The 57,671-nt window shown below is 44.0% G+C and carries 46 protein-coding genes, 1 tRNA gene and 1 riboswitch (2 of these 48 running past the window's edge); of the genes, 38 read left to right on the forward strand and 9 right to left on the reverse strand.

Going from position 1 to position 57,671, the window contains the following annotated elements:
* The 7 genes from AC4PHM_RS00500 to AC4PHM_RS00530 form a co-directional block, all read left to right on the forward strand.
* A protein-coding gene (locus AC4PHM_RS00500; protein ID WP_492018950.1) for an iron-containing alcohol dehydrogenase crosses the window boundary here: on the forward strand, positions 1-1,009 show its 3' portion. 143 nt of this gene lie to the left of the window's left edge; the window shows 1,009 of its 1,152 coding nt (coding positions 144-1,152); the start codon falls outside the window, past its left edge; it ends in the stop codon at positions 1,007-1,009.
* Between the two features lie 123 nt (positions 1,010-1,132).
* Positions 1,133-2,500, forward strand: coding sequence for a UbiD family decarboxylase (locus tag AC4PHM_RS00505; RefSeq protein ID WP_492018951.1), 1,368 nt, complete (start codon positions 1,133-1,135; stop codon positions 2,498-2,500).
* An 8-nt stretch (positions 2,501-2,508) separates the two neighbouring features.
* On the forward strand, positions 2,509-3,078 hold the full coding sequence (locus AC4PHM_RS00510) for a UbiX family flavin prenyltransferase (protein ID WP_492018952.1): 570 nt from the start codon (positions 2,509-2,511) through the stop codon (positions 3,076-3,078).
* 181 nt (positions 3,079-3,259) lie between these two features.
* Positions 3,260-4,969, forward strand: a complete 1,710-nt coding sequence (locus AC4PHM_RS00515; protein WP_492018953.1) for an aldehyde ferredoxin oxidoreductase N-terminal domain-containing protein — start codon at positions 3,260-3,262, stop codon at positions 4,967-4,969.
* Between the two features lie 34 nt (positions 4,970-5,003).
* Positions 5,004-5,270, forward strand: coding sequence for a MoaD/ThiS family protein (locus AC4PHM_RS00520; RefSeq protein WP_492018954.1), 267 nt, complete (start codon positions 5,004-5,006; stop codon positions 5,268-5,270).
* A gap of 154 nt (positions 5,271-5,424) precedes the next feature.
* Positions 5,425-6,045 (forward strand): ECF transporter S component, encoded by a 621-nt coding sequence (locus AC4PHM_RS00525; RefSeq protein ID WP_492018955.1) that lies wholly within the window; start codon positions 5,425-5,427, stop codon positions 6,043-6,045.
* A 412-nt stretch (positions 6,046-6,457) separates the two neighbouring features.
* On the forward strand, positions 6,458-8,128 hold the full coding sequence (locus AC4PHM_RS00530) for an IS1634 family transposase (RefSeq protein WP_492017511.1): 1,671 nt from the start codon (positions 6,458-6,460) through the stop codon (positions 8,126-8,128).
* A 342-nt stretch (positions 8,129-8,470) separates the two neighbouring features.
* Here the strand turns inward: AC4PHM_RS00530 and AC4PHM_RS00535 are convergent, their stop codons facing one another.
* From AC4PHM_RS00535 to AC4PHM_RS00550, 4 genes are all read right to left on the reverse strand, one after another.
* Positions 8,471-8,650, reverse strand: a complete 180-nt coding sequence (locus AC4PHM_RS00535; RefSeq protein WP_492017488.1) for a hypothetical protein — start codon at positions 8,648-8,650, stop codon at positions 8,471-8,473.
* The gene (gene istB, locus AC4PHM_RS00540) at positions 8,650-9,423 is read right to left on the reverse strand and encodes an IS21-like element helper ATPase IstB (RefSeq protein WP_492017487.1); all 774 of its coding nucleotides are present in this window, start codon (positions 9,421-9,423) and stop codon (positions 8,650-8,652) included. The genes AC4PHM_RS00535 and istB overlap by 1 nt, the downstream gene beginning before the upstream one ends.
* The gene (gene istA, locus AC4PHM_RS00545; RefSeq protein WP_492017486.1) at positions 9,416-10,966 is read right to left on the reverse strand and encodes an IS21 family transposase; all 1,551 of its coding nucleotides are present in this window, start codon (positions 10,964-10,966) and stop codon (positions 9,416-9,418) included. Before istA ends, istB begins: the two co-directional genes overlap by 8 nt.
* A gap of 161 nt (positions 10,967-11,127) precedes the next feature.
* The gene (locus AC4PHM_RS00550) at positions 11,128-11,802 is read right to left on the reverse strand and encodes a recombinase zinc beta ribbon domain-containing protein (RefSeq protein ID WP_492018956.1); all 675 of its coding nucleotides are present in this window, start codon (positions 11,800-11,802) and stop codon (positions 11,128-11,130) included.
* A 287-nt stretch (positions 11,803-12,089) separates the two neighbouring features.
* Between AC4PHM_RS00550 and AC4PHM_RS00555 the strand changes: the two genes are divergently transcribed.
* From AC4PHM_RS00555 to AC4PHM_RS00590, 8 genes are all read left to right on the forward strand, one after another.
* On the forward strand, positions 12,090-13,283 hold the full coding sequence (locus tag AC4PHM_RS00555) for a recombinase family protein (RefSeq protein WP_492018957.1): 1,194 nt from the start codon (positions 12,090-12,092) through the stop codon (positions 13,281-13,283).
* Entirely contained in the window at positions 13,213-14,640 is a 1,428-nt protein-coding gene (locus tag AC4PHM_RS00560; protein WP_492018958.1) for a recombinase family protein, read from the forward strand. Before AC4PHM_RS00555 ends, AC4PHM_RS00560 begins: the two co-directional genes overlap by 71 nt.
* Before the next feature lie 381 nt (positions 14,641-15,021).
* Complete coding sequence (locus AC4PHM_RS00565; protein ID WP_492018959.1) at positions 15,022-18,165, forward strand: SIR2 family protein; 3,144 nt, start codon at positions 15,022-15,024, stop codon at positions 18,163-18,165.
* A gap of 109 nt (positions 18,166-18,274) precedes the next feature.
* Positions 18,275-19,384, forward strand: coding sequence for a DUF4268 domain-containing protein (locus AC4PHM_RS00570; RefSeq protein WP_492018960.1), 1,110 nt, complete (start codon positions 18,275-18,277; stop codon positions 19,382-19,384).
* A gap of 175 nt (positions 19,385-19,559) precedes the next feature.
* A complete protein-coding gene (locus AC4PHM_RS00575) occupies positions 19,560-23,699 on the forward strand; it encodes an NACHT domain-containing protein (protein ID WP_492018961.1) in 4,140 nt (1,379 codons plus the stop codon).
* 24 nt (positions 23,700-23,723) lie between these two features.
* Entirely contained in the window at positions 23,724-24,098 is a 375-nt protein-coding gene (locus AC4PHM_RS00580; RefSeq protein ID WP_492018962.1) for a recombinase family protein, read from the forward strand.
* Between the two features lie 127 nt (positions 24,099-24,225).
* Entirely contained in the window at positions 24,226-24,993 is a 768-nt protein-coding gene (locus tag AC4PHM_RS00585; protein WP_492018963.1) for a hypothetical protein, read from the forward strand.
* An 817-nt stretch (positions 24,994-25,810) separates the two neighbouring features.
* Positions 25,811-26,794: a recombinase family protein gene (locus AC4PHM_RS00590; protein ID WP_492018964.1), complete on the forward strand. Its 984-nt coding sequence runs from the start codon at positions 25,811-25,813 to the stop codon at positions 26,792-26,794.
* Between the two features lie 652 nt (positions 26,795-27,446).
* On the opposite strand, the gene AC4PHM_RS00595 is transcribed toward AC4PHM_RS00590, so the two are convergent.
* Positions 27,447-27,953: an HD domain-containing protein gene (locus AC4PHM_RS00595; protein ID WP_492018965.1), complete on the reverse strand. Its 507-nt coding sequence runs from the start codon at positions 27,951-27,953 to the stop codon at positions 27,447-27,449.
* A 186-nt stretch (positions 27,954-28,139) separates the two neighbouring features.
* Here AC4PHM_RS00595 and AC4PHM_RS00600 point away from each other — a divergent pair, with 186 nt between their 5' ends.
* Positions 28,140-29,027, forward strand: a complete 888-nt coding sequence (locus AC4PHM_RS00600; RefSeq protein WP_492018966.1) for an AraC family transcriptional regulator — start codon at positions 28,140-28,142, stop codon at positions 29,025-29,027.
* Positions 29,028-29,168: 141 nt separating this feature from the next.
* Positions 29,169-30,191, forward strand: a complete 1,023-nt coding sequence (locus AC4PHM_RS00605; protein WP_492018967.1) for a recombinase family protein — start codon at positions 29,169-29,171, stop codon at positions 30,189-30,191.
* Between the two features lie 190 nt (positions 30,192-30,381).
* On the opposite strand, the gene AC4PHM_RS00610 is transcribed toward AC4PHM_RS00605, so the two are convergent.
* Together AC4PHM_RS00610 and AC4PHM_RS00615 are read right to left on the reverse strand one after the other, a co-directional pair.
* Positions 30,382-31,689 carry a hypothetical protein gene (locus AC4PHM_RS00610; RefSeq protein ID WP_492018968.1) on the reverse strand — a complete coding sequence of 436 codons (1,308 nt, stop codon included), beginning with the start codon at positions 31,687-31,689 and terminating at the stop codon, positions 30,382-30,384.
* Positions 31,690-32,416: 727 nt separating this feature from the next.
* Positions 32,417-32,491, reverse strand: a tRNA-Ala gene (locus tag AC4PHM_RS00615).
* A gap of 219 nt (positions 32,492-32,710) precedes the next feature.
* Here AC4PHM_RS00615 and AC4PHM_RS00620 point away from each other — a divergent pair.
* From AC4PHM_RS00620 to AC4PHM_RS00630, 3 genes are all read left to right on the forward strand, one after another.
* Complete coding sequence (locus AC4PHM_RS00620; protein WP_492018969.1) at positions 32,711-33,697, forward strand: hypothetical protein; 987 nt, start codon at positions 32,711-32,713, stop codon at positions 33,695-33,697.
* Between the two features lie 105 nt (positions 33,698-33,802).
* Positions 33,803-34,843 (forward strand): CorA family divalent cation transporter, encoded by a 1,041-nt coding sequence (locus AC4PHM_RS00625; RefSeq protein WP_492018970.1) that lies wholly within the window; start codon positions 33,803-33,805, stop codon positions 34,841-34,843.
* Positions 34,840-35,520, forward strand: a complete 681-nt coding sequence (locus AC4PHM_RS00630; protein ID WP_492018971.1) for a hypothetical protein — start codon at positions 34,840-34,842, stop codon at positions 35,518-35,520. The genes AC4PHM_RS00625 and AC4PHM_RS00630 overlap by 4 nt, the downstream gene beginning before the upstream one ends.
* A gap of 79 nt (positions 35,521-35,599) precedes the next feature.
* On the opposite strand, the gene AC4PHM_RS00635 is transcribed toward AC4PHM_RS00630, so the two are convergent.
* Together AC4PHM_RS00635 and AC4PHM_RS00640 are read right to left on the reverse strand one after the other, a co-directional pair.
* Positions 35,600-36,364: a 5'-methylthioadenosine/S-adenosylhomocysteine nucleosidase family protein gene (locus AC4PHM_RS00635; protein ID WP_492018972.1), complete on the reverse strand. Its 765-nt coding sequence runs from the start codon at positions 36,362-36,364 to the stop codon at positions 35,600-35,602.
* 52 nt (positions 36,365-36,416) lie between these two features.
* Complete coding sequence (locus AC4PHM_RS00640) at positions 36,417-38,021, reverse strand: hypothetical protein (protein ID WP_492018973.1); 1,605 nt, start codon at positions 38,019-38,021, stop codon at positions 36,417-36,419.
* Positions 38,022-38,223: 202 nt separating this feature from the next.
* Here AC4PHM_RS00640 and pepF point away from each other — a divergent pair, with 202 nt between their 5' ends.
* The 18 genes from pepF to trxB all read left to right on the forward strand — a co-directional run.
* On the forward strand, positions 38,224-40,020 hold the full coding sequence (gene pepF / locus AC4PHM_RS00645) for an oligoendopeptidase F (protein ID WP_492018974.1): 1,797 nt from the start codon (positions 38,224-38,226) through the stop codon (positions 40,018-40,020).
* A gap of 217 nt (positions 40,021-40,237) precedes the next feature.
* Positions 40,238-41,098 (forward strand): polysaccharide deacetylase family protein, encoded by an 861-nt coding sequence (locus AC4PHM_RS00650; RefSeq protein ID WP_492018975.1) that lies wholly within the window; start codon positions 40,238-40,240, stop codon positions 41,096-41,098.
* 266 nt (positions 41,099-41,364) lie between these two features.
* On the forward strand, positions 41,365-42,099 hold the full coding sequence (locus AC4PHM_RS00655; RefSeq protein ID WP_492018976.1) for a hypothetical protein: 735 nt from the start codon (positions 41,365-41,367) through the stop codon (positions 42,097-42,099).
* A 37-nt stretch (positions 42,100-42,136) separates the two neighbouring features.
* The gene (gene clpB, locus AC4PHM_RS00660) at positions 42,137-44,752 is read left to right on the forward strand and encodes an ATP-dependent chaperone ClpB (protein WP_492018977.1); all 2,616 of its coding nucleotides are present in this window, start codon (positions 42,137-42,139) and stop codon (positions 44,750-44,752) included.
* 341 nt (positions 44,753-45,093) lie between these two features.
* Positions 45,094-45,759 carry an endonuclease III gene (nth, locus tag AC4PHM_RS00665; protein WP_492018978.1) on the forward strand — a complete coding sequence of 222 codons (666 nt, stop codon included), beginning with the start codon at positions 45,094-45,096 and terminating at the stop codon, positions 45,757-45,759.
* Between the two features lie 78 nt (positions 45,760-45,837).
* On the forward strand, positions 45,838-46,395 hold the full coding sequence (cobU, locus tag AC4PHM_RS00670; RefSeq protein WP_492018979.1) for a bifunctional adenosylcobinamide kinase/adenosylcobinamide-phosphate guanylyltransferase: 558 nt from the start codon (positions 45,838-45,840) through the stop codon (positions 46,393-46,395).
* A gap of 117 nt (positions 46,396-46,512) precedes the next feature.
* Complete coding sequence (gene cobS, locus AC4PHM_RS00675; protein WP_492018980.1) at positions 46,513-47,277, forward strand: adenosylcobinamide-GDP ribazoletransferase; 765 nt, start codon at positions 46,513-46,515, stop codon at positions 47,275-47,277.
* 80 nt (positions 47,278-47,357) lie between these two features.
* Positions 47,358-47,975, forward strand: a complete 618-nt coding sequence (locus AC4PHM_RS00680; protein ID WP_492018981.1) for a histidine phosphatase family protein — start codon at positions 47,358-47,360, stop codon at positions 47,973-47,975.
* 204 nt (positions 47,976-48,179) lie between these two features.
* Positions 48,180-49,706, forward strand: coding sequence for a cobyric acid synthase (locus AC4PHM_RS00685; RefSeq protein WP_492018982.1), 1,527 nt, complete (start codon positions 48,180-48,182; stop codon positions 49,704-49,706).
* 4 nt (positions 49,707-49,710) lie between these two features.
* A complete protein-coding gene (gene cbiB / locus AC4PHM_RS00690; RefSeq protein ID WP_492018983.1) occupies positions 49,711-50,760 on the forward strand; it encodes an adenosylcobinamide-phosphate synthase CbiB in 1,050 nt (349 codons plus the stop codon).
* A 38-nt stretch (positions 50,761-50,798) separates the two neighbouring features.
* Complete coding sequence (locus AC4PHM_RS00695; RefSeq protein ID WP_492018984.1) at positions 50,799-51,917, forward strand: pyridoxal phosphate-dependent aminotransferase; 1,119 nt, start codon at positions 50,799-50,801, stop codon at positions 51,915-51,917.
* A 19-nt stretch (positions 51,918-51,936) separates the two neighbouring features.
* The gene (locus AC4PHM_RS00700; RefSeq protein ID WP_492018985.1) at positions 51,937-52,827 is read left to right on the forward strand and encodes a GHMP family kinase ATP-binding protein; all 891 of its coding nucleotides are present in this window, start codon (positions 51,937-51,939) and stop codon (positions 52,825-52,827) included.
* Positions 52,828-52,919: 92 nt separating this feature from the next.
* Complete coding sequence (locus tag AC4PHM_RS00705; protein ID WP_492018986.1) at positions 52,920-53,702, forward strand: undecaprenyl-diphosphate phosphatase; 783 nt, start codon at positions 52,920-52,922, stop codon at positions 53,700-53,702.
* A gap of 105 nt (positions 53,703-53,807) precedes the next feature.
* Positions 53,808-55,010 carry a DUF362 domain-containing protein gene (locus tag AC4PHM_RS00710; RefSeq protein ID WP_492018987.1) on the forward strand — a complete coding sequence of 401 codons (1,203 nt, stop codon included), beginning with the start codon at positions 53,808-53,810 and terminating at the stop codon, positions 55,008-55,010.
* 9 nt (positions 55,011-55,019) lie between these two features.
* Positions 55,020-55,490: a tRNA (cytidine(34)-2'-O)-methyltransferase gene (locus tag AC4PHM_RS00715; RefSeq protein WP_492018988.1), complete on the forward strand. Its 471-nt coding sequence runs from the start codon at positions 55,020-55,022 to the stop codon at positions 55,488-55,490.
* Between the two features lie 222 nt (positions 55,491-55,712).
* Positions 55,713-56,555: a DegV family protein gene (locus AC4PHM_RS00720; protein WP_492018989.1), complete on the forward strand. Its 843-nt coding sequence runs from the start codon at positions 55,713-55,715 to the stop codon at positions 56,553-56,555.
* 252 nt (positions 56,556-56,807) lie between these two features.
* A riboswitch (glycine riboswitch) is annotated at positions 56,808-56,909 on the forward strand.
* A 184-nt stretch (positions 56,910-57,093) separates the two neighbouring features.
* The gene (locus AC4PHM_RS00725) at positions 57,094-57,498 is read left to right on the forward strand and encodes a GrdX family protein (RefSeq protein ID WP_492018990.1); all 405 of its coding nucleotides are present in this window, start codon (positions 57,094-57,096) and stop codon (positions 57,496-57,498) included.
* Between the two features lie 101 nt (positions 57,499-57,599).
* Positions 57,600-57,671: the start of a thioredoxin-disulfide reductase gene (gene trxB / locus AC4PHM_RS00730; protein WP_492018991.1), read on the forward strand. Its footprint extends 879 nt past the window's final position; only the first 72 of its 951 coding nucleotides appear in the window; it begins with the start codon at positions 57,600-57,602; the stop codon falls past the right edge of the window.

Here is a 57,671-nt window from a genome sequence, read left to right on the forward strand (position 1 = left end):
AGATAAATTAACTCAAATAATTAATCAAACTGATTGTAATATTTACATATTTGATAAGGTCGAATCAGATCCAAGCACTAAAATAATTGAAGAAATTTTTAGATATGCAAAACTAAATGAAATTGACTTGATATTAGCAATTGGTGGGGGTAGTCCAATTGATGCATCTAAGGGTGTTAGTTTGCTCTTCAATAACGAAGGAAAATTACAAGATTATGCAGGAGTTAACAAAGTTAAGAATAAAGGAATCCCACTTATTGCAATACCAACTACATCTGGAACAGGTAGCGAGGTAACATGTTTTGCGGTGTTATCTGATTTAGATGCTAATACGAAATTTACAATTACAAGTAACTTAATTGTTCCAGATTTTGCAGTTTTAGATCCTGAACTTACTTTATCACTACCACCAAAATTGACTGCTGCTACTGGTCTAGATGCTTTGACACATGCCATAGAATCATATACTTCTTTAATTAGTCAACCTATTTCTGATGCTTTAGCATTAGAAGCGATGAGTTTGTTGTACAGATATCTGCCAAGAGCAGTAATGAATGGTGGAGATTTAGAAGCAAGAACTAATGTTATGCAAGCAGAACTCATGGCTGGAATTGCATTTAATAATGCTTTTTTAGGACTTAGCCATGCTATAGCTAGTCCTTTAGGTGCTCATTATCACATCCCGCATGGTATCGCAAACGCTATCATGTTGCCATATGTATTAAAGTTTAATTATGTTTCCTCACCTGAAAAATTCATTAAAATTGCTCGCGCATTTGGAATAGATAAAACAAGTAATGACCTTTATGAAGATGCATACGCTGCTGTAGATGCCGTTGAGAAACTAGTTAAGTATTGCGGATTACCAAGCAAACTGAATGAGCTAGGTGTTAAAAAAGAAAAAATTGATCAAATTGCTAAAGATGCTTTGCTTAGTGTGCAGCTAAAATTTAATTGCCGAAGAGCCAGTGAAGAGCAAATTAAAGCAATTCTTGAAGAGGCGCTTTAAAATTAAATAAAGATAAGTAGAAAATGTCATTCTGATACAGTTGATAGCCGCTAGTGCTAACATACAAATGCTAAGTTGTCCGAAAATTACAATAAATGGTAATAACGAAAGAGGAGAAGAATTATGGAATTAAACCTTAGAGATTGGATAGAAGTAATGAAGAAAGAAGGTACTTTAAAATCTGTATCAAAAGAGATAAGTCCAGAATTTGAAATTGCTTGTGTTGGTAAAAAATTGGATCCAGATTATGGAGTAATATTTAACAACGTAAAAGGTTATAAAACTCCTGTGATAACTGGATTAGCGGGCACTAGAAAAATGATGGCAAAATCACTTGATTTGACTTTTGACCAATTGATGGAAAAATTTACCTATGCCTTATCCTCGCCTTTAAAATGTGAGATTGTAGAAAATAAAAATTTGCCGATTAAAGAAAATAAATATTTTGCAGAAGATATTGATATTGAAAAAATTATGCCAGTTTGTATTCACCACGAAAAAGATAGTGGTAAATACATAACTGCAGGTATGCTTATCGTTAAAGACCCAGATACTGGAATTCGAAACGTAGCAATACATAGACATGAAATAAAAGACAGAAATCACGTTGGCGCATTATTACTACCAAGACACACCAATCATATATTTAATAAAGCAGAAAAAAACAATGTGCCTTTAGATGTAGCTATAGTAATTGGTACACATCCTCTTTTATTACTGGCCTCACAAGCAACGACAAAAATTGGTGTAGACGAATTCGAAATTGCTGGTAGTTTGGTCGGATCACCCATAAAAATGGTGAAATGTGAAACCGTTGATATTGAAGTTCCCATTGAAAGTGAGTACATTCTCGAAGGTAAGATGCTCCCAAATGTGAGGATTGATGAGGGCCCTTTTGGAGAATATCCGAGGACGTATGGGCCAATGGGAAAACGGCATAGTATTGAAATCACTTGTATAACTCATAGAAATAATCCGATTTACCATACAATTATTCCTGCATCTATGGAGCATTTGCTATTAGGAGCAATCCCAAGAGAAGCAACAATGTTTCAAATGATTAAACAAGCAGTTCCAAGTGCAATAGGTGTCCATATAACTCCTGCGAGTGGCTGTAGATATCATGTAGTCATATCAATTTCAAAAAAGAATGAGGGAGAAGGTAAAAATGCAATTTTTGCAGCCTTAGCAAGTAGTAGTGAAGTTAAACATGTAGTAGTTGTTGATGAAGATATTGACATCTTTGATTTGAATGATGTAGAATGGGCGATTGCAAACAGAGTACAAGCTAGTGAAGACGTATTTATCATCAAGTCAGCGATGGGTAATAAACTTGATCCGTCCTCAGAAGAGGGTGTAAGTGACAAAATGGGAATAGATGCTACAATTCCATTAGCAGCTGATAGAGAAAGGTATAGAAAAATGTGGATACCTAATTATGATGTAGTTGACATAAACGATTATCTAGATGACGAATCGTCAATATTGTGATATCAATTATGACAAAAAAGCGTATCATTGTAGGAATAAGTGGTGCATCTGGAATCACTCTGGCAAAAGAAGTAATCCAGACATTTAGATTAGCCAAATGCTGGGAAGTATTTGTAATTGCTACGCCATCAGCTATTAAAACAGCTGAACTAGAATTTATTGATGGAATAAATTCAATTTACGAGTTATCTGATTATGTTTGTAATCCAGATGACATATCACATAGCATATCTAGTGGGACATTTCGAACTGAAGGAATGATTATTGTACCTTGTAGTATGAAAACATTGGCAGGAATTAATCATGGTTATTCTGATAATTTATTATTAAGAGCAGCTGATGTTACTCTCAAACAAAGACGTAAATTAGTTCTAGTACCCAGAGAATCTCCACTAGGGATCATACATCTGAAAAACATGTTAGAATTAGCGCAAATTGGATGTATAATTATTCCCCCAGTTTTAACGTATTACCATAAGCCAAATACCATAGAAGATATGTCGAAAATAATTACAGAAAAAATAATTAATGAATTTTTTGAAGATACTGATAAACATTATATTTGGGAGAACGGATAGACTCTCAATACATTAAATTTGTTGATCAATGAATATTTAATATGATTGTAGTGATATTGCATTATTCTGATTACTTCTTCAAATACACGTTAGGTTCTATTAGTTTGAATTTTGCTAAAGAGGAGATTAGAAATTATGGTCTGTTTTTTAGAAATATAACGTCTTTCCAAGGAGGGGAAGTATGAAAATATTGAGAATTAACTTATCAAAGAATAATATTGTTAGCGAAGATTTACCTGTTAAATATCAGCATTTATCTGCTCGTGGACTAGTATCAAAATTAGTTTTGGATGAAATTGACCCTTTATGTGATCCGCTTGGAATAAATAATAAAATATTTTTTTCTAGTGGTTTTCTTGCGGGGACTAATGTTTCGAGTTCAGGAAGAGTATCTTTAGGTACTAAAAGCCCATTGACTGGTGGAATTAAAGAAAGTAGCTCAGGTGGCACATTAGGAATGTATTTTGGTAGGCTTGGAATTCGGGCACTTGCTATTGAAAATGGAAGTGCTGACAATTGGGTCTATCTATATATTGGCAAAGAAGATGTGTCAATAAAAAGCGCAGAAGATTTAGTTGGTTTAGGTTGCTATGAAACAACAAAAAAAATGAAAGATATTTATGGCAGTAGAATTGGAGTTTTATCTATTGGACCTGCTGGTGAGCAAAAGTTTTTGAGTTCCTGTATTTCAGTTACAGATAAAGACGGTGATCCTACTAGGCAATTTGGAAGAGGCGGTGTAGGTGCAGTTTTAGGATCAAAAAAGATTAAGGCAATTGTAATTGATGGCAATGGCACTGAAAATATTAAACCACTTAATGAAGAAAAAGCAAAAATCTATAACAAATTATTTGTAAGTAAATTAATGGAAAACCCCGTATCGGGGAAGTCTTTTCCTAAGTATGGCACGAATGTATTGGTGAATATTGTAAATGCGTATGGCGCACTGCCTACGCATTGTTTCAGGGAAGGCTCATTCGAACATGCTGATAATATTTCTGGAGAAAAAATGAATCAGATTCTAGAAGCAAGAGGTGGTCAAGTAGGTCATAGTTGCATGCCAGGTTGTGTTATTAGATGTTCAAACGTCTATGTTGATGAATCAGGGAAGAATATTACAGGTGGGTTTGAATATGAAAGTGTATGTTTACTAGGTTCAAATTTAGGAATTGGCGATCTAGATGATATAGCTCGATTAAATAGAATTTGTGATGATGTGGGTGTTGATACAGTTGAATGCGGGGTAGCTTTAGGAGTTGCAATGGATTCAGGAATAATAGAATTCGGAAATTTCAGAGCTTGTGAAGAAATATTAAATGGAATGTATAGTAATAAGAATTATTTGAGTAGAATTATTGGTCAGGGTGCGAAAGTAACAGGTAAAGTATTCAATAACCTTAGAGTACCTGAAGTAAAAGGTCAAGCCATGGCTGCGTACGATCCTCGTCCGTTAACTGGGATGGGCTTGGTATATTGTAGTTCCCCGATGGGCGCGGATCATACTGCAGGTGCAAGCTGTACCGTTTTTATGAAAAATGAAAAGGAAAAACATGTTGACATAACGATAAATAGTATTATCCAATCGACCGCATTGGAGAATACTGGGCTTTGTAGATTTACAAGTTATGCAGTGAATTCGAGTGATGAAACACTTAATGCTCTCCTAGAATTAATTAATGCATATACTGGTTTAAAACTTACACCAGATCAATACTTTGATATAGGCAAAGAGATTAATGGCTATGAAATTAAGTTCAACGAATTGGCGGGATTAACAAATGTAGACAATAAATTACCTGATTTTATGCGTAGTGAAAAACTCGAGCCCAAATCAGTTGTATTTGATATCGATCAAAATATAATTGATGAAATAGTAAAAAAAATTCATTAATATAGAGTAAATTAGATAGATTGGAAATGAGTAGATGAGAATCCGTGTTTTTGCTTCATATCGTGAAATTGTTAATGAAAAATATTTTAATATTGAAGATGTAGTTGTGTTACGGAATGTGTTTGAATTTATGATTCTAAAATTTGATTTTGGTAAGAAGATGGAAGTAAATGAATTTGAATTATATAACCAGAGCATAGTGTTGATTAATGGGAAAAATTCCAAATTTTTAAATGGACTGGATTCAATAATCGAAGAAGACGACGACATAGCAATTTTTCCTATAGTGTGCGGTGGATAAATCATCTTTCCATTAGCTTTTCCCGTAATTCTTTAATTAGGATTTAAATCATGTATTAAAAGAGAACATGGATTACTAACATGTTATGCCAACAGTTGATGATAATAAATTTTGAGATCCTAGAATATCAGATTCAATATCATTTAAGAAAAAAATGAAGAAAGCTAACAGAATTTTAAGAAACGATTTTTATAAAATCTATTATAAAGGAGTCTATATGAAAAATATTTGTGTATTACCATCAGAGCAATTTTCAACTACAAAAAAGACAGTAATAGGTGGTCTTCTAATAGCAGTTGGCATTATTTTGCCAACCTTACTCCACTTAACGGGTTTGCCTGGCGGTCCGATTCTTTTACCTATGCATATACCTGTTTTTTTGGCTGGTATGTTGTGCGGGGCGCCTTTCGGTGCACTAGTTGGTTTGGTATTGCCTGCGATCTCTACTGCCTTGACAGGAATGCCAAAATTATTTCCAATAATGCCACTTATGACGATTGAATTAGGGGTTTATGGTTTAATGTCAGGGATTCTTTATACAAAATTCCCGAAACGAATAATGATTTCTTTAATTGGGGCAATGATTTCTGGGCGAATTGCATATGCCTTTGCATTAATATTTGCAGGAAATATTTTAAATCTTCAAGTTCCGAAGTTGGCTGCGCTTTTAACCTCAATTGTTACAGGGATTCCTGGAATTTTAACTCAACTCATATTAATACCAATCGTTGTTAAATTAGTAATACGTCATTTGAATTACAATCATGTAGACTGAACAAACATACTGATATGAAAAATTTGCGACTGCTTTTCACGTATTGTTGCTAAAATTGAAAATTTTGTAAATGATTTAATGTCTTTTGTGACCTTCACTTTTGCATTTACGTTATCATTGATGTTTGTTGTGATTAGTTGGTAGAGCTATTTGACTTAAGTATGTTGCTTAGGATTGTTCAATGAAAAAAACTATTAAATTTGCCATCCCCTCTTTATAAGCCACTGCTTAGTCACCATGATTGAGCAAGTGGCTTTTTTTCTTTACCCCTCAACCTCCGTCCCATCCTTAAACGCATAGTCCGCCTAACTAATATTACCAAATAAAAAGTTTATAATTTCCAAATTATTCAAAAAGGAATTTTGTGATTTGTGTCGAAATATAGCTATATCAAATATTTCGAGGTGAATCCATGAGTCTTTCATTTGAACAAATTATTCCTTACTACAGCGGCAAAGCCGGTTTAATTATTGGGATTTGTGAGCAGATCGGATTAGGCAAGATTTTCGATGAACACTTGACCTCGCATAACGGAAGGCCTACTGACATTCAATACGGACACCTCGCTCAGATGATGCTGGTGACGATGGCTGATGAGCATCACCCACTGTATCGGATTCGCGACTACTTTGAAAGAATTGATCTGGATTCCCTTTTTAATTGCTCTATAGATCGCAACAAACTCAACGATGACCGATTCGGCGGATTCTTGGACCTGATGCAGCAAGCAGGCGGTGCAAATCTCCTCTCAGCCATTGCAGTTCAAGCATTTAAACATTATGGCATACGGCTGGGCAGCGTCAACTTTGATACCACGTCTAAGGTGATGTGGGGCCAGTATGAAACTGAAGAAGGAACAGTTGGAGCGGTTGACATTACCTTCGGTTATTCAAAACAACATCGTCCTGACAAAAAACAAATCATGTATGGAATGGGCGTCACTCAAGGGATTTGCATTGATGGCCAGGTTTTTTCAGGCAATCTCAGCGACAAAACCTACAACGTAGACAACCTTGAACGTGCTGCACATTTGAGAGATCAGTTCGAAAGTGACGGGACACCATTTTTCTACATCGCGGACAGCGCAGCTTTTACGCGTGAATTCCTTGAAAAGGCCAAACGTCTTCAGATTGAGATCATCACACGTATGCCTGACAATGTCCTTGAGTGCAGGCGTGCGGTTGAAAAAGCGCTGGATCAGTTGGACACTTTGCCAGTTTACAAGTATGAAACCGCCACAGAGCCTTCCATCTACCGCATAATGTCGGAGTCATGCGTCTATCATGATGTTCCGATGAAGATGGCTGTGTGCTATTCCGAAAAGCTTGAGGCTTCAAAGCGTAAAACTGTCGAAAAGCGTATTACTAAAGAGCGCGAATCCTTGGAAACATTGGTGAAACGTTTAGGTAAACGAACTTTTGCCTGCCGGGAAGATGCACAGATTGAGATTGAGACGTTGATGAAGTCTGAGATCAGTAAAATCAAGTATCATGACATTGGTCTTGAAATCACGGAGGAAATCATCAAGCGTCCTGGGCGGCCCAGCAAGAATCCTGATGCAAATCCAACGCGAAGCATCTTCTCCGTCATTGTTTCGATTCGAGAGGATAAACAGAAGATCCAGCGGTGCATCAACAAGGAATGTATCTTTGTGGTGGTTTCTACAGACCAAAGCCTGTCAGGAGAAGCGATTCTTCGAGAATACAAGACGCAGGGCGGCGTCGAACGAAAGTTTCAATTCTTGAAGTCGCCACAGTTTGTCAATGCACTTTACGTGGACTCCCCAAGACGCGTTGAAGCCCTTGGGTACTTGATGCTGATCCTGATGCTTGTACTGAGTATTGCTGAACATGTTGTTCGAAGAGAAATGAAGAAAGAATCAGCAACCATTATGGGACCTGGAGATAAGAAGCTTACAAGGCCTTCCTTGATGGCTATTTTCCGTATCTTTTTTTCTGTTAAAACATCAGCGATACGAGTCAATGGAACCCTTCATCGTGGTTTCAACGAGCCGCTGCGCCCAAATGTCAAAGCCGTCATGAGGTATCTTGGAATACCAGAGGATATTTTTATCCGCGGTTAAAAATGGATAATATTAACTATAGAAAAACGTTAAACTATTCAGCGGACTATGCGCTTAAAGCAAAATCTCAAGTCCCCATCCTCCCCAATAACCACCTTCTCAACTATCAAAGTCCAGATCCTTTCATCAAACTCATCAAGTACCCCGCTACAGCCTTCAATATCCCGAATAAATCCTTTAAGCGTGTGGCTCCTGAATATTTCGTTCGCGTAGAGCAGGAATCACGGTGAAATAGAGCAGGCATCTCGGTAAATTTGAGCACCTATTTCGGGAACAGAGCAGGTCATACTATTAATGGATATGCCACCGAAGTGGCATACCCACGATTACTTATTGAATTGGTTAAAAATCATCATATCTGGCTGGCAACTCGATACCCTGCTTATCCAAAATGCTTTTCAGAATCCCGTTCTCAGTCCGCAATTCTCCTATCTCAATCAAAACTTGCTGGTGTGCAGACAATAATTGATCAAAAATCTCATGAAGCTCTTCGTATCTTGCTTTGTAATTTTCTATATCCATTAGTAGGAACCTCCAATACTGTTGGATTTCAAACCGTGACGCTCTCTCATTGACATCTTACCCTTGATGAAAATCTCATATGAGTTATGCTTTATACGGTCTATAATCGCTTCAGAAACAGTACCGTCTTCTGAGGTTCCAATTCGTTCATACCACCCTGGCGGATCGATTTGAGTACAAAAAATCATTGAGCCATTTCTTGTTCTTGCTTCAATGATTTCAAACAACTCCATAGCCTGATCGGTTGAAAGCGGTTTGAGCAGCCATTCATCAAGGATCAGCAAATCAACCTTCTGGTAAGCTTTGATCAACTTCTTATAGGTCCCTTCTCCCTTCGCAATGGTCAGATCATTCAGCAGTTCTGGTAATCGGATATATTTGACCTTAAAAAAGCTTCTGCAAGCTGCATTGCCTAAGGCACATGCAAGATACGTCTTACCGCTGCCGGCAGCACCCTTCAACAGGATATGATGTCCATCAGATATGTAGCGACAAGTTGACAGTTGAAGGATCTCAGATTTCACCAGTTCTCTATCCGCATGGTATTCGATATTTTCTACACATGCATCTGGGAAACGAAAAGATGCTGTTCTTATTGCCCTTTGAAGTTTACTGGATCGTCTTTTTTGATATTCTGCATCCACAATCATTCCAAAACGATCATTGAAAGTCAGGCCGTCGTAGGAATGGTCACTGCTTTGATTTTCAAATGCATCTGCCATGGCGCTTAACCGCATTAAATGGAGTTTCTCAACGGTAGGTTGGTTAATCATTTGATTTACCTCCTCCGTAGTATGCGGCACCCCTTGTAATGCCATATTGACCACCACTTGGTTTAGATGCTGGTTTATCCTTTTCAGGTTTTACTCGATCCTGTCCTGTTTTAAGGATCATCTGTATGTTTTTAAGGCTGGGACTTGGTGTATATGCAAGCGCGCGCAAACAGGCATCTTCAATCCGTTCCACGGAATACTTATCTGCAAGCTTCATTAAGGATTTACATGAGGAGTAAGATTGCCTTTCCACTTTGTTTGCTGCAAGGAGCGCTTTCATAACGGTTTCCGTAGAATGTCCAACCTCACTTGCCCATTCAACAAAATTTGTGGCAGTGTATGCAAGGTATTGCCGGTGAGCTTCAGGCATATGTTCTGGCAGTATAACCGGATCACTTATTCCAAACTTTCTGGTATGAGAGGCTATCCTATTGTTGTGGAAGAATGCTTCAATGGCTTTTCCTGTATATCTGATGTCCACCTGTTTTCCGATAAACTCATATGGAACTGAATACTTGTTTCCATCCACAGTTATGAGATAATCGGGTTGTATGGTTGCTTTCGCCCAGACAGCAATTTCATACATGGAAGCAGGTAATGGCAGTAGATAGGATTGTTCCTCCTCTACAAATGCAGTCAGCCTGCTTCCATTCTTTTTTTGAAACGGTTTTGTGTTGAATTCTTCAAGTTTCTCTCCAATGGCAATATTTAATTCATTTAGGCTGAAGAACTTTCTATTGCGTAATGCTGCAATGATCCAAGTTGAAATCACGCCGACAGCTCCTTCAGCACTTGGCTTATCTTTTGGAGAATATGGTCTAGCCGGAATAATTGCAGTGCCATAATGCTCTGCCATTTCTTGATAAACTCTGTTGAGGACTAACTCGTTTCGCGTGTTTTGAATAACGCCAGTTTTTAAATTATCAGGGACAAGTATTCTTGTTACTCCACTGAAAAATTGATATGCATGCATGTGGGCAGTGACCCAGTTTTCTGTAATTGTTGAGGTGAAGGCTTCAGCGTAACTGTACAAACTACAAGGCAAAGTTGCAACAAACACATAAGCTTTATGGGGTTCACCTGTTATATCGTCAATGATTGATAAGGTGGTTCCGGCCCAGTCAACTTCTAATAATTCAGCTGGCTTGTGTTTAATCCTCATTGTTGCTTTCGTTTTATAAACGAATGCCTTGTAATAATCGCAAAACTGGGTGTATTGGTATGGAATTGATTTTTCTGATTCGCATTGTTCGCAATACTCGCTCCATAGTAAAGTGAGTGTCACACCAGGTTTAGCCATCTCTTTGTGAATGTAAGCATAATCTGGTATCTTTCGGCCTGATTCGCTAATCCTACCTGGATAAAGAATACCTCTGATGTCGCCGTCTGTCAGATCCTCAGGTAAAGGCCACTTTAAAAGACCCTTTTCTTCAGCAAGGCAACATACTTCGGCGATCGTGTTCCTGGAGCTGCGAACACTTGAAGAAATCTGACTGTTACTGTGATGCTGGCATTTAAGTCTGATGATTTCTCGATAATTCACCACAATTATCGACCTCCAACAAAAATTTACACAACGAAGTGTGCATATTTCTATTATAAAGTCGAAATGATGAGTTGCTCTGTTTGTCGTGATGCCTGCTCTGATTTACCGATATGATTGCTCTAAATCAGCGTGAAGGGTGCACTGCTCAACCGAAATATTCAGCTCCGGCTTTGCCTCTCGCTCTTCATCTCTTCTAATTCCTTAACCCTCTCAGTCGCCTTCTCATGGCGCGCGACGTAAGCCTCATGCTGCTTTTCCCACTCGACTTGACTCATGGCTTTATGAGCATTTTCGTAAATCGCTTTTTTCGATTCTTCGACGACTACCGCAATCTCGTCATGTAGTTTATCGATTTCCTCGTCGATCTTACTATTATCGGCGAGGTGTTCGATCGCTACTAAGCAGTTCCTGATGAGCTCTTCCTTAACTCCGAAGAGGGTATTAAACGCTTTTACAAATTTTTCTTTAACTTCATCTTCTGTGACATAAGGGGTAGAGCATCTGTTTACCCCTTTATACTTATCATTACACCGCCAGATTGTCTTACGATGCTTGGTGTTGGAAGCCCAGACCTTTGGACCGTAGTAGCCACCACATTCACTACAGACAAGCTTTGCAGAAAGTGGATTTTGACATCCGTTTGGCCGGCCTAGCTTTTTTCGCCTCTGGAGTTCAACCTGCACCGCTTCAAACTCATCTGGTGAGATGATGGCAGGGTGGCTGTTCTGGACGTAGTATCGTGGGGCTTCGCCTTCGTTGATTTTGACTTTTTTGGTAAGGAAGTCCACCGTTATTTTTTTCTGGAAACACCCACAACAATTGATAAAATGCACCCTCCCTTTCAAATGTTCAACGATTTGAAGGAAGGGGAGGGTGCATTTTTGTTTTGAGGGGTGCAAAATGGGAATTGTGCCCAGCTGGGCTTATTTTTGATTTTTATGGCCGGAATTCAGTCTCTAGCCGACTGTTTGTGTCCTAACTAAATACATTATTCTATATCATGCTTTAAATCTGGACGATTACGGGTTTAAGTTCCATATAACTTGACTTATTACCCTACCTGAGCGATTACTACGTGTAGCGGTGAGGTAATTTTTCGTTTTTGAGGAGGTGAGAAGTCATGGAAAAACCAATCATCACAGAGATTACTAAAAAGAAAATGCCATTGCCGCTTCCGAGCCTGACTCGTGTTTGTGCATATGTACGCGTTTCAACACCCAGTGAAGAACAGCTAGATTCTTTACGCAACCAGACTGAATATTATCAGCGGAGGTTTTCTAATTCCCCGTTGTATTCATTTGTTGGCGTGTTTTCTGATGCAGGCTTTTCAGGAGGAAATGTAAATCGTCCTGGTTTTCAGGAAATGCTTTCTAGGGCGAGGGCTGGAGAAATCGATCTCATTTTCACGAAATCAATATCGCGGTTTGCGCGAAATACACTGGTACTGCTTCAGGTCGTTCGCGACCTTAAAGACATTGGCGTTGGTGTGATATTCGAAGAACAAAACATCAACACCCTAAGTTCAGAAGGGGAGATGATGCTAACTATCATTGGCGCATTTGCTGAAGAAGAGCTCAGATCGACAACTCAGAACAATAAATTGTCATGGAAAAACAGATTTAAGCGCGGAAATGTAAAAATAAGTGCAAATCGACTCGTAGGGTATCGCAATGATGATAAAGGCCAGCTCGAAATCGATGAACATCAAGCATGGATAATCCGTGAAGTGTATAGAAGATATCTATGTGGTAAGTCAATAAATGACATAGTGAGAGAATTTCGCGAAGAAGGGATGCCAACCTTTAGTAAAAATATTTGGGGGAAAGACAAAATTAAACGGATACTCTCCAATGAAAAGTATTGTGGTGATCTTTTAATGCAAAAGTCATACGTCAATGAAAATGGAAAGGAAGTAAAGAATAAAGGACAACTTCCAAAGTACTTTGTGAAGGATCACCATCCAGCAATTATACCCAGGGAGAACTGGGAAAAGGTTCAGGTGATGAGAAAAGCGAGAAGTAACCGGTACCCATTTTCAAAACTCCTCAAATGTCCGCATTGTGGATCGTCTCTCTACCATACGACAAATCACAGGGGATTAGTTTACTGGTGCTGCGGCAGGTTTCGAGATTATACAAAATCCGCTTGCATTGGTATTAATGTGCCAGAGAAAAAAATCATGGAGCTGCATAAGGTAAAGCCAATCACAGAACCCATAGTTATTATGGAGGTGAAATCACAAGATGGTTCAAAAGGTAAGTCCAAAAAAAATTACTGTCTTATACCCGTTAGCGAATATAGAAAGGAAGAATGAGAGCGTTAAGAAGCGCGTTGCTGCATACTGTAGAGTCTCATCACATAGTGACGAACAACTAGATAGCTACTTCGCTCAGATATCTTATTATGAGACTATGATTAAAAGCAATTCGGCATACGATTTTGCAGGGATTTATTCCGATGAGGGGATTTCAGGCACAAGTATCAAGAATAGAGATTCATTTTTGCGCATGCTACAGGATGCAAGAGATGGTCATATTGACATGATCATTACCAAAAACATTTCGAGGTTTAGAAGAAATACACTAGACTGTTTAAAGTGTATAAGGGAGCTAAGAATGCTCAATGTGGATGTCTATTTTGAAAAAGAGAATCTACATTCTCTAGCAAAAGAAGGTGAACTGCTCCTTTCGCTTCTGGCGGCACTCGCGCAGCAGGAAATCATTTCTCACTCGGAGAACGTCAAATGGGGTAAACGTAGAAAGTTTGAAAAGGGAGATATCGGATCAATTGCATGGGACAATATAACTGGATATTCAAAGAATAAAAAGGGTGAAGTTGTCATTATTGAAGACCAAGCAGCCATTATACGAAGGATTTATAAAGAGTTTCTAGCGGGAAACGGTGTTCGTAATATTGCTGATCAATTAAATGAAGAAGAGATACCGCTAATACGAGGTAAAGCATGGGAGCCAGCACATATTCATAAGTTGCTGTTGAATGAGAAATATTGTGGCAATATTATTTTTCAGCGCCAAATAACACCTGATCCTATGAATAAAAGGCAAGTTAAGAATCAGGGCCAGCTACCTCAATATTATTGTAAAGACAGTCATCCCGCTATTATCGATAGAGAAATTTGGGATTGCGTACAATTAGAAATTGAGCTGCGGAGAAGATATTGTGAAGATCATTCTGTGACCAAATATCAAAACTCTAAATACAAAGATACACTACCGCTTACGGGGAAAATAATATGTGGCTATTGCAATCATGCCTTTGTGATAAAGACATCTTGCCAAGTGATCGATAAAGGGACAACTTATTATGAGTGTTCAAACTATAGAACTGGATATCGTCGGCCAAAGAAAGCAGGGTGCGACTGTATTAATCAAAAGAGATTAAATCGTGATGATCCTAAGCATGCTTTCATAGACGCTTGGAACCATCTCGTAGAGAATAAAGAGCAGTATGAAGCCCAGTGGATAGGGATTATAGAAGGGGATGACATATTAAAGGCATATCGAGCCAAAGAGTTGATGAGGCTGATAGGAGAAGTCGGAGTTATTGATGAGCTGCCATACGAATTAATGATTCAGGCCTTAAGTCATATTGAGGTTGGCGTAGATGGACAGATCAGAGTGATTTTTCTAGCGGGAACGGAATATTTGTAAAAGAGTGCAATTGATTGATATAAGGAATCATAAAGAAACAAAATGCTCGAAACCATTAATAATTATTGGTTTCGAGCATTTTTATACAAATCTACGAATGTTTTTTTTTGAGGGCAACTCACTATATTAGTTTTCAAAATATGGTAAGTCAAAACAGATTAGTTAGCTCAACTAAACCTTAAATAGCACTTTAAGGAGTAGTTTCTTAAATCTACTTACACATAATTAAGTTGAGAAATTCCCTATCATTCCTATTTCTAAATATGTAAAAATGATACAATGATGTTAAGAATAAGTCGCTTGAGCTTTTGACTTAATCTTAACATCATTTTTTAATTGAGTTGAATTGCTGATTATAATTGTTGATGGAGGAGGTTAGAAATGCTGACGTTGACATTCGATGAGTTGTTACGCTCGTTTAAACAGAATAAAGATTCTCCACATTCACTGTTATTAGGCGCCGGGGCATCTGTTGAATCTGGTGTTCCGTCTGCCTCGGACTGCATCTGGGATTGGAAACGAGAGATATTTCTGTCGCAAAATACATCCTTTGTCGACACGTATAGTAATATCAAAGTTGACAGTGTCCGCTGTGCTATTCAGCGCTGGCTTGATAACAATGGTGGGTTCCCCGCTAACGGTTCTGACGAAGAATACTCGTTCTATGCTGAAAAAGCATATCCGATTCCTGATGACCGCCGGAAGTATTTTCAGCAATTGGTAGCTGGGGCAATTCCGAGCATAGGTTATCATCTTATAGCTTTGCTCGCTGAGAGCGGCTTATTTAAGAGCGTCTGGACCACAAACTTTGATGGTCTTATGCTTAAATGTGCTCATAACTATAAGCTCACTCCGATTGAAGTGACTGCTGAGACATCTGATCGCATTTATCGAGGTGATGCAGCTGGTGAACTACTATGCATCAGCTTACACGGTGATTATAAGTATGGTGCTTTGAAAAACACAGCATCTGAGTTAGACTCACAAAACAAGGTATTCCTTAGTACACTTAGTCATGAGTTGGCAAACCGAGATTTACTGGTCATCGGTTATAGCGGTCGTGACAAGTCGCTTATGAATGCCTTAACTTCGGCATATATGGGAAAGGGCTATGGGAAGCTATTTTGGTGTGGTTACGGGAATAATGTCCCGGTACAAGTAAAGAATTTAATTCAATCAGTAAATGATAATGGGCGTAGCGCTTATTATGTAGCTACAGACGGATTTGATAAAACAGTGTACTGCCTTACTCGCCATTGCATGAGTGAAGCAGCTGATTTTTTGCACAGAATTGACGCTATTAAACTGGAGTTAGGATCTCCGGTTTATGAATCCAACAGTAAATTTGAAAAATCTACCGCAAAAATTGGGAAAATAGCGAATACAAATGTCTTTCCAATTACATTTCCTAAAAACTGTTACCAATTTCAAGTTAAATACAATCAAGGCGAAAAGCCGTGGGATTTCTGTAAAAGCCTTGCCTCTAATGGTGTTATGGCTGTGCCTCTTAACGGATTTTTATATGCCTGGGGTGAAAAAGACAAAATACAGAATCTATGTAGCGGCAGGATAATTGGTGAGTTATCTTTGACTCCTTTTACACGCGAAAATCCAATGAGGAATGGTTCGTATAACGAACTGCTTCTCAAAACGATTACTGCGATAGTAGGAACAGTAAATTCATTACCATATTCCAAGGATAAGGTTTGGGACACGGCCCAAAAAATCAATAAGCAGGTTGGCATTCGTACAATAATAGGATACAAAGGTGTTCGTTTCGCCCTATTTTTTGATGCGAAATACACATATATAACGGCGACACCGACATTTATGTACGATTCGGGTATCAACCTAAGTCGTGAAGAGAAAAAGTTATTCGCCGACAGTTTTACTGCCGAAGTGAATTTGGGAAAACCAAACTTAAATGTTTATGAATACATTGACAAATGGGTTAATCGTCTATTCGGGACATATGGGATAAAGACAAACTTTCCACCAAACTCAGCAACGAGTTTTGTATTCAATATTCGCCCAAATAGCGCAATCCTCGGAGCAACGAATGGTTCTCCCTATAAATTTAGACTACCTCAAACAATAAGTGAAAATCGGATTGTGTTTAGAGGTACGGAATGCCGCGATACTGACTTGATATTCTATAACCCAGCCCAAAAACGGATGGTGACTGATTTTCACCCTATGCGTGGACTTATAAACAACGCACCTTTTGACTATTCGCTTAACAACAATGTTCTACGTTCTTCTATTTCGTTAGGTGTAATATGCCCATCGGCGCATAATCAGAGATTTTATAGCTTTCTTTATCAGTTGAACAGACGGCAAGGTGTGAAATATAACTTAGAGTATGTAATACCATTTTCGGGCTTTTTTGAGGCATACAAAACAAATTTGTACATACCTACACCCAATACAAATACATGGTTAGATGTAACGGTGCCGCAGTCACACAATATTAATGATACTGCTGTTCAACTCGGAAAGTCGCTTTGCCAGAGTCTTGACCGACTAAGTGCTTCATCTGTGGATGTCGCAATAATTTACATTCCCAAAGAATACGATCCTCTAACTGGCTATGTTGATGAAAACGAAAACTTTGATTTGCACGACTATGTTAAGGCATATGCTGCACAAAGGAATATTGCTACTCAATTTGTGCGAGAGAAAACATTAGAAAGCGCTATGAACTGTCAGATAATGTGGGCTTTGTCATTAGCAATATATGTGAAGTCGAGTCGCATACCTTGGGTTGTTTCCGGCATTAACAATGATACGGCTTTTGCAGGTATTGGCTACAGCCTTAACCGAACCGGGAGCAGTTCCAACGTAGTGGTTGGTTGTAGCCATGTTTACTCGGCGGATGGGCAAGGAATGAAATACAAACTATCCAAAATTGATGACTGTACCTTTGACCATAAGAAAAACCCCTATTTGTCAGAAGATGAGGCTTATCGTCTTGGCCTAAATATTAAGGAGTTGTTTTACAAATCGTTTTCTGAAATGCCCAAGCGCGTGGTTATTCACAAACGGACACCGTTCCGTCGTGACGAAATCATGGGCTTAGTAACAAGCCTATCAAGTGCGGGCATTAAAGACATCGACCTTTTGGAAATTACACTTGAGGATGACTTAAAATGTTTTGAGTTTACTCAAAATACAGATATGATTGATGGTTTCCCTGTTCGACGTGGCTTGTGTTTTCCTCTGAATGACAATACGATGTATTTGTATACTCACGGTATCGCACCTTCAGTGCGGAATCCGAATTGTCGATATATTCAAGGAGGCAAAACTATACCTCTCCCGCTAAAAATTGTTAAACATCATGGTAATGGTACGATGTCACAAATTGCTACTGAAATTCTTGGATTGTCGAAAATGAACTGGAACAGTTTCGGTTTGTACTCAAAACTGCCATGTACTATTGATTCATCAAATGAGATAGCAAGAATCGGCAGATTGCTTTCCCAGTATGAAGGGTCTATCTATGACTACAGATATTTTATGTAAGACTACGAGGTTGTGATCTAGTTGTAGCCTGTTAAGTGGATAATTTATTTGGGTAGAGATGTCAAATGAATTCGTAGTGAATATCCAGTGAAAAAAAGGATGATAAGACATGTTTTTGATTGATACACAAAACAAAAAGGCGATTTCACTTGAAAAGAAATCTTTTTCTGAGCTTAAGCTATCTGAACGTTATGACTTGCAAGAGTGGATTGCTGATAACCCCAGCATCCTTGGCGAAAACCTCCTTATAATTCAAAAGGAGTTTGATGGTTTTCCTGACACAAACGAACGTCTCGATTTACTTGCTTTAGATGAAAGTGGAAAGATAGTTATCATTGAAAACAAGCTGGACGATTCGGGTAAGGACGTTGTTTGGCAAGCCTTAAAATACGTTTCATATTGTGCAACTTTGACAAAAAGCGAGATTTCTGAAGTTTATCAGCGATATCTCACGGAAGGAAACGCCCAGGACAAAATATCTGAGTTTTATGACGGGCAAGACTATGAAAGCATACGATTGAACCCAGCAGAGGGCGATCAGCGTATTATCCTCGTTGCTGCAAACTTTAGAAAAGAAGTAACATCCACAGTACTTTGGCTACGCAACTATCATGGTGTTGATATTACCTGTATTAAAGTGACACCTTATAAAGACGGCGAGAAGCTATATCTTGACGTGGAGCAGATCATTCCAATTCAGGATATTGGTGATTATCAGATTCGTTTGACGGCAAAGAAACAGGAAGAAACAATTTCATCAAAAGAGGAAGCAACACGCCATAAGATACGATATATATTTTGGGAGAAAGCATTGCCTGTTTTGAGAGCGAGAACGGGTATTTACAATAATGTTTCGCCCACAAAAGATAACTGGCTCACAGGTGCAAGCGGGCATAGTGGAATCTTGTTCAATCCAGTAATCCTTATGGACGGGGCGCGAGCTGAATTATATATCGATACAGGTGATGAACAACGGAATACTCGCATATATGAAAAACTGAAATCAAAAGAAAACGAAGTTGAATCAGTTTTTACGGGAGCACTAATCTGGCAAGATCTGCCCGGAAAAAGAGCGTGTCGAATTTGTGTCCAATATCACGATTATGGTCTGAATCATGAAGAACATTGGTATGATATTATTGACTGGCTTTCGTACAACATTGCTATGTTGATGAAAGTCTTTAAGCCATTGCTTGACGAAATGAGAATCGTTGAGTAATTGATAAATACTGATTGCAGGCGAGACCCACTTTGATTGTTAGCAATGTGTAGAATATTAAAATGCAAAATTTCGTTTTGATGGTCCATGATCACTATTGTGGCATGTTAGATGGAGCGTATCGATTATTTTTTGAGTTGAGTGAAATTAATCAAGAAGGGAGATAATTTCACACATGATTAATTGGAGAAACATCCGCGGACATAACAATTCACAAAATTGTGCGTTTGAGGAATTGGTCTGCCAACTTGCTAGGCGTGAAAGTTGCAACAATAACAAGAGATTCACTCGACTGGGGACTCCTGATGGTGGTGTAGAGTGTTTTTGGGAAATGGTCGATGGTACTGAAAGAGGTTGGCAAGCCAAGTATGTTTTTACTATTGACGATTTAATTGACCAAGTAGATAAATCAATACAAACTGCAATAAGAAACCACCCTTCAATGACTAGCTATATTGTTGCAGCACCTTTCAATTTACCTGATCCTCATTATATTGGCAAAGCTGGTAGACCAGTTAAAAGCGCGCGAACGAAGTGGCATGAGAGAGTTGTACAATGGAAGAAAGAATTATCTACTGGGGATAAAGTGATTGAAATTGAACTTTGGGATGAATCATATCTAAATGATATGTTAATTAAGCACCAAAATGAAGGCTTAAGATACTATTGGTTCCATGGAAATGAATTTTCCTTTGAACATTTCAAAAATAGTCTTGACGCTTCACTCGCTGATTTGGGGCCACGCTATACACCCGAATTGAATATTACATTGCAGATATCTTCATACTTCGACTATTTGATCCGCAATGAGCGCCCATTAAAAACTATACAGAAGTATCATTTTGATTTGAAGCGCAGAGCTGACGATGTATTAGCGTTTCATGAATACACTAAAAAAATTACTGATATATCAAAAGAACTTGTTGAGATATCAGTATACTTAGGTAAAATCTATCACACTTTGAAGGTGCCATCATATTATGAGATGCAAGTTTTTGGCTATGCAGAATTGATAAACAACCTTAAAACCATTGAAGAAGTTGTATTATCCATGTGGAGTAAGATTGAGGACAATCTCAAACCAACGGAATTTAAAAATTCTCATTATGAAAAAACACTTAACCGGATGCTAAGTATTGTTGATGAAGGGAGCAATCTTTTTTCCAGGTATGGTGAGATCATTAATAATCCATTCATGATCATTCATGGAGAGCCTGGCATTGGTAAGTCCCATTTATTAGCGGATGTTTGCCTCAATCAAATTCAAAGGGGAATTCCATCTGTGCTACTTCTTGGGGATCAGTTTTCGAGAACCACTGATCCACGAGAGATTATCAAACAACGGATGCAGTACACGGGTAGTTTCACATCGCTACTCCAGCTGCTCAATTCTATCGGACAATCTTACAAGCAGCGTGTCCTAATTGCTATTGATGCTTTAAATGAAGGCGGAGGGACTGATATTTGGTTAAAATATCTCGCTGGACTCGAAACTGAGATTAGAAATTATCCTTGGATAGGAATAGCTTTGAGCGTAAGAACAGACTATATTCAAGATATCATACCTGAAAAATGTCTCGAAAAAATGATAGTGGTTGAGCATTATGGATTTGATGATGAATATGATTTCGCGTGTGAACATTTTTTTGAACATTATGGTCTCGAACTTCAAATACCCTCATTCAACAATGAGTTTAACAACCCGCTTTTCCTTAAACTTTTTTGTGAATCCTGTAAGGATATTGGTTATACACAAAAACTACCTTCGTTGCCAAAGGTTCTTAATGGATACATGAAGCATTTAAATGAAAAACTATATAGAAAATTCAAATACGAGAAGTCATTAGAATTAGTAAATGTTGCGATTGAACAATTAGCAGAAGCGTTAGCTCTATCAGAATCATATGCAATTTCCTATTTGGAACTTCAAGAAAAGATTGAGGCCTCAGTAAGTAAAAGCATAGGAATTTCCTCGCCGCCTGAATATTTTAGCTTTGTCGACGCACTAATAAAGGAGGGTGTTTTTAGATCTTTCTCTGGTTATAAAAGTCCTGAGAAAAAAGTAAGTTTTGCATATGACCGCATGAGAGACTACAATACGCTGATTTATTGGCTAAGACAGAAACCTGAAGATGTTGATATTATAGGGTTTATGGAATCATCACCATTTTTTAATAAATTATTTAACAATGGGCACTATGCTCACCGCAACATGCTTGAATTGCTTGCGGTAATTTTACCTGAAAAATTTGAGAAAGAAATCATTGAATGCATACCGGACAGCAAAATTACCCATTCAATGCTTAGAACATTACTTAAAAGTTTTCAGTGGAGAACTAAAATTCACAATGCTTCAAAGATTGGTATGTGGTTGATTGATATTTCAAAGGAAGATTTGGGTTTAAAGGCCTTAATTATAGATGAGTTACTCCCGGTAGCTGCAGTTCCGCAGCACCCTTTTAATATTGAATTTATCGTTGAAAATTTCTTGCAATCACAAAGTATGTCCCAATTGGATGCTTGGTGGACACCACATATTAACAAGAAGTATGACGATTATGAGAATAATATTTACAAACGGATAGTCAAATGGAGCTGGAGAAATGAAAGAAAAAATACAATAGATAGCAATACAAGGTATTTACTTGGTTTAACCCTAAGTTGGTTTTGTTCTTCTTCCAACCGTGCCTTAAGAGACAGATCGACAAAAGGTTTAACCTGTATTTATTTAGGTCATGTTGATGAATTCACTATGCTGTTGAAAACAATGCAAATGGTAGAGGATATATACGTTAAAGAGAGAATATTCGCAGCTGCCTACGGAGCAGTTGTTTATGAAAAAAATAATGATAAAGTGAAGGCTTTGAGTGACTTTATTCTTCAAATCTTTTTCAAATCTGAATCAGTCTTCCCAAACATTTTAATTAGAGATTATGCAAGAGGAATTGTCGAGTATAGTATTCATTGTGGCAATTATGATGAGACAGAATTTGATCATATTAAGTCAATGATTACTCCGCCTTATGGAAGTCTCATGCCTGAGAATATTCCATCTGATGATGATATAAAACTCCTTGGTGAAAAGTATACTGATAATTATGGTTTAATAAGTATCTGCTCTTCAATGGCTACTGGTCAGAATTATGGTGACTTTGGTAGATATATTTTCAAGTCTGCTCTAAATGAATTTGTAGGGATCAACATCAAGAATATGGAAAAGTGGAGTCTAGCACGAATTATCGAACTTGGCTATGATCCAAATATTCATGACAAACAAATGCTTCACTATGAAGGCCGAGGTAGTAATCGTATTGAAAGAATAGGGAAAAAATATCAGTGGATTGTGTTTCATGAGATATTAGCAATGGTTTCGGATAACTACTTTTTGGAAGATGATAATGGGTGGAATGACAAAAAAAGTGTATCTTACAAAGGACCATGGAAGCCTAATGTTCGTGATATAGATCCTACATTATTAATTAGTGATAAAAAAGGACAGAGTTACAAACAACCACCAAAATCATGGTTAAGTAATTTTGAATATCTTCCAGTTGAAAAAGACGGTGCGGAATGGATCAATGAAGAATTAGATATTAATGATAAGCTAATATTGTTAACTGATTTAGAAGGTGTTGAGTGGGTGGTATTTTGTTCTTATCCATATTGGAGTGAATTTCCCGCTGACTTTACTGATAATAATGATTCAGATAAAAAGTCTATGCGAGCGTATATTTTCTCTTATGTTACTGAACATGAAAAACCTGACACTTTTGATGTGACTGAAATGAACGTGCTAAACTGGTATAGTGTTTTCGCTGGAGAGTATTATTGGGCACCTGCGTATAAAGATAATCTAGAAATGTATAGTGCTCTTGATTGGGAAAAAGTAAGATTGAAAACTGGAAAAACAATCGAAGTGATGCAGACTTCACAGCGCAATATCTGGGAAAAAGGAACTGATTTTTCTAAAGAAGATACTATCGCATTTGATATCCCAACAGGCTATATTTCAAGTAGTATGAATATGGAAAGTTCTCCGAAAACAGGTAATTACTATTTGAATGGCGACCTAGTTTGTATGAATCCAAGCATTAATAATGAAGTTAATAATCAGTTGTTAATAAGAAAAGATGTACTTTGTAGTTGGTTAGAAAAAAACAACCTACGAATCTTTTGGCGGGTCAAAATCGAAAAGTATCTATCAAAAGGCAGTACGCATGAAACAAAGAAATGGGCTGATTATGAGGGGGTGTACTATCTAGATAGTAAGAAAATTGTAGGTCATATAGCTTGTGTGGCTAGCAGCAATCGCTAAATCATCAATTTTATTTCTATTTTATTGCCAGATGGCTACAGCATCATTGGCATACAAAAAGAACTTAAATCAAGAGAGATCAAATCGCCTACTGGTCGCGAAGACTGGAGTAAAAGGACGCTTGAAAACATACTTCAGAATGAAAAATATACGGGTGATGTGATGGTTATGAAAACCTTCAATGAAGGCTTTCTGAATACTAAACGTAAGGCCAATCGTGGAGAGAAAGCGCGATACTTAGCAATAGGCAATAATCCAGTGATCATCCCAAAAGAAGTGTTTGATAAAGTCGCTGCCATCAGAGCAGAGAGAAGCAATGTTATAAAAGACGAAGAGGGAAATATTAGAAAAACGACGAAATATAGTATGAAAAAATCCACTCAGGAACCTGAAAAATAGAGCATACATCACAATTATTGTAATTGGTTGTATCACTAGGCAGGATTCGTCCATTTACTTTATGCAGATATTGTCGTACTATGTACTTAACAAAAATACAACGAGTACAGCAGAAAGGATTTGTCTTATGCGAGCGAATGAAAGTCTCGAAAATGGCATACAACAAAGAATCATTGACAGCTTAAACGAACTTAATCGACCTGATTTATTCAGAAGTCCCATCATTGCCTTTTCATCAGCTGAAGATGAGCAATATTCAAAACTCAAAGAGATCATTGGAGACTGGCACTTAAACCCTACAGAACTATTGCCGGATGCCAAAAGTGTGATTAGCTATTTTGTTCCTTTCACAAAAGCGGTTGCCATGGAACCCAAAACTGTGGTGGATGGTTCCTTTCTATGGTCGGAAGCATATCAGGAAATTAACCGTCATTTCGATAAGATGAATCAAGCGGTGGCGGACTATCTGACAAAGCTTGGCTACTCAACGAAAACGATTCAGGCAACACATACCTACGATCCGAAGGATTTGAAGTCCATGTGGTCACACCGAAGCGCAGCTGCAATTGCAGGTTTGGGTGCCTTTGGTCTGAACCGATTGCTGATCACAGAAAAGGGCTCCGCTGGACGCTTTTGCACGGTGATCACGTCTGCACCTTTACAGGCGAATATTAAACCAATCGATAATAAATGCTTATATATGAAAAATGGGTCATGTTCTCTTTGCCTTAAAATATGCCCTGTTCAAGCTCTGGAGACGAACTCTTTCAAAAAGTTTGATTGTCAGGATGAGCTCAACAAAAATCAGGCGCTGATGACGGAAAGCACACCTCTGGAAATGGCAGATACCTGCGGGAAATGCATCAGTGTTTGCCCAGTGGCATACATAGAATAAGGTTTGAAAAAAGACATAGGATCCTCTATTGAGGGGACTATGTCTTTTGGCTGTATATTACTATTCTTCTTCTTATAAGGTGTAATATGCTTAAGAGAGAAGCAATATCACAAGAGATGAAGTGGGAAATATTAGAAAAACGACGAAATATAGTATGAAAAAAACCACTTAGGAACCTAAAAAATAGAGAATTTGCAAGCGTTAAGTTGATGAGGCTAATTTTAAATGAGGTATAGGCTAATATTTTATGTAAAATAATGGGGTTAAAAATAGTTAGGACACAAATCGTATTCGGTGGAATAAAAAGTTAAGAAAATGTCTTTAAAAATGAATCAACTCACCAGAAACGGCTCCAATTCAAATGTTCAACGATTGGTATTAATGTTCAACGATAGGTCGGAAAATGCACCCTTTTGCTCTAATGTTCAACGATTTAAGTTAATGTAAAACACACTAATATAGGGATATTAAGCCATGAATGGCGTTATAGTGCAAAAATCGTGAAACAAGCGTTCTTGCGAGAATCCCCGCAGGCCGCTTGTTTCAACGCGTTGAGGGTAAAATAAAAACACCTACTGATAAATGCTCTTTATCAATAGGTGTTTACAGATGTGAGAGGTTGAGGCTATTTCAGGCCGATTTTCCAATAAAGCCATTGGACGAATTTGCTTTTTAATCGAAAGACGTCTCTCAGAGATAATATAAGAATCAATGGTTAGATTATGTAAACCGGTGTATTTTATGGGTATAAAGTGTTTTATTGAATATATTCGTTTTGACTAGGCTATCCTCGGTTTAATTCTAAGGAGTCTTGGGAATGGAAACAAAACCGAAAGTGACACGCATCGATAGGCCTCAACTACCAAAGACCACTCGAGTAGTAATTTATTGTCGCGTCAGCTCTAATACATATGATCAGTTAAACAGCTTATTTAGGCAGATATCATTTTATACTTACTCGACCTATCTTCGATATGATTGGGATTTGGTGGACATCTATGTTGATGTTGAATCTGGATCGAGCACAGATACTCGTACTGGTTTACAACGGATGATAGAAGATAGTGCTAAAGATAAGTTTGACTGGATCATTACCAAAAGTGTTAGCCGTTTTGGTCGCAATACACTAGAAACACTTGAAGCAATTAGAAAATTACGTGAACGAAGAATTGAAATTTACTTCGAAAATGAGAATCTGCACGCGCTTTCAGATAGGGACACTTTTCTCATGGAGATTATAGAAGGATTTGCTCAAGAAGAAAACAGATCAAGACGTGAAAATATCAGATGGGGTATTATGCAGGCTGTGAAATCTGGTAACAAAAAAATGTTCAATCGAAAGTGTTACGGTTATATTCATGATGCAAATGGAGAATTAGTTATTCAGGAAGAAGAGGCTGAGGTCGTCAAATTGATTTTTGACTTGTACGGATCGGGCTACAGTATCGTCGGTATCATAAAAGAACTAAAAGCAAGGCAGATCAAATCCCCTACAGGTCGTGAGGAGTGGAGTAAAAGGACACTCGAAAACATACTAGAGAACGAGAAGTACATCGGTGATGCAATCCTTATGAAAACCTATAATGAGGGTTTTCCGGTGAGTAAGCGTATGACAAACCGAGGAGAAAAAGACCTGTTTAAGATAGAAAACAACAATCCTGCGATAATCTCAAGAGATGTATTTGAAAAAGTCGCTGCTATAAGAGCAGAAAGAAGTAACATTACAATGGATATGGATGGAATTAAAAGAAAGGCAACTAAATATAGCATGAAAAAAACCACTAAAGAGCCTGATAAATAGAACATAAAACGCAATTATCTTGATGAGGCTATTCTCCTAAGTACATAGGCTAAAAATTTTGTTAATATATAGCAATTTCAAAATACTTAGCCCCCAAACGCATAATTGTGAAATGGCGGCGCCTTCCATTATTTGGACATCCGCTGAAATTAGCCAAAATCAATTGTTCAACGATTGGTCCTAATGTTCAACGATTCCTCGGAAAATGCACCCTTATGGTCAAATGTTCAACGATTTAAGTTTAAGTAAAATACACTACAAAAGGGTTAAAATGATTAAAATGGAAATATAGTGCAAAAATTGTGAAACAAGCGTTCTTGCGAGAATCCCCGCAGGCCGCTTGTTTCAAAGGTTTGAGGGCAAAATAAAAACACCTACTGATAAATGCTCATTATCAATAGGTGTTTATGGATGTGAGCAGACAAGGCTAATTTGGGCCGATTTTCAATTAAACTGATTCTAAGAATCTACTTAAATAATTGGGGGCTGACTCTGAGAAAATAATTAAAATTAATGTTTGGGCTCTGAGAACCGGTGTATTTTATTGGTATAGAGTGTTTTTTGGTTTTTGACCGTTTTGAGTAGGCTATTATTGGTTGATCTGCGTTTTGACATGGAATATTTTGAAAATTAAACACTTGCTGCATCAATTCTAAAACATACGATCTAATAGTATTTTTTCAGCTAGTCTAATGCCGGATTTAGTTTGAAAGTTCTTTTGGATTGCTGCTTTCATGTTATCTTTGTTATTTTTTCCAATCATCTTTTTTAACGCTTCAAGCATATCTGCTTCCCATAAAATTATGAAGTCAGTACCATGCACTTTTGAGAATGTATGATGATGCCCGATAATATAACATATCCTTTCTATTTCCGTTTCATCTAAATTCTCATCTTCCAAAAGAATTTTTGCGGACGAGGGACCTTCTTTTTCTTGATAAGGACCCGATGTGGATCCATATTTCAATTTTGCATTTATCATACCAATGTCATGAAGTAAAGCAGTGACGGATATCAACTCGCGCGTTCTACCGCTAATTTTTTCGCCAGCCATTATTAATTCGGCGTTATCTAAAACGTTTAGAGCATGATCAATCTCTGATGGTATAGTCGTTTCGAATGCAGACATCATTTTTATTTTGATTTTTTCTATAAGCATTTGTTTAGTCTCCTTAGTATAGCATTTTGAAAAGCAGATCATGATATTATGATACTTCAAGTTTCATAAAATAAATTGTTTCATATTGCTATAAAATATGCACAAATTGCTATGTGTTTGATGCATTAATTGTATATCTGTAAAAATCAAATGTTATCAACTGGGAAGCGAGGAGGTGTAACTTATATGGAGAAATATCAAGTGCAGTATTCTCGTCAGATGATGCTAACAAGCGACTTTGAAATTCATAGGAAGTCTGGTGAAAGTAGATCTTCTGGGCAGCGGAACTGTCATGTATTCCATGAAATATATATACTTCTCAAAGGTGATGCGAAATTTATTGTTGAAGGTATAACATACGCTTTGAAATCAGGGGATATTCTATTCATTAGTAACAATGAAGTACATTATCCGATGCCAGAAGAAAATCAATCATACGAGAGAATTGTCGTTTGGATTAATCCTTATTTATTGAGAAATATTAGCTCGGAGAAGACAAACCTAGAAAAATGCTTTGATACTTCTGATGAGAATAGAAATAACATACTAAGAGTCAGCAGCAAATTGATGACTTTAATTCTCAATCTCATAGTAAATTTAGAAAAAGCTATGCTATCTGAAGATTATGGAAATGATTTGCTCAAGAGTGCGATATTTATGGAATTGATGGTGACTTTGAATACTTTGTATTTAAATAATTCACTCAGTGATTCATCGATTGATATTTCAAGTAATCGTAAGATAAATGAGGTCTTGAGTTACATCAATTCGAATTTGAACAATAAAATTTCACTAGATGATCTGGCATCCAGGTTTTATATTAGCAAATACCATTTATTGAGAATGTTTAAAAAAAGTACTGGGTTTACGATTCGTAGATATATACAGCAGAAAAGGCTAATGTACGCACGTGACTTGTTGATCCAGGAGTATTCCATTAATGAGATATGCGAGCTTTGCGGATTTAACGATCATTCAGGATTTGTAAGATCGTTCCATAATGAATTTGGAATTTCTCCGAAGAAATACAAAAAACAAATTCAGGAAAACTATTTTGATAAAATGTCTCATTAATTTGCCTCATGCATTTGATAAGCAAATTCAATCAAATTATTGGATTTATATAATGAGTGTTTTCGACTGCATGTGGTACTTCTATCAGAAATGGTGCTTTGATTAGGCTATTCCCGGTTTGAAATTTAAGGAGTCTTGGGTATGGAAACAAATCCGAAAGTGAATCGTGTATTTCTATCTCAACCCTTTCCACTAAAGACCCTTCGAGTAGTGATCTATTGCCGTGTCAGCTCTAATTCAGTTGAGCAGTTACATAGTTTGACCAATCAGATATCATTTTTTACTCAAGAAGTTTATCGTATGATGGGTCACGTATTAGTGGATTTCTACATTGATATCAGATCCGGCTCGAACACTTCCGAACGCGTTGCTTTTCAGCAGATGATGGAAGACAGCACAAAAGATAAGTTTGATATGATTATCACCAAAAGCATCAGCCGGTTTGGACGCAATACTGTTGAAACACTTGATGCGATCAATAAACTGCGCGCACAAGGTATAGAAATCTACTTCCAAAACGACGATATATACGCGAAGGATGGAAAGAACACCTTTGTTATTGAAGTCATGGAAGCTATAGCGGAAGAAGAGAACAAGTCAAGACGTGAAAATATTAGGTGGGGTATTCTAAAGGGTGTAGAATCCGGCAATTCAAAGATGTTCAATCGAAAGTGCTATGGCTATGATCAGAATGAAAAAGGTGAGTTAGTCATAAATGAAGAAGAGGCTGAGGTCGTCAAATTGATTTACGATCTTTACAGTTTAGGCTATAGTGTCGTTGGCATACAAAAAGAACTTAAATCAAGAGAGATCAAATCGCCTACTGGTCGCGAAGACTGGAGTAAAAGGACGCTTGAAAACATACTTCAGAATGAAAAATATACGGGTGATGTGATGGTTATGAAAACCTTCAATGAAGGCTTTCTGAATACTAAACGCAAGACCAATCGTGGAGAGAAAGCGCGATACTTAGCAACAAGCAATAATCCAGTGATCATCCCAAAAGAAGTGTTTGATAAAGTCGCTGCCATTAGAGCAGAGAGAAGCAATGTTATAAAAGATGAAGAGGGAAATATTAGAAAATCGACAAAATATAGTATGAAAAAAACCACTCAGGATAGATTAGTCGGATCAATAAAAAAGAGACCCTCCCAGCCAAAATGATCAATATCATCCAAAGCTTGAGTGGGTCTCCACATTATCTAATCCTGCTAGTCAAACCGCTAATACTTTCGATAAGCTACACCTTTCCAACCTTTGTTTATAATTTTATGATCAGCATATCAATTATAAAACAGTTTCTCCTAATCTCAATATGATCTGAAATTTATCAGTCTATCACCAACTATACAACTTAGAATCCCATCGCTTCACCTTTTGTTCTAGTCCTATATTCACCAATCGTTACTTCTGCAAAGTACCCAGTACCTATGTCTTCTCTAGATTCGAGTCCAGGCATCCTGCTTACAGTCCCGCTTGGTATCCCTTTAAACAACATGCTGCTCCCTTTCTGAATAATTTTCGATTCTACATTTGATCCTTTCATCACAAAAGTTCCAGAACCGGATTCTATCAAATCAAGAACCAAATAAATATCCAAGGTAACATCCTCAAAAAAATCTTTATTCTGTACTATATCTGATTCATCTGGATCTACAGGCCAAATCGTAGTTGTCACAGTGAGATCTCCTTCTATTTCAAGATCAAGGACTACCGGTCCGGATAAACTCAATGGAATATCAATTTTAGACGCTGGAATCTCAGAAGTGAATAATCTTGAAACTTCATTGAACATATGGTCGCTTTGACTGATACTGATTAGGTACTTGTCATTTGAGTTGTCATATGAAATGTCAAAGTACCAACTGTATGAATACCATCCGGATATATCACCCTCTTCATATTCCACTTCACCGCCTGAAGCGGCAACCATCTGGAATATCCTACCTTCAACTATTTCAGGTTTACCCTTTTGTGTGTTCATAACACTTGATTTTTGAGATTGAGTTTTTAATTCAGGCTCAGGTTCCGGTTCAGTAATTACCTGGCCGATAGTTGTTGTATACCATATTAATTTTGAAAGGCTGCCTTCGATATTCTCAATTTCATTCCCATCAATATTACCCGAAATAAGTACCGACCAATGGTTGCCTCTAATTTTTGAATTGACTTTGATGTCTGACTCCTTCATATGTTGTTCCATCATTGTACTTGTCTTATCTCCAATGACTGCATGAATATCAAAGTCCTTGGTCTCTTCGACGACCTCAAATTCTCCATCATAGTCACCATCTTCAATTGAGGTGATCCCAGTCAACTCAGCTGAGAAATCAAGGATGTCTCCCGTTTTGTTTTTCAGATCAATTTTTCCTTTTGGAATATCTGCTTTGAAATACCTGCCGCCCATAGAATAGCCATCTTCATCGTTATAATCAATATTATAGGTTAATATGTAATGTGCCGGATTTTCTTCAGATAGTTTTATCAGTATGTTATGACTCTCATTTAAACCATCATTATTAGGATTTTCAACTATCCATTCAAAACTAAGACCAGATAGATCCCATACTTCTTTGGTTACGTTTCCTTTTTCAGCAAACACAGGACCCAACGCTAAAACGATAATAACACTCATCGCTAATGCAATGATCCTTTTGAACATATATACTCCTCCAGTATAAATTCATTTGTCGGTTCGCTTTACCAGATCCATACATCAATGTATTTTATGATAAACATAATCATCCCCCGGTATGCATATGTTTGATGTGCCTTCTTAGCCGCAAAATTAGTAAAATGTACGATTAAAAATGACTTTTTCTAACAACAAATGACAATTCATTATGCTGTATTTATACCCAAAAGTTAACATAACACCATGATAATAATGTCAAACTAGTAAAATATTTGTGATATATAAATCAAACACTATAAAAAGACCCACCAAGCCAAGCCCCAAAAATAGTACATTTCTTCTTCTAAGTTGGTGAGGCTAATTTTAAATGAAGTATAGGCTAATATTTTGTGTAAAATAATGGAATCGAAAATGGTTAGGATACAAATCATATTTCGAGTAAAATATCCACCAATTACAATTTCAAGAAAAGTATCAATTGGCTGAAAGTGGCCTCAATTCAATTGTTCAACGATTGGTCCTAATGTTCAACGATTCATCGGAGAATGCACCCTTATGCTCAAATGTTCAACGATTTAAGTATATGTAAATTACACTAAAATAGGCGTTATATACCATATATGGCATTATAGTGCAAAAATTGTGAAACAAGCGTTCTTGCGAGAAACCCCGCAGGTCGCTTGTTTCAAAGGTTTGAGGGCAAAATAAAAACACCTGCTGATAAATGGTCTTTATCAATAGGTGTTTACAGATGTGGTGGAGGTAAGGGGATTTGAACCCCTGACTTTCACGCTGCCAGCGTGACACTCTCCCGCTGAGTTATACCCCCAAGTCTGCCTAAAACTTATTTTACCAAGATCACAGGATCTGTCAACGGGTATTTTCAAATGCTTTAAGATTTTTTGACCTTTTTTTCAAAAACCGTTTTCCATCTCAGTAGATTTGTCACAGCCTCAAACTCAGCGTATAATGGTGCTAAGTGATTATTAGCAGATTCTGACCTTCGACAAGCAGAAATGAATCACCGCAAAAATAAGGAGGCGAGCCCATGGAAGTTCAAAAAAATTCCGCCCAGTCGACAAAATATAATAACAGTCGCCACGTCAAGAGACGAACCTCAAGTCCACTGATACCAACACTTCTAATTTTGCTGATCGCTCTGGCCATGACGGTGACGGGCTGTCAAAAACCTGAGACGCCTGCTGAACCGGTTGAGCCTTTGCCGCCGGTGGTGGTTGAGGAACCATCGGCGGAAGGAGTTGCTGAAGTGCCGGAAGCTCAGCTGATCCATGATCCTAAAGACAACCCTCAATTTGGATATGGCGACGAGCAGGGGATTTTTGCTTTGATGCTGAGCGATCCGAAAACCCTGAGTCCCGAGGCGTACACGAGCCTGACGCTGCCGGGTGGCGCAGTGACGGAGATCAAGTACGAGGGCATTCAACCGCCGGGTCCCAACGACACCGTCATGGATATCTCCTCCAACTTCAAGCAGCGCTACGGCGCGGTTTATAGGCTAGCTAACGGTAAGATTCCGGAAAATGACAGCGTCACCCTGATGACGGCACCCTTTGTGGCCAACAGAACCTTCCACAAGTTGACTAAAGTGGGAATGCCAAGTGCGGACCAGGCACTTCTAAAAAAGATTGAAGCTGAAAAAAAGATGGTCATGAAGCACTTCTGGCATCTGTATGACGCAGAAAATGGCGCCGGGATTTATCTGGCTCAGTTCGAACCACAAGCGGATCAGGCCTTGCTGACGCTGGTGCTGCGGGATCCAGAGGACGCTCTCTGGTATGCTTATTTTCCTGCGAATTACGTCAAGGAGCTGGATCTCTACAGCTGGCGAGTAGATGACGGCGGCGAAGTCCACCCTGAGAATTTCATAGTCGGGTGGCTGGCGGATTTTGGTTCAACACCGGAGCTCGCGCTTTATTGGCGCGGCGCGGAAGGTGAGGTTCTGTACTGGTTCCGCGGGGACAACGGGGGGCTTATCAAGAACCTGGAAGGGTACAGATACTGGGGCGCCTACTGAAGCGTCTGAAAAGCTTCGCCCAAAGTTGTTGCTTCGCCCTGCGCAGCTTTCGCGTCGGAGTGCTTGCTCACCTATAAGAAAATAACCCTGAAATGAGGGATGACCATGGAAAAACTCAACCGCAGCTTTATCAACGAAAGCGAGCATCAAGGTGAGGTCTATTACAGAGGCTACCATAATGGCCAGTGGCGCCTGCTCCCGGAGGACGCGCCACTGGATGATGTCAACTGGATCGATGTTCGAGGTCAGATATCGGAGCATGATTGGTCGTCCATCGCGGCCCAGCTGGGGCTGCAGTTGGATGTCCTGCTTGACAAGGTCGAGAGTGGCCAGCATTCTCAGTACTTCTTTGACCACCAGAGCGAGGGGATCATTGCCCGGGTGCTGATGCTGGATGAGCCTAAGTTCAGTGGTGTGGATGAGCCCGTAGATGAGACTGACTTGGCTGAACGGCTAAAAAAAGCCAAAATGCATCTCTCCACCGGCCAGCTGACGTTGATTCAAACCAAGGAAGCCATCCTGACCATGACGGACAACGCGGATGCCTTGGTGAACCACGTGCTCAAGCGTTACCGCGAAGCGGATGAAACCATGGACCCGGAATACTTCGTCTATTTATTGCTGGACAGCATCATTGATGAGTATTATCATGTCATGATGGAGATGGAAGCGCGCTACGAGCTCCTCGAGGAAATGATTTTGACAAGTCGCATGACTGACCGCCTCAGCGACCTGCACTACTTCAGGAAGACGCTGTTCACCGTCAGAAATGCGGCCAACAACCTCCACGACGCCCTCGAAAACCGGATGATGGACCGTCAGGAATCCCAGTCGGTCTATATGCGCGAGCTCTATGAGCACCTGAGGAGCCTCGAGGACTACGCCCTTTATTTTCGCGAAGGGATCACCAGCTTGATCGAAATTATGCTGACCATGAACGACAATCGGCTCAATGAAATAATGGCCACCCTGACCGTCTTTGCGACAATTTTTATCCCGCTCACGTTTTTGACCGGGGTCTACGGAATGAACTTTGAGTTTATGCCCGAACTGAAGATGCCTTATGCCTATCCGGTGTTTTGGCTGATTACCATCGCCCTCACCGTCTATATGATTCGTTACTTTAAAAGGAGAACCTGGCTTTGATTCCATACCACAAGGACTTTCAAGAAAAAAATCCAAAAACCAGTTTTAGCCGATGGTCACCCAACCCCCAACACCGCCTCCTTTTACTGCTTGTGCTGGTCGTCACCATCGGGCTGATTCTTTTTGGCTGCGGTCAAAGTGGGGTGGCAGAGAAAGGGGTGACCGAAGTTACCGTTGAGGCGGCTTCAGGATCAGCCGAAGTGGAAGCTTCATCGGCCCCCGTACCTTTAGAACTTAAACCAGAAACTAAACCCAGCCAGGTCATTGAAGATATGGCCATCCAAGTCTTCGCCATTGAGGCATCGCTGGGAGAAAACTATTACCAGCATGTCAAGGTCGACCTCAATGAGGATGGAAACCCCGAAACCCTTGTGTGGCTGTACGGTGCCAATTTCACCACGACTAAAGGTGACGCCCTGATGATCCTGAAATCCGATGGCACTCTGCTACAAGCCTTTCACACCGTGCATGCCCCAATTACACTCAGTGGTGAAAAGTCAGGACAATACCGTTCGTTTTACATGTACAGTGAAAATGGGAAATACGCCAGATTTGACTTTGGCATCCAGTATCCTGAGGTTATGGAGATGGCCTGTGAGGTGGATTACGAGGCGGTGGAGGGCACGGAAATCTTCCAAGGCCTTGGTGGGGATGCGGCGCATCCCGTCCTGTTTTAAGACGGAAGTCGGTGTCAGACACCGACTTCCAAAATATAAAAGGTGCCTGCGGCTGAAGCCACTGGCACCTTTATCCTTATCACAACAACTCGAAAGGTCTCGCATACATCGGAATTCTGGTATTGCGCTGGGGTTGACGCAGGGTGAGCTGCTTTGCAATAACCGGAAGCAAGCCGGCAAAAGCCGCCATAATCTCTGGCGTCCTATTGATGAAGCTTTCGGCTTGATCCACTTGGGACAAATCTTCCTCAGGAATATCCGAAACGCCTCTCAAAATCAGGACAGGCACGTGATTGTGATGGCAGACCAGCGCGACGGCGGCGGATTCCCAGTCGGCGACATCGGCATGATGCGCCATTAAGGTCTTTCTGACGGCAAAATCAATATCCTGATCCGCCGTGGCAACTGTTCCACTCACCAACCCCAAAGGTTCCAACACCTCTCTGATCCAGTGGTTGTCAATGTGGACATCATAGGCCTCGTAGAAAAAATCATTGGTGTCACAGAGGCGGTCGATACAATCATACTGCGCCGCCCGATCTGCATACAAAAGGCCGCCAATTGCAGGCTTCCCGCTGACACCGCCGCAAGTCCCCAGCATAACATGAAGGTCAGGGCTGTGGGCCGACAGGGCATGCTGGCAAGCCGCGCCGGCCACGGTTTTGGAGGGTCCGCCCTGAAACAGAATGAGGTCGACGCCCTCCAGGGTCATGCTGTGATATTGTGAGAACGGGCCAAGTGCTTCTGGAACAAGGGGTGCCATGACATCTAGAGCGTTCTCAAGGGCGCGCCATTCCGTACGGCAGCCAACTTGAACAGTGATGGTTTTCCTGGCAGCAGACATGTTGTTGCCTCCTTGCGGGGTTATTTTCTTCGAAGTCATATTAGGCACCTATCTAAGGCAGCAGTCTCGACCGGACGTCCACTTCAGGAAAGGCCAGCCCATACCGAACATCTACAAACATATCATAGACCTGTGCTTCGGACAGCGTTTTTGGCGGCAGCGTGGCCAGGATATAATCCTCTCCCAGGCTGAAGCGCTGGCTCATGTCCACTTGAACGGTGGAGGCCAGATCCATGTATTGCTTGGCCTGCTCAATGAGGATGACTTCAAGCTTGTCTGCAGCCGCGCCGCTGGGATCCCCGAGAAACTCGTTCAGAGTCACTCTCTTGCCTGTGGTCAGATCGAACACCGCGGCTTCATTAAAGTTGACGTTGACCTCGGTCTCCGGATCAAAGGAGGACGCCGCCAGCTGAAAACTGGCCCACCGGTCGTTGGCGAACTCGAGATAGAATCCCAGGTTGTAGGACGCCTTGGGATTCTGACCCCATGCGACCTTTTCCTTGAGCTGCTCCATAATCAAATTCAAATTGCCTTCCATGGTGCTCATGACCGCCATGTCTTCAAAGCCATACAGCTCAGGACGGGATTCGTAGAACGTTGGGTGCTTGTAATTGTAAATGGCTTTTATGCCTTTTGGGGAAGCAAACCCAAAGCGCCTGAAGTTCTGCACTGCGTCGACATAGGCGTACTCTGAGGCGTCAGTGCCTTCCGGAAGGCCTGTCACCAAAGAGGCGAGTGCTGCAAGGCCGCTGTCTGGCGCACGATCCATCACACCAACAAGCAAATCCTTAAACTCCGGATTCAGCGTGTTGGTCTCATAGTTGAAGGGACCGCTTCCCATGGTGCCGGAAAACAGCATACCGTAGGACCATCTCAGCAGCGGCTCGAGGTAGACAGTCTGGTAAGGCGAGGTCGACGACTTAAGGGCTTCCTCCACCTTCAGCGTGTAATCGACGAAGGCATTGTACGGCAGTAGGCCCGTTTGGTAGGACTCAGAAAGAAAGCCGTAATAGGATGCGGAGAGGCTGAAGTAGGTTTTGAAACCATCGGCTAAAGCACTGAGCTTTGAAAGGCGGTCAAAATCAAAGCCCGGCCCCACATATTCGCCGTACTCGACCATGCGCATATAGCTCTGGTCCAGGACCTCGAAGTACCTGCGCAGCGCGGGATCCTCAATGTCTTTGATCTTGGCGGCGTCCCACTGCCGCTCGAACAGGGTGTTGTAGACGTCGAAGAGAGGGCTCTCTGTGTCGCCGTCTTCGCTGTACAGCGCCCGCGACAGCACGCTGGTCTGGTATTTGGCGTGATCAAACCAGCGGGAGGTGATGCGGTCCTTGACCTGCTCGTCCTCGGTGGCCTCTAGGGCCTTCAGCCAGGCCGCCGTGACCACGTCGAGCTCTGCGTCTTCGGCCATCAGGCTATAAAGCGCCTCTTCAAGGGCTTCTTCTGCCGATGGTTCCGGTGCCGGCGTCTCAACCTCCTCAGGGGGCGTCGCTGTACAGGCCCCCAGCAGCGCTGAGGTACTTAGAATCAGAAGGATCAAAAGGCTGGACAGCAGACGGCTGCCTGACCGGCTGGAAAAAGTGAATTGTCTGAATGAGTGCACTCGGCTTGACAGTCCGAGTCGCCCCAATAGGTCAAATAGTCTTTGTCTCATGATCTCACCGGATCCTTTCGTTCTCAAAAGATGAAAATCTATTTTTACTATACCACTCGAAACTTAAGAAAGTCTCAAAAATTGGCATCATTTTGTTTCGCAGGTCCTTTTGCAAGGTATACACTAACATACAGAAAAATTTTCAAGCCAGTCGCTGTGGGCAAACCTCAGACGGGCTGGAATTGGAAGGAGACGAAAGATTGTGAACACATTGTCGCAGCGACAAGACATCCCGGCGGAGCACCGGTGGGCCATACGGGAAATGTACCCGGATGTGGAAGCCTGGGAGCAGGAATTTGCAGGGACGCGTGAGCTGATAGAAGCCCTTGCTGCATTTAAGGGCAAGACCGGGAAATCCGCGGATACCCTCAGAGGCGCTATTGACGCGGAACTGGCGCTGTCCAGAAGGATCTCCAATTTATATACCTTCGCGAAGATGCAGCTGGATGAAGACACCCGGATTGGCGAGCACCAGGCCTTGGTGTCCAGGATGGAATCCCTGTCCGTGGCTGCCCAGGAAGCGGGGGCGTTTTTGGTGCCTGAGATTATGGCGATTGATAAAGCCATCATGAGCCTGTACATGGGCGCTGGTCCGCTGGCGGAGTATAAGCAATACCTGGACAACATTTTAAGGTTTAAAGCCCATACGCTTTCGGAAAAAGAAGAAGCGCTCCTCGCCATGGCGGGGGATCTGGCTTCTGCGCCGAGCACCGTGTTTGAAATGCTGAACGCAGCGGACATGAAGTTTCCGGTGGTGGAAGACGCTGAGGGGAATAAGATTCAGCTCACTCACGGCAATTTCATTCCGACTATGGAGAGCCAGGACCGCACCCTTCGTCAAAATACCTTCAAGGCCTACTACCAGTGCTATCAGGATCACATTTTCACCATGGCGAGCCTGATTCAAGCGGAGGTCAAGAAGAACCAGTTTTTCGCCAAGGCCCGCAACTTTAAGAGTGCCAGAGAGGCGGCGCTCTTTGAAAATCATGTGCCGGTGAAGGTGTATGACCAGCTGATAGAGGCGATTCACCGCAATCTGCCAAAGCTTCACCAGTATATTTCGGTTAGGAAAAGGATCCTGGGACTTGAGGAAATGCATATGTATGACCTCTATGTACCGCTGATTCCTTCGGTGACGAAGAAGATGGATTACTCAGAGGCCAAGGTGCAGGTGGTTGAAAGCCTGGAGCCACTTGGCGCAGAATATGTGGAGACGGTTCGGTCGGCCTTTGATGAGGGCTGGATAGACGTCTATGAGAATGCCGGCAAGCGCGGCGGCGCCTACTCATGGGGGACTTATGACTCGAAGCCGTATATTCTGCTGAATTACCAGGGGACCCTCGACAGCGTGTTTACGCTCACCCACGAGATGGGGCACTCGATGCATAGTTATATGACTCACCATCGGCAGCCGTATCTTTATGGGCACTACAGCATTTTCCTGGCGGAGGTGGCGTCGACCACGAACGAGGCGCTCCTCAACGACTATCTCCTGAAGCGCGTGAAGGACAAGGCGGAGCGGCTGCACCTGCTGAACCACTACCTGGACCAGTTCCGGACCACGGTGTTCCGGCAGGCCATGTTCGCGGAGTTTGAGCGGGAGATCCATGGGGCGGTGGAGGCAGGCGGCGCAATAACTGCCGATGGTCTGAAGGCTCTCTACCGCAGCCTGAATGAAAAATATTACGGACCGGACGTGGTGATCGATGACGAGATTGCCATTGAGTGGGCGCGGATCCCGCATTTCTACTACAACTTTTACGTCTTCCAGTACGCCACGGGCTTCTCGGCGGCGATCGCACTGTCGAAGGCGATCCTGGACAAGGAGCCGGGGGCGGCGGAGCGTTACCTGGAGTTTTTGGGTGCTGGCCGCAGCGCGTATCCAATAGAGATTTTGAAGCGCGCGGGGGCGGACATGGCTTCCGGAGCGCCGGTGGATCAGGCCCTGGAACTGTTTGGTGAGTTGGTGGAAGAGTTTGATCAGTTGACGAGGGCATAGCCCGTTGAAAAGGTGGGAAGGCTGATGACGCGGGTGCGCCATCGGCTTTCCTTTTGTTGGAATAAGTTGGCAGCAGCGGCTAGTGCCTATTCCCCCTTCCTCTGCTTTCCGGCACCCCTTTTCCAAATGAAGTGAAACAAAATTTGAATTACTTTCATTCCTTTAATCTTTTCTTAATCCTTTTGAGGTATTATGTTGGAGTAAGGGAGGTGTTTGGTTGCGAACGAAAAAAATAATGCAAGTGCTTGGGATGATTCTATCAGCGGTCGTTTTCCTTGGGGGATGCACCGCTCAAAATAATGAAGCAAAGAAGGCGCCGGAAGGCTCAGCAGAAGGTTCGACCGTGGGTATATTGGCGGAAGAGGCGGCTCAGTACACAGCGGATCAGGCTGAAACGGCAGCTGAAGGCGAAGTGGTTCAGAGTATGATGGCAGCGGGTGCGGAAAATTTGTCGGGTGGTGAACCTGCATCCAGAATGGCAGGGGAGTCTCAGGCAGCGAGTTATGGACAGAAGGAAGCCTGGATTCGATCTGAAAAGGCTGAGGTGAGATACCCTGTCATAGAAGGTCTGGGGGATCTTGAGCTTCAAAATGAGATCAACGACGCTATTTATTCAGCGGTCAATGGCTATGTGGTATCGGCGAATGATGATGGGGATCAGGTCACTCTGGACTATGAGATCACGCGGATGGATGATGAGATTCTGTCGGTGGTGATCAGAGGGCTTCAACCTCATGAGAAGAGCACTTATGATGTCATGTTTTCAGTGAATCTTGTTGCGGGAACGTCGAGGGAGATTAATGCATCGACTTTGTTCCTGAATGATGAGGTGTCGAAGAAGGCGCTTACAGCGCTTCTTCAGGGCGCGGATGAAACTTTCTCAAGCGAGTTCGGGCCATGGCTTGGCATTTATTTTGAAGAAGATAATCTCAACTTTTTCTATTTGGAGAACGACAAGGCGGCGGTGTACAATGTCATTTCTGTTCCGCTGGCAGAGTTGATGCCGTATTTTAAAGAAATGCCTTGGATGGGCATTGAAGCTGAAGTGACAGAAGGCACGGCGGAATCAAAACCATAGCAGTTTATTGCAAACAGACCTTTGGGTCTGTTTTTTTTTTTATTTTTGAATAAGCATTAGAACTTAGTGGTTTGATCGAATGCGAAAAATGGGATCAGTGTTACAAATATATTACCGTCCCCAAACTGAAAGCTGTCCGCGTCACTGGTTCGAAACTTGTCCGCGTCACCTGTTTTAATTTGTATTTGTAATTAATAATATCGTTGACAAAATAATAATTTGGTGACAAAATATAGTTGAGGATATAGCGAAAGGCAGGTGAGACCATGTCAAAGAGCATCATCAGCTTAGTGTTGTCGAACGCGACAGTTTCCAAGGTGGACAGAGAATGCGCGCGGACTGGCAAGAGTCGATCCCAGCTCATTGATGACTTGCTGGCAAGGCATTATGGGATAGATCTCCCATCGATTCGTTTTTCAGAAATTGTGGGCATGCTGAATGAACGTATGGCCATGCTTCATACAGTGTCTGTTCTCCAGGATGTTGCGGATAACGCTGTTGAATTTCGCACAGCCCTGACCTACCGTTATCAACCCAAAATTCTGTTTCAGATTCAGTTCAGCATGTCAGAGCAGTGGCTGACGGCGACGCTCAGGATCTCAACGAGGACAACCTCAGCGGCACTGCTGTCGCTGCTTAAGGACTTTTTCATGCGGCTGGACAATATGGAAGTGTTGAAAATCAACGAGGCCCGGCGAGGCGGAATGCTGACTTCGCCGCTTCCAGAGGCGCTGCCGCTTGACGCATGGGATAGAATGAACCTGCTTCCAAGAGATCAAGGACGAGCACCGGTGACGGCCTTCGACGGCACCCGGTTCATCCGCCAATACCGCTTCAACGCGCTGGAAACCACCAGCGAAGAGGTGGCGGACCTGCTGCTCAACACCTGCAAGTGGATCAACCGGTCGCTTAATCTCTACTTTGGCAGGGAGGAAGGCGGGCCGGGGTTTGAGCCGTCCCTGGAAAAACTCTATTTTGAATTAATGAAAACCAACCGTTAGAAACTCAAATTCTTTAAATACAAATGAGGTGATTTGAATGAATCCTGAAAAATACACGCAAAATGCTATGAGGGCGTTACAGCACGCCATAAATCAAAGTGTCGAAAACGGAAATCCGACTGTGGATCTGGATCATGTTTTAGAGGCGCTTTTAGCGGATCCCCAAGGTCTCATTCCATCCATATTGAAGCGTATGGAGATCGATGTGAGTGGGCTGCAGAATGTGGAACGGGAGACCATCGGCAAAAAACCTAAAGTGAGCGGGGGGAGCCAGCCCATGCTCTCGAGCGAAGCGACCAAGGCGCTGAACCAGGCGGACCAAGAGGCGGAGGCTATGGGGGACCACTACGTCAGTGTGGAGCACCTGATGCTGGGGCTGATTGCCCATGCGCCAAAAGAACTGAGACAGCGGCTGGAGCAGCGGGGGGTCAGCCGGGACAGCTTCCTGCAGCACCTTCAGGCGGTGCGGGGGCATCAAAGGGTCACCACGGATAATCCTGAGGGGACTTACGACGCCCTGGAGAAATACGGTACGGACCTGGTGAAACGGGCCACGGAGAATAAGCTGGATCCGGTGATTGGGCGTGAAGAGGAAATTCGGCATACCATTCGGATTTTGTCACGCAAAACCAAGAACAATCCGGTGATGATCGGTGAGCCGGGGGTCGGAAAAACGGCAGTGGTCGAGGGTCTGGCCCAGCGGATTGTGCGGGGGGATGTGCCTGAAAACCTGAAGAATAAGCGCGTTTATTCCCTGGACATGGGGGCGCTGCTTGCGGGCGCGAAGTACCGGGGCGAGTTTGAAGAGCGGCTCAAGGCGGTACTGGATGAGGTAGCCAAAAGTGAAGGCGGCATTATCCTGTTTATTGATGAGATTCACAATATTGTCGGGGCGGGACGGACGGAGGGGTCCATGGACGCCGGCAATATGCTCAAGCCGCTGCTGGCGCGCGGAGAGCTGCGCTGCATTGGCGCCACAACACTGGATGAGTACAGGAAATATATTGAGAAAGATTCAGCGCTGGAACGACGTTTTCAGCCGGTGATGATCGATGAGCCAACGGTGGAGGAGACCATTTCGATTCTGCGGGGGCTCAAGGAGCGTTATGAGATTTATCATGGAGTCACGATTCACGACGCCAGCCTGATTCAGGCGGCGATCCTGTCACACCGCTATATCACGGACAGGTTCCTGCCGGACAAGGCCATTGACCTGGTGGACGAGGCCTGCGCGCTGATCAAGACAGAGCTCCAGTCCATGCCGACGGAGCTGGACGAGGTCAGTCGGGACATCATGCGCATGGAGATCGAAGAGGCGGCGCTGGTCAGGGAGACGGATGAGGCGAGCCTGAAGCGCCTTGACAACCTTCGCCGGGACATTTCTGAGCGCCGGGATGAGCTGAAATCCCTCATGGCGGTTTGGGAGAGTGAGAAATCTTCCATTTCCAAGGTCAGCGCGCTGAAGGAACAGCTGGAGGCACTGCATCACGAAGCGGAGGCTGCGGAGCGGGATTATGATTTAAACCGGGCGGCGCAGCTCAAATATGGGGACATCCCGGCGCTGGAAAAAGCGCTGGCTCAGGCGGTTTTGGAATCTGAGGGACGTGGCGAGAATACGCTGCTGAGGGAGAGTGTGACCCCTGAAGAAATCGCGAAAATTGTCTCCCGCTGGACGGGCATCCCTGTGGCACGGATGATGGAAGGCGAGCGTGAAAAACTGCTGAGGCTGGAGGAGATTCTTCACGGGCGGGTTATTGGCCAGGATGAGGCGGTGCAGAAGGTTGCGGACGCGATTCTGCGGTCTCGCTCTGGGATCAAGGATCCGAACCGGCCAATTGGATCGTTTCTGTTCCTCGGACCGACCGGCGTTGGTAAGACGGAGTTGGCCAAGACCTTGGCTGAGGCGCTGTTTGACAGCGAGGACAACATGGTCAGGATTGACATGTCGGAGTACATGGAGAAACACTCCGTGGCGCGCATGATTGGGGCGCCTCCGGGGTATGTGGGCTACGAAGAGGGCGGACAGCTGACGGAAGCCGTGAGACGCAAGCCATATTCGGTGGTGCTGTTTGACGAAGTGGAAAAGGCTCACAGGGATGTGTTCAATGTGCTGCTGCAGATCTTGGATGATGGCCGAATTACCGACTCCCAGGGCCGCACGGTGGATTTCAAGAATACCGTGTTGATTCTGACGTCAAATATTGGCGCTCCAATGCTCCTTGAAGGGGTGGACGCGGAAGGCCATTTGAGGGCGGGGGTCAGGAACGCGGTGCTCAGCGAGCTGAAACATGCTTTCAGGCCGGAGTTTCTGAATCGTTTGGATGAAACAGTTCTGTTCAAGCCATTGGTCAGGGAAGAGATTTCCAAGATCCTTGATTTGCTGCTGGCGTCCATTGAAAAACGACTGTCCGAACGTGAGATTAAAATTCACTTGTATGACACGGCGAAAGCGCTGATCCTCAAGGAGGGCTATGATCCAGCCTTTGGGGCGCGCCCGCTGAAGCGCTATCTGCAGCGGAGCCTGGAGACGACTCTGGCGCGGGCTCTCATTACTGGAGAAATCAATGACGGCGATACCGTGTCGGTGGTCGCCCGTGGCGGCGCGCTGGCGATTGAGAAAGAGGATCGCCAACGAGAAGAGGAAAAGGAATAAAAATGGAAGCGGGATTGCCTAGGCGATCCCGCTTCTGTTTGCTTGAGGCTGAAGGTTATGCCGATGGTTTCACGACCGACAACCTTGAATTGTAGTAAATTGTGTGAAGCTCTGGCACTGGATTCAAAGTTGTCCGCGTCACCAGTTTCGTTTTTGTCCGCGTCACCAAAGTGAAAGTTGTCCGCGTCACCAAGTTGAATCACCAAGTCGAATCGGCTTAAAAATTTAAGCCAAATTTCAAATTAGGTTTACTTTTGTTTTGTGAATTGACATAAAAACATTGACGTACCCTTTTAACGCTGTTACAAAATGGTTATAATAAAGCATCGAGGTGCATAACCATGGCAAAAACTAAAGTCTCCAAACCCACAAAAAAAGAGAAGGCGCAGATGATCGAGCTGCTCCTGGCGCTTTATCCGGACGCAGCACCCGAACTCACCTTTAATTCAGATTACGAGCTCCTGGTCGCGGTCATCTTGAGCGCCCAGTGTACGGACGTGCGCGTCAACGAGGTGACCAACATCCTATTCAAGCGCGCCAACACACCGCAGGCCATGACAACCATGAGCCTGGAGACCCTTGAAGACATCATCCGCCCCTGCGGGCTGTTTCATACCAAGGCCAAAAACATCATCGCCATGTCCCAAACGCTAGCCCAGAACTTTGACGGTAAAGTGCCCGAGACCCTGGAGCAGCTGATGGCACTGCCGGGCGTCGGCAGGAAGACGGCCAACGTGGTGGTCAGCAATGCCTTTGGTGTGCCGGCCATAGCCGTGGACACCCACGTGTTCCGCGTTTCAGCACGGCTGGGGCTGGCCTCAGGCCAGAATGTCGACAAAACCGAGCAGGAGCTGATGAAAGTCATACCCAGGGAGCACTGGACCAAACTCCACCACTGCTTGATCCTACACGGCCGCCGGGTGTGCAAAGCGCGAAAGCCGGCCTGTGAGACCTGCGGACTGAAAGTTCTTTGTCCCCACGGCAAAACGGTGCTGAGCGAAGTCTAACCTTTAGGGAATGAATAATTTCTCATTTGCAATAACTATTCAACCCATGCAGCAAGCCACAGAAGGAGCTGAAATCGTTTGAAAATCGTACTCGTCACGGGTGGCGCCCGCAGCGGCAAGAGTACCTTTGGGGAAAACTACATCGCTGAACTCGCCTCCAGAATTGCCTATATTGCGACGGCCATTCCTTTTGATGATGAAATGAAAAGCCGCATCAAGCATCATCGCGGCTCCAGACCTCAGGAGTGGACTACCGTCGAGAAATACTTTGAAATAGATCGGGTCATCCCGAGCATAGCCGTCGAGCACGACGGGATCATCCTGGACTGTGTGACGCTGATGGTCAGCAACATGATGCTCGAGGAGCCTGACGTGGACTGGGAGAACCCGGATCCGGCCAAAGTCAACGAGATTCAGGATGCGGCCATCGCCCACGCCAGAGCCATTGTGGAAGCGCTTAAAGCCTCAAAAATGAGCGGCGTCCTGATCACCAACGAGATTGGCATGGGCATTGTGCCTGAGAATCCCATGGCGAGAGCCTTCAGGGACATTGCGGGCCGGGTCAACCAGACCATAGCTTCCATGTCAGACGAAGTTTGGCTCCTGGTGAGCGGGATTCCGGTCAAAATAAAATAAAATAAAATAAGTCCGCCCATCACCAAAGCCATAGGAAATTCCCCGCAACCGGCATTGAAAAAGACAGCCGGTCGCGCGCTGCCCTGGTCTGCCACTTTCAAAAAGTGAGGTCGTCACGTGAAATCATTGATATTGATGCTGCAATTTTTTACGCGCCTGCCGCTGCCCTTTGAGATCCAGGCGGACGCGGAGGACTTTAACAGGGGCTTTGTCTGGTTCACCACTGTGGGCCTCGTCATAGGCGGTCTGCTTACCCTCCTCTACATAATCCTGTCGCCGCTTATTGGAACCCTCCTCCTGGCGGTCATCCTGGTCCTGGCCGAGGTCCTTCTGACGGGCGGCCTGCACCTGGACGGCCTTTCGGACACTTTTGACGGCCTTTATTCCAACCGGGACAAGGAACGCGTCCTCGAGATCATGAAGGACTCCCGCATAGGCGCGAACGGCGCCCTGGCCATGATGTCCTGGCTGCTCCTGAAAATCGCGCTTCTGAGCGAGCTGTTCGAGTTCTACACCGCCCACTCTGCTAAATCCGCACCCTGGCTCGTCCTGCTCCTGATGCCGGTAGCCGCGAAATCCGCCCTGGCCCTGAGCTGTTACCTGGGCCCCTATGCCAGAAGAGAGGGCATGGGTCATCTGTTCATAGGAAAAGTGAGTGGCAGCCGATTGTTCCCCGTCCTCACCCTCGCCGCCATCCTGCACGGGCTGCTGGTTCCGGCTTCGCTCGCGGTTTGGTCTGGCATCCTGCTCTTCACCCTGGCCTACACCCGACACGTCCGAAATCGCATTGACGGTTTGACCGGAGATACACTGGGCGCCTGGCATGAGCTTTCAGAACTGTTTTACCTGGCAGGCTGGCTGGCAATGATTCAATTCCTCTAAACGTATGTCTTCTCAATAACACTTTAAACAAAATACAAACCTGGCTACAAAGCCAATTCCGCAATAAAGGAGTTCCCAAAATGCAGATTCACCTTTTACGACACGGAGAAACGGAGATGAATGTCAAAGGTACCTTCTGCGGGTTCTCGGATCCGTCGCTTTCAGAAAAAGGCAAAGCCCAGGCCCGGCATATCGCCGAGGATCTGAGTAAACACACCTTTACGCGCATTCTCGTCAGTCCCCTGAAAAGGGCCGTGGAAACCGCTGTGATCGCAACCGGGACCGAACCTGAATCCTTTGAGCTTCATCCGGACCTGAGAGAGATGAACTTTGGCGCCTGGGAAGGCATGACCTACGAGGAGATCATGGCGTCGGGCGGCGACTACGCAATTCAGTGGGAAGCAGACAACCTGAACATCCCCAGTCTTGAAGGGGAGTCCATGGTCACTTTTCATGAGCGGGTCATGGCAGCCTACAATGCTCTGAGCCAGGATTTCAAAGAAGAGGACCGCATCCTGATCGTGTCCCACGCCGGCGTGATCCGAAGTCTCCTGACGGAGTGGCTACACGGCTCCATGGAAGGCTATTGGCGGTACAAGATTGACAACTGCGGCCATGTCATTGTAGATTTTATTGACGGCTTCGCGGTGCTGGTTCATTTGAAGAGCCCATTCCCGGCGCCTGAGCGGTCGTTTTAAGACCATCGGCCAAAGTCTTTGGGTGTGGCAGGGAAACACGAAACCCGGACAAGGCCAAACGCAAATGATTTTTCCAAAGTGGTTCAACAAGCTTTCAAAAGCTCTTCCATAGATTTACAACACTCAAGACCCAAAATCCAAAAACACTGACATCCGCCCGCCTGTGAGGGCAGACGAGATGCCATGTAACCAAGAGGAGGCGTTATGATGGCACCAAAAGCTAAACCCATTATGATTCAAGGCACGGGTTCCTCCGTGGGCAAGAGCATTTTGACCACGGGACTCTGCAGAGTGTTTCGAAATGACGGACACAATGTGGCGCCATTTAAATCACAGAACATGGCACTCAACTCGTTCATCACAGAAGACGGCGGCGAAATGGGCAGAGCCCAGGTCGTTCAAGCTGAGGCAGCAGGCAAAAAGCCGGATGTGCGCATGAACCCAATTTTGCTCAAACCTTCCACAGACCAGGTTGCACAGGTCATTCTCCTGGGCGAGGCGGTGGACAGCCTGGGCGCGGTGGACTACCATTCTAAAAAACCGGAGCTGGTGTCCCTGGTGCGCAGCGCCTATGAAGGTCTCGCTGCAGAAAATGACATCATTGTCATTGAAGGCGCCGGCAGTCCGGCTGAAATCAACCTCAGAGAAAATGATCTCGTCAACATGGGCATGGCTGAAATCGCGGATGCGCCTGTGCTGCTCGTAGGCGACATTGACAAGGGCGGCGTCTTCGCGTCCCTTTATGGTACTATCATGCTTCTCTCAGAAGAGGAGCGAAAGCGCGTCAAAGGTATGATCATCAACAAGTTCCGTGGCGACGTGAAGCTCCTCGAGCCTGGCCTCAGACAGATCGAGGAACTGACTGGCATCCCGGTCCTTGGCGTCGTGCCATATACCGAGCTCAAAATCGAAGACGAGGACAGCCTGTCCGAGCGTTTCCGCGTCAAGGCGGAGAGCCACGGCAAAGTCAACGTCGAGGTCCTGTATCTGCCGCACGTTTCCAACTTCACGGACTTTGACGTGTTTGGCATGCAGGAGGACGTCAACCTTCGCTATGTCATGCGGGGCGAACGCATTGGCGATCCGGACATCCTGATCATTCCTGGCACCAAGACCACCATGTCTGATCTTCAATTCCTCAGAGATTCCGGCCTTGCCGACCAAATTTACGAGCTCCACAGAAAGGGCCGCATGATCATAGGCCTCTGCGGCGGCTTCCAGATCCTCGGCAAAACCATTCAGGATCCGCATCACGCTGAGAGTACCATCGATGAAATGCCGGGCCTCGGACTGCTCGATGTCGACACCGTCTTCGAAACCATCAAGACCACAACACAAGTCTTCGGCCGCATCAGCGGTATGCGCGGTGCCTTCGAGGAACTTAACGGCATGGAGCTCAAAGGCTATGAAATCCACATGGGCCACTCCTACCGCAGAATGGGCGCGCCGCACATCATTGACATCTACAACCGCTTTGGCCTCGACACGGAAGTCGCAGACGGTTCTGTGGATGAAACCGGAAAAATCATAGGCACCTATGTCCACGGCATTTTTGACAATCTCTTATTCACACGCACGCTCGTGAACATTATCCGCAAGGAAAAGGGTCTCGACAAGTTGCAGGCGCCTCTTGAAACCTATGAGGACTTTAAGGATAAAGAGTATGACAAACTGGCAGAGCTCCTGAAGTCCTGCCTGGATATGGATAAGATCTACGAGATCCTGGGTTAGCAGCATGCTGGCATACTGGATCGGCTACGGACTGGATCTGGCGGTGGGGGACCCTGTAAATGTGCCCCACCCCATTCGCTATATAGGACGGCTGGTCAGGTTTTGGGAACTGAGGCTTCTGAGAGAGGGCGCTTCACCCGGCAGTTTAAAGCTGCGGGGTGTCGTCCTCGTTTTATTGACCGTCGCTCCCGTATACTTGTTCTATTTGGTATTAGTCACTTTGGCGTTCAGGCTGCACCCTATAGTCGGCCTCGCGGTGCAGGCGCTGGTGTTTTTCCAGATGATGGCCACCCGCAGCCTCTGCGACGAAGGCATGAAGCTTTATCACGCCCTTGGGCCTGAGACTGGGCCTGAGACTGAGCCTAAGCTAGAGAAAGAGACGGGCGCGGTGACGCTTCAGCATCCCGAGTCAGGACCTCAGACGGGCGCTGACGCGGATCTGGACGACCCATTGGACCCCGCCCGAAAGCAGCTCTCCATGCTGGTCAGCCGGGATACCTCAAAACTGGACCGCGTCGCCATTATTAAGGGCGGCGTCGAAACCGTTTCAGAGAATTTTGCCGATGGCATCCTCGCCCCGCTCTTCTTCACCGCCATAGGCGGCGTCCCGTTGGGCATGGCGTATAAAGCCGTCAATACTTTGGATTCCATGGTGGGCTACAAGAATGATAAATACCTTCATTTTGGCTGGGCCGCCGCAAAGCTAGACGATCTCGCCACCTGGCTGCCGGCACGACTCAGCGGCCTTTTTGTGATTCTGGCAGCCTGGATCCTCCGACTGGACTGGAAGCGCGCCGCCCGAATCATGATCCGGGATCGACGCAATCACGAAAGTCCCAACAGCCCTTACCCGGAAGCTTCAGTGGCAGGGGCTCTTGGCATTCAGCTTGGCGGCAGAGCCACCTATTTTGGCGTCACCTATGAAAAAAAGTCCATGGGGGATCCGGTGGAAGGTCCTGTGCGGGCTCATCTGAAAACCACGGTCAGGCTGGTTTACGGCGCCTCTATCCTTGCATTTCTTTTTTGGCAGGGCGTAATACGACTTGTCCTTTAAGGTCACATCGTGTAACATCATGAAAAAGGGGGATCACAATGCAGCGCTATGAACACGGCGGAAATCCATATAGTTTGGAAGAAAGCACTGGCATTCCCCTGGACTCAGTGGTGGATTTCAGCGCCAACATCAACCCTCTTGGGCCGTCTCCAAAAGGCATTAGCGCAGTTATGGCGGCCTTGAACGCGGAGAGAGGTCCTTTGACGCGATATCCTGACCCAAATTACACTCAGCTCAGGAAGCGGCTCGCAGCCTATCACGGCGGGGCTTTGACTGAAGCACACCTGTATCCTTCCAATGGCGGGATTGAAGCGATTCACGACGTCTTCAGGGCGCTGAAGCCTTCCAAAGTCATGATTATCTCACCTGCCTTTGTCGAATATGAAAAGGCTGCCAGCGCACATGCTGCGGAGGTCGTTTATTTTGATTTAAGCTCGGATGCGGACTTTAAGCTGGAACGATTGACTTTTCTCAGCGCTCTTGATCAGCAGAAACCGGACCTGGTTGTGCTGGGGTCTCCCAATAATCCAACAGGCCAGCTCGTCGAGAAGGCGGTCTTAAGGGAGACCTTAAAACGCCTGTCGTCATGGGGCGGCGCACTGCTCACTGATGAAGCCTTCATGGAATTTTTGGCGGATGAGGACTCAAACGCCTGGTCCATGGCCTGCGAAGTCCCAGACTGGGAGACTCTCTTTGTGACGCGCTCGCTGACAAAGTTTTTTGCTGTACCAGGTCTCAGAGCTGGCTATCTGATTACGTCCTCACCAGTGTTTGAGGCTTATTGGCAGCAGGTCAAACCGGTTTGGGGCATGAATGCCCTGGCGGAAATTTACGTTTTGGCGGTTCTTGACGATTCTGAGTACATAGAAAAAACCAGGGCGGAGCTCGAAAGGCTGAAGTCGAAGCTGTCACAAAGCTTGTCCGCCTTTGAAACGGTCGTCCTCTTTCCGGGTGAAGTAAATTATCTTTTAATTCGAGTCGCTGAGCCGTTTCAACACACATTAAAACAGGGACTTGTTGCTTCAGGGATCCTTATCCGGGACTGCGCCAATTACAGAGGTCTTGGACAAGGGTATTTCCGGCTGGCAGTGCTTGGGGATGAGGATCAGGCGCGTTTGATCGAAGCCTTGTCGTCGCTGTTGATTCAAAATGAATAATGTTTAGGGAAGCTGAAAGATGTCAAAAGCTTATGTTCGACTCAAGGTGCCCACGACCTGCGGGGAGCTGATTCAAGGACCGTATCGTGCAAAGGAGTCCTTAATTTCGCTGCCCATCAATTTGTATACTGAAGTGGAAGCTCGCCTCGTCAAGGGTGGGGGGAGCGGAACCATCGGCAAAACAAACCTGCAGCCCAAAGCGGCTGCGGGGTTTTTGAGCGCCGTCAAACACCTGGGATTGACCGAACGTGAAATGTCGAAGGTGGCGCTGGTGCTGAGCTCTCCTGTGGCACCCGGGAAAGGCTATGCGTCCAGCACCTCAGATCTTTGTGGTGTCATGGCAGCGGTGTTTGAATTGTTTGAGGCACCACAGCCTGCCGAGACGCTGGCGGCCCTCAGCGCGGAGATCGAGCCGAGTGATGGACTGATGTTTGAGGATTGGACGCTCTTTGATCATCTGACAGGGAGGGTGCTCGAAACCTTTAAGACGTTGGAAAATGTTAAGCTGCTGGTCCTGGAGCCGCCATCCATCTGCGTGACGGACACATTCCGGTCTGATGAGGCGGTGCAGCATGCCCTTGATCAGAAGACGGAGAGGCCGCTTCGATTATTTGAGAGAGCCATTCGAGAGAGCTCTGTCAGAGGTGTGTTTCAGGCTGCGGCTGCCAGTGTACTGGAGCATCAGGCGGTTTTGATGAAGCCACATCTCGAGGTTATTATGGAAATGGCTGAAAGGGTAGGCGCTTATGGCGTCGTGGGCGCTCACAGCGGCACAATTCTGGGGATTGCCATGCCGGAGGCCCTGGAGGAAGCAGTGTTGATTGAAAAGCTGCGGTCACTGGGTGTGCTGGCGTGGTATCAGAAGCAGTTCGTGACGCGGACGGTGGTTGGGGGCTACCAATTGTTGTAAATCTTCGACTTACAGCCTCAGCAGCCCTTCTTGGGTGCGGTAAAATATTGTGATGCTGCGGCATCAATGACTTGTCAAAAGGAGAAAAAGTTATGTTTATGGACGTCGTAAAAGCTATAATACTGGGCATAGTCGAGGGTCTGACGGAATTTTTGCCGGTGTCCTCCACAGGACATCTGATCATTGCCAACAACTACCTCAGTTTTGAGGGTGACTTTGCCAATCTTTTCGCGGTGGTGATTCAGACTGGAGCGATCCTCGCCGTCATTTTGTATTTCAGGGACAAAGTCTTCCCAAAACGCGGCGAGATGAAGACCTATGTGTCCCGATGGTCCAAGGTAGCCCTCGCCGTCCTGCCGGCGATTGCCATAGCGGTCCCTTTTGAGGACGCTATTGACGAAGTGCTCTTCAATCCAACTGTGGTTGCCATTGCGTTGGTCGTCGGTGCAATTATGCTGCTGTTCATTGAAAACAAACATTTCAGGGTGCTCGTCAGAGAAGAGCAGCAAATCACCTACCGGGCGGCGCTTTTTGTAGGCCTTGCCCAGTGTATGGCCTTGGTGCCGGGGATGTCCCGCTCCGCGTCAACGATTATAGGTGCTATTGTCATTGGGTTTTCAAGGTCCCTGGCTGCGGAGTTTTCCTTTTATCTTGCCATCCCGACGTTGGTCGGTGCCGGTATTTACAAAATGGCGAAATTTGAGTCGGCCTTAACTCAGCCGCAGTGGATTTTACTCGCGGTGGGGACTGTGGTGTCCTTTATTGTGGCGTATGTCGTCATTGCCGGATTTATGGGTTACATTAAAAAGCATGATTTCAAACCTTTTGCCTGGTACAGGATTGCCCTTGGGGCCCTGGTGCTGTGGCTGGCGTAAGTGTCTCAGACTGACACTTAAAGAAGTGAAACTCGGTGTCTGCGGCTGACGCCTATTGACCCCGAGTTTCTTCCGTAAAATGTAAATTAAGAAAGAAGGTCAACCATGAATTCAAAGGTCGCGCTGGTCAAATGCCAATCCTTCGACTATGACTATAGACTTGTGAGGGAAGCCATCCGGGAGGCCGTTGATGCCCTTGGGGGCTTTTCGGCTTTCCTTTCACCCGGGGAGCGTGTCATGCTGAAGGTCAATCTTTTGATGAAAAAAGCGCCCGAAGAGGCGACGACGACCCACCCGGTTTTTGTGGAAGCCTTGGCGGATCTCGTGGCTGAATTCGGCTGCGAGGTCCTCATAGCGGACAGCCCCGGAGGTCCCTTTGTGCTGAGAATGCTGGAGAGTGTCTATAAGGGCTGCGGCTATGACCGGTTTGAGCGTTCTGAGCGTTCTGAGCGTTCGGAAAGCTCTGAAAAGAAAGGTGTAAAACTGAATAGGAATGTGAAGAGTACAGAAAGGGAAAATGCCGATGGCTACCTGCTGAAACGCCTCATCCTGATAGACGCTTTGAATGACGTTGACAAAGTCATTTCTGTCTCTAAGCTTAAAACTCACGGCATGATGAAATTTACCGGCGCTGTAAAGAATATGTTCGGGACGGTGCCCGGGATGATCAAGGCAGAATATCACTTTAAAATGCCTGAGCCGGACGATTTTGCGGACATGCTGGTGGACGTTTGTGAGCACGTCAGGCCGGTTCTTTCCTTGATGGATGGGATAGTAGGCATGGAAGGTGCAGGACCGTCCGCCGGTGATCCCGTCGAGCTGGGGGTGGTGCTTGCCTCTGACAATCCGCACTGGCTGGACATGACCGCGGTGAAGCTGATTCAGATCGATCCGCAGGACGTACCGACTTTGAGGAGAGCTGTTGCCCGCGGTCTGGTGGACCCGGAAAATGCCCCTGCCGTGTTTGTGGGTACGCCATTTGAAGCCTTCCATATACCTCATTTTAAAGCGCCGAACATTCGCAGTATTGAATTTTTAAGAGGCCACGCCCCCTACTTCATCAAGCATGCCGCGGATCTCATGCTCAAGCCGCGTCCGGTCTTTGATTCAAGCCTCTGTGTGAAGTGCGGGGACTGCAGGCGCCTTTGCCCGCCTCAGGCGATTGCTATGGACAAGTCAGTCAAGGAAGGCTACCCAGTGGTGGATCTTTCGAAATGCATCAGATGCTACTGCTGTCAGGAGCTGTGCCCCAAGGAGGCGGTGGAGATTCATCGACCACTCCTGCTTCGCATCATGACGAAATTTTAGGAGATGACTATGTCTATTGAAATTGCGCTCTATCAGCCCGAAATTCCTCCCAATACCGGCAATATTGCCAGGACCTGCGCGGTTACCGGCGCCAAGCTTCATTTGATTAAGCCACTCGGATTTTCAATTGACGAAAAATACGTAAAAAGAGCCGGACTCGACTACTGGCACTTGGTGGATGTCAAGGTACATGAATCTCTGGAAGCGTTTCTTGAGGTCATGCAGGGACGCCCGCTCTATTTTTCATCCACAAAGGCCAGGAAGCTTTACACCGAAGTTGAGTATGAAAAGGATGCGGTCATAGTCTTTGGCAGCGAGACCCGCGGACTGCCACCGCTGATTCACGACGCCTACAAATCAGGTTTAATGCGTATTCCAATGCGCGACACATCAGACGCAAGAAGTTTGAACCTGTCGAATGCGGTCGCCATAGTTTTGTTCGAGGCGCTCAGGCAGCAGGGGTTTCCGGGGCTGATTTAGTACATCGAATTTGAAATATCTGTGCAAAAGAATGTTAAATCTGCTGGCAAAGTTCAGGCTTATAATCCATTTGCCTTTGCACAATTATTTTGAGAGTGTACTGCTAGAGGCCTGGGGGATTGTGCCGCGGGGTGCCATCGGCAGAGGCTTTTGACTTGTTTTGCTTTCGCAACTTGAAAATACACGGTATAATAAAATTATTCAAACTAGAGGGGTGTTTAAATGGCAGTAAAAATCATCACCGACAGTGTTTCTGATTTACCCGGCGATCTGAAATCAGCCTATGGAATTGAAGTGCTGCCTCTGATGGTCAACTTTGGTGAGGTCTCCTACAGGGACGGCATAGACCTCACACCTGAGGCTTTTTTTGAGAAGCTGAAAACGGCGCAGACACTGCCAACGACCTCCCAGGTTAACGTAGGCCAGTTTGTAGAGTGCTTTGAGCGCGTTGCTGAAGCTGGGGATGAAGCCGTCGTGATTACGCTGTCCTCAAAACTGAGCGGGACCTACTCCGCCGCGGTGACTGCAGCAGAGGAAGCGGGCGCTGGACGCGTTACGGTTCTTGACTCCAAGTTCGTCAGCTTCGGACAGGGCCTCCTTGTGCTGAAAGCCGCTGAAATGGCGAGAGAAGGCATGAGCAGGGAAGACATTGTGAAGGCTTGCGAGAACCTCATGGGGCGGCTCGAGATGCTTATTTTTGTCGATACGCTGACCTACCTGCACAAAGGCGGACGGCTGAGCGCCGGACAGGCTGTGATTGGCGGTCTCCTGAGTGTCAAGCCTATACTTTGTGTCAAGGATGGGGCTTTGGCGCCCCTTGACAAGGTACGGGGACGCAATAAGACACTGAAATGGTTTGAACAATACCTCCAGGAACACGCGGCGGAGATGTCAGAGGAGAACGTAGGCTTCTTCCATGCCGCAGATCCTGTCTTCATGGAGGAAATGATCGATGTGGCGTCGAGTGTCATTCGTCCTTCCGGAATTCATCGTTCTACGGTCGGCGCCGTGGTCGGGACGCATTCTGGCCCGGGTTGTGTTGCATTTGCCTATTTTAGAAAATAATTTTCCTGATTTTTCAGGTCGACTGTAAGAATAATTCATTCACCTGTTTCGTAATCCGCCAACACGTTGAAAATAAAGGCTTTCAACATGTTGTTAATTTTATGACATAAAATTTTTTAGGGGTTGCAATTTATTTATGAATGCACTATAATGACGATGTAACATAAAGATTGTTAAATAAATACGAATCTTTTATCAGAAAATTCTATAAGTCATTGACGCAGTGCCTTGCGTTAAAACTGAATATACTGGATGAAAAGTCAGGGAGAGAATCATTAAATTGATCGCCGAAGGGACAAGCTGTCACTGCCAAGTGACCGTGAAATTTTCAGGCAAAAGGACCGGGCTTCGACAGATCTCTGAAAAGCCGAACAGGCACCGTAGGGGCAATTATTTTGTGATCTGATCAAGATCGCAGGTAAGAAACTCTCAGGTTTAAACAGAGGGAGGAATGGCATCGTTATTGTTGCATTCCTCCCTTTTTTGTTTCAATAAATGGAAATGGATGGAAAAACGACAGGAAGTGAGGGATTCTGAAATGAAATTCATGCTGGTCACCAACAACCGAATGGTTCAGGAGCGCTTTAAGCCAGGTGATACTAAGAATCTCACCCAGGTCGTATATCAGGAAAATTTCGATTTGATCGGCGTTCTGGAAGAAGCCAGGAACTTGATTCACAAAGGCCACAGGCTGCTGACGCATCCGCTGTCGGGCAGCGTGAAGCCCTATGAGACACCCTTCAAGTCCGTGGCGGTGACTTCTGAGATCGAGGTTCTTGATTTTCAGTCACTTCAAATTATTGAAGAAAGCCTTGCCACAGCAAAAAAGTTTCTTGCGGATGCCAAGATCATTCGCTACTCGGATAAGGTTTACGATGATTTCAGATTGATTGACCTCAACCTCATATTAAGCGGCATTGAAAGCATAAATCAGTTTGGTTAGAGCGAACTGGCCATGGAAGCATCGCAAAAGCGGTGTGTGAGTCTTGACAGTGAGCTTTGTAACCCATACAACCAGGAAATTAGAACATGGGAGGCACAGGCATGGAAAAGCACTATGATGTCGTGATTATCGGCGCAGGACCTGCGGGTCTGTCAGCGGGTCTTTACGCTGCT

The organism is Acidaminobacter sp. QWL-03 (assembly GCF_058683855.1).

Coding starts and splice junctions, on each gene's coding strand:
- AC4PHM_RS00535 (WP_492017488.1), bottom strand. CDS start 8,650: ATGGATATAGAAAATTACAAAGCAAGATACGAAGAGCTTCATGAGATT.
- istB (WP_492017487.1), bottom strand. CDS start 9,423: ATGATTAACCAACCTACCGTTGAGAAACTCCATTTAATGCGGTTAAGC.
- AC4PHM_RS00505 (WP_492018951.1), top strand. CDS start 1,133: ATGGAATTAAACCTTAGAGATTGGATAGAAGTAATGAAGAAAGAAGGT.
- AC4PHM_RS00720 (WP_492018989.1), top strand. CDS start 55,713: ATGGCAGTAAAAATCATCACCGACAGTGTTTCTGATTTACCCGGCGAT.
- AC4PHM_RS00625 (WP_492018970.1), top strand. CDS start 33,803: ATGGAAAAACTCAACCGCAGCTTTATCAACGAAAGCGAGCATCAAGGT.
- AC4PHM_RS00600 (WP_492018966.1), top strand. CDS start 28,140: ATGGAGAAATATCAAGTGCAGTATTCTCGTCAGATGATGCTAACAAGC.
- AC4PHM_RS00620 (WP_492018969.1), top strand. CDS start 32,711: ATGGAAGTTCAAAAAAATTCCGCCCAGTCGACAAAATATAATAACAGT.
- AC4PHM_RS00525 (WP_492018955.1), top strand. CDS start 5,425: ATGAAGAAAGCTAACAGAATTTTAAGAAACGATTTTTATAAAATCTAT.
- AC4PHM_RS00680 (WP_492018981.1), top strand. CDS start 47,358: ATGCAGATTCACCTTTTACGACACGGAGAAACGGAGATGAATGTCAAA.
- clpB (WP_492018977.1), top strand. CDS start 42,137: ATGAATCCTGAAAAATACACGCAAAATGCTATGAGGGCGTTACAGCAC.
- AC4PHM_RS00695 (WP_492018984.1), top strand. CDS start 50,799: ATGCAGCGCTATGAACACGGCGGAAATCCATATAGTTTGGAAGAAAGC.
- AC4PHM_RS00655 (WP_492018976.1), top strand. CDS start 41,365: ATGTCAAAGAGCATCATCAGCTTAGTGTTGTCGAACGCGACAGTTTCC.
- AC4PHM_RS00605 (WP_492018967.1), top strand. CDS start 29,169: ATGGAAACAAATCCGAAAGTGAATCGTGTATTTCTATCTCAACCCTTT.
- AC4PHM_RS00530 (WP_492017511.1), top strand. CDS start 6,458: ATGAGTCTTTCATTTGAACAAATTATTCCTTACTACAGCGGCAAAGCC.
- AC4PHM_RS00515 (WP_492018953.1), top strand. CDS start 3,260: ATGAAAATATTGAGAATTAACTTATCAAAGAATAATATTGTTAGCGAA.
- AC4PHM_RS00685 (WP_492018982.1), top strand. CDS start 48,180: ATGATGGCACCAAAAGCTAAACCCATTATGATTCAAGGCACGGGTTCC.
- AC4PHM_RS00565 (WP_492018959.1), top strand. CDS start 15,022: ATGCTGACGTTGACATTCGATGAGTTGTTACGCTCGTTTAAACAGAAT.
- AC4PHM_RS00590 (WP_492018964.1), top strand. CDS start 25,811: ATGGAAACAAAACCGAAAGTGACACGCATCGATAGGCCTCAACTACCA.
- AC4PHM_RS00595 (WP_492018965.1), bottom strand. CDS start 27,953: ATGCTTATAGAAAAAATCAAAATAAAAATGATGTCTGCATTCGAAACG.
- AC4PHM_RS00710 (WP_492018987.1), top strand. CDS start 53,808: ATGAATTCAAAGGTCGCGCTGGTCAAATGCCAATCCTTCGACTATGAC.
- AC4PHM_RS00560 (WP_492018958.1), top strand. CDS start 13,213: ATGGTTCAAAAGGTAAGTCCAAAAAAAATTACTGTCTTATACCCGTTA.
- AC4PHM_RS00640 (WP_492018973.1), bottom strand. CDS start 38,021: ATGAGACAAAGACTATTTGACCTATTGGGGCGACTCGGACTGTCAAGC.
- AC4PHM_RS00555 (WP_492018957.1), top strand. CDS start 12,090: ATGGAAAAACCAATCATCACAGAGATTACTAAAAAGAAAATGCCATTG.
- AC4PHM_RS00575 (WP_492018961.1), top strand. CDS start 19,560: ATGATTAATTGGAGAAACATCCGCGGACATAACAATTCACAAAATTGT.
- AC4PHM_RS00570 (WP_492018960.1), top strand. CDS start 18,275: ATGTTTTTGATTGATACACAAAACAAAAAGGCGATTTCACTTGAAAAG.
- AC4PHM_RS00725 (WP_492018990.1), top strand. CDS start 57,094: ATGAAATTCATGCTGGTCACCAACAACCGAATGGTTCAGGAGCGCTTT.
- AC4PHM_RS00715 (WP_492018988.1), top strand. CDS start 55,020: ATGTCTATTGAAATTGCGCTCTATCAGCCCGAAATTCCTCCCAATACC.
- AC4PHM_RS00610 (WP_492018968.1), bottom strand. CDS start 31,689: ATGTTCAAAAGGATCATTGCATTAGCGATGAGTGTTATTATCGTTTTA.
- AC4PHM_RS00585 (WP_492018963.1), top strand. CDS start 24,226: ATGCGAGCGAATGAAAGTCTCGAAAATGGCATACAACAAAGAATCATT.
- AC4PHM_RS00700 (WP_492018985.1), top strand. CDS start 51,937: ATGTCAAAAGCTTATGTTCGACTCAAGGTGCCCACGACCTGCGGGGAG.
- AC4PHM_RS00520 (WP_492018954.1), top strand. CDS start 5,004: ATGAGAATCCGTGTTTTTGCTTCATATCGTGAAATTGTTAATGAAAAA.
- AC4PHM_RS00705 (WP_492018986.1), top strand. CDS start 52,920: ATGTTTATGGACGTCGTAAAAGCTATAATACTGGGCATAGTCGAGGGT.
- AC4PHM_RS00510 (WP_492018952.1), top strand. CDS start 2,509: ATGACAAAAAAGCGTATCATTGTAGGAATAAGTGGTGCATCTGGAATC.
- AC4PHM_RS00635 (WP_492018972.1), bottom strand. CDS start 36,364: ATGTCTGCTGCCAGGAAAACCATCACTGTTCAAGTTGGCTGCCGTACG.
- cbiB (WP_492018983.1), top strand. CDS start 49,711: ATGCTGGCATACTGGATCGGCTACGGACTGGATCTGGCGGTGGGGGAC.
- nth (WP_492018978.1), top strand. CDS start 45,094: ATGGCAAAAACTAAAGTCTCCAAACCCACAAAAAAAGAGAAGGCGCAG.